Origin of the sequence: Neobacillus niacini (assembly GCF_031457145.1) — a bacterium.
Lineage (GTDB): Bacteria > Bacillota > Bacilli > Bacillales > Cytobacillaceae > Neobacillus > Neobacillus niacini_J.
Genome location: NZ_JAVDVZ010000013.1, coordinates 1 through 57,671, shown reverse-complemented (window position 1 = coordinate 57,671; position 57,671 = coordinate 1). Strand labels below are relative to the sequence as shown.

56 protein-coding genes and 3 pseudogenes (1 of these 59 running past the window's edge) are annotated in these 57,671 nt (G+C 35.8%); 42 read left to right on the top strand and 17 right to left on the bottom strand.

What is annotated here, in order from left to right; translation table 11 throughout:
- The 19 genes from J2Y03_RS23020 to J2Y03_RS22935 all read left to right on the top strand — a co-directional run.
- Positions 1 to 751: the 3' portion of an NAD-dependent epimerase/dehydratase family protein gene (locus J2Y03_RS23020; protein WP_310198815.1), read on the top strand. It extends 98 nt beyond the left edge of the window; the window shows 751 of its 849 coding nt (coding positions 99–849); its start codon lies off the left edge, out of view; the stop codon is at positions 749 to 751.
- Positions 752 to 765: 14 nt separating this feature from the next.
- The gene (locus J2Y03_RS23015; RefSeq protein WP_310198812.1) at positions 766 to 2,016 is read left to right on the top strand and encodes a glycosyltransferase family 4 protein; all 1,251 of its coding nucleotides are present in this window, start codon (positions 766 to 768) and stop codon (positions 2,014 to 2,016) included.
- Positions 2,003 to 3,040, top strand: a complete 1,038-nt coding sequence (locus J2Y03_RS23010; RefSeq protein ID WP_310198810.1) for a nucleoside-diphosphate sugar epimerase/dehydratase — start codon at positions 2,003 to 2,005, stop codon at positions 3,038 to 3,040. The genes J2Y03_RS23015 and J2Y03_RS23010 overlap by 14 nt, the downstream gene beginning before the upstream one ends.
- A gap of 15 nt (positions 3,041 to 3,055) precedes the next feature.
- On the top strand, positions 3,056 to 4,165 hold the full coding sequence (locus J2Y03_RS23005; RefSeq protein WP_310198807.1) for a capsular polysaccharide biosynthesis protein CapF: 1,110 nt from the start codon (positions 3,056 to 3,058) through the stop codon (positions 4,163 to 4,165).
- Positions 4,166 to 4,167: 2 nt separating this feature from the next.
- Positions 4,168 to 5,292, top strand: a complete 1,125-nt coding sequence (wecB, locus tag J2Y03_RS23000; protein WP_310198804.1) for a non-hydrolyzing UDP-N-acetylglucosamine 2-epimerase — start codon at positions 4,168 to 4,170, stop codon at positions 5,290 to 5,292.
- Positions 5,293 to 5,294: 2 nt separating this feature from the next.
- On the top strand, positions 5,295 to 6,476 hold the full coding sequence (locus J2Y03_RS22995) for a glycosyltransferase (protein WP_310198802.1): 1,182 nt from the start codon (positions 5,295 to 5,297) through the stop codon (positions 6,474 to 6,476).
- A gap of 214 nt (positions 6,477 to 6,690) precedes the next feature.
- Positions 6,691 to 7,749, top strand: a complete 1,059-nt coding sequence (locus J2Y03_RS22990) for an acyltransferase (protein ID WP_310198799.1) — start codon at positions 6,691 to 6,693, stop codon at positions 7,747 to 7,749.
- An 89-nt stretch (positions 7,750 to 7,838) separates the two neighbouring features.
- Entirely contained in the window at positions 7,839 to 8,945 is a 1,107-nt protein-coding gene (locus tag J2Y03_RS22985; RefSeq protein WP_310199003.1) for a glycosyltransferase family 4 protein, read from the top strand.
- The gene (locus J2Y03_RS22980) at positions 8,878 to 10,362 is read left to right on the top strand and encodes an O-antigen polymerase (RefSeq protein WP_310198797.1); all 1,485 of its coding nucleotides are present in this window, start codon (positions 8,878 to 8,880) and stop codon (positions 10,360 to 10,362) included. Before J2Y03_RS22985 ends, J2Y03_RS22980 begins: the two co-directional genes overlap by 68 nt.
- A 5-nt stretch (positions 10,363 to 10,367) precedes the next feature.
- Positions 10,368 to 11,798 (top strand): flippase, encoded by a 1,431-nt coding sequence (locus tag J2Y03_RS22975; protein ID WP_310199002.1) that lies wholly within the window; start codon positions 10,368 to 10,370, stop codon positions 11,796 to 11,798.
- 42 nt (positions 11,799 to 11,840) lie between these two features.
- The gene (locus tag J2Y03_RS22970; protein WP_310198794.1) at positions 11,841 to 13,097 is read left to right on the top strand and encodes a glycosyltransferase family 4 protein; all 1,257 of its coding nucleotides are present in this window, start codon (positions 11,841 to 11,843) and stop codon (positions 13,095 to 13,097) included.
- 346 nt (positions 13,098 to 13,443) lie between these two features.
- Positions 13,444 to 14,499, top strand: coding sequence for a polysialyltransferase family glycosyltransferase (locus tag J2Y03_RS22965; RefSeq protein ID WP_310198792.1), 1,056 nt, complete (start codon positions 13,444 to 13,446; stop codon positions 14,497 to 14,499).
- Between the two features lie 130 nt (positions 14,500 to 14,629).
- Positions 14,630 to 16,237 carry an aldolase catalytic domain-containing protein gene (locus J2Y03_RS22960; RefSeq protein ID WP_310198787.1) on the top strand — a complete coding sequence of 536 codons (1,608 nt, stop codon included), beginning with the start codon at positions 14,630 to 14,632 and terminating at the stop codon, positions 16,235 to 16,237.
- Between the two features lie 9 nt (positions 16,238 to 16,246).
- Entirely contained in the window at positions 16,247 to 16,978 is a 732-nt protein-coding gene (locus J2Y03_RS22955) for a 3-deoxy-manno-octulosonate cytidylyltransferase (RefSeq protein ID WP_310198784.1), read from the top strand.
- A 95-nt stretch (positions 16,979 to 17,073) separates the two neighbouring features.
- On the top strand, positions 17,074 to 17,733 hold the full coding sequence (locus J2Y03_RS22950) for an HAD family hydrolase (RefSeq protein ID WP_310198781.1): 660 nt from the start codon (positions 17,074 to 17,076) through the stop codon (positions 17,731 to 17,733).
- 323 nt (positions 17,734 to 18,056) lie between these two features.
- Positions 18,057 to 19,085 carry a UDP-glucose 4-epimerase GalE gene (gene galE / locus J2Y03_RS22945; protein WP_310198779.1) on the top strand — a complete coding sequence of 343 codons (1,029 nt, stop codon included), beginning with the start codon at positions 18,057 to 18,059 and terminating at the stop codon, positions 19,083 to 19,085.
- Between the two features lie 205 nt (positions 19,086 to 19,290).
- Complete coding sequence (locus J2Y03_RS22940; RefSeq protein ID WP_310198776.1) at positions 19,291 to 20,502, top strand: ATP-binding protein; 1,212 nt, start codon at positions 19,291 to 19,293, stop codon at positions 20,500 to 20,502.
- Complete coding sequence (locus J2Y03_RS29015; protein ID WP_396954254.1) at positions 20,403 to 20,930, top strand: transposase; 528 nt, start codon at positions 20,403 to 20,405, stop codon at positions 20,928 to 20,930. Before J2Y03_RS22940 ends, J2Y03_RS29015 begins: the two co-directional genes overlap by 100 nt.
- A 140-nt stretch (positions 20,931 to 21,070) precedes the next feature.
- The gene (locus J2Y03_RS22935) at positions 21,071 to 21,904 is read left to right on the top strand and encodes a hypothetical protein (RefSeq protein WP_310198773.1); all 834 of its coding nucleotides are present in this window, start codon (positions 21,071 to 21,073) and stop codon (positions 21,902 to 21,904) included.
- 643 nt (positions 21,905 to 22,547) lie between these two features.
- On the opposite strand, the gene J2Y03_RS22930 is transcribed toward J2Y03_RS22935, so the two are convergent.
- The 6 genes from J2Y03_RS22930 to J2Y03_RS22905 form a co-directional block, all read right to left on the bottom strand.
- On the bottom strand, positions 22,548 to 22,793 hold the full coding sequence (locus J2Y03_RS22930; RefSeq protein WP_310198772.1) for a hypothetical protein: 246 nt from the start codon (positions 22,791 to 22,793) through the stop codon (positions 22,548 to 22,550).
- 163 nt (positions 22,794 to 22,956) lie between these two features.
- Complete coding sequence (locus J2Y03_RS22925; protein WP_310198770.1) at positions 22,957 to 23,127, bottom strand: hypothetical protein; 171 nt, start codon at positions 23,125 to 23,127, stop codon at positions 22,957 to 22,959.
- Positions 23,128 to 23,167: 40 nt separating this feature from the next.
- Entirely contained in the window at positions 23,168 to 23,443 is a 276-nt protein-coding gene (locus tag J2Y03_RS22920) for a helix-turn-helix domain-containing protein (protein WP_310198767.1), read from the bottom strand.
- A gap of 225 nt (positions 23,444 to 23,668) precedes the next feature.
- Positions 23,669 to 23,908 carry a helix-turn-helix domain-containing protein gene (locus tag J2Y03_RS22915; protein WP_310198764.1) on the bottom strand — a complete coding sequence of 80 codons (240 nt, stop codon included), beginning with the start codon at positions 23,906 to 23,908 and terminating at the stop codon, positions 23,669 to 23,671.
- A gap of 44 nt (positions 23,909 to 23,952) precedes the next feature.
- A complete protein-coding gene (locus J2Y03_RS22910; protein WP_310198761.1) occupies positions 23,953 to 24,561 on the bottom strand; it encodes a competence protein ComK in 609 nt (202 codons plus the stop codon).
- A 178-nt stretch (positions 24,562 to 24,739) separates the two neighbouring features.
- Positions 24,740 to 25,582 (bottom strand): hypothetical protein, encoded by an 843-nt coding sequence (locus J2Y03_RS22905; protein ID WP_310198758.1) that lies wholly within the window; start codon positions 25,580 to 25,582, stop codon positions 24,740 to 24,742.
- A 102-nt stretch (positions 25,583 to 25,684) separates the two neighbouring features.
- Between J2Y03_RS22905 and J2Y03_RS22900 the strand changes: the two genes are divergently transcribed.
- The 7 genes from J2Y03_RS22900 to J2Y03_RS22870 all read left to right on the top strand — a co-directional run bounded on the left by J2Y03_RS22900 (position 25,685) and on the right by J2Y03_RS22870 (position 33,246).
- Complete coding sequence (locus J2Y03_RS22900) at positions 25,685 to 25,846, top strand: hypothetical protein (RefSeq protein ID WP_310198755.1); 162 nt, start codon at positions 25,685 to 25,687, stop codon at positions 25,844 to 25,846.
- 628 nt (positions 25,847 to 26,474) lie between these two features.
- Positions 26,475 to 27,488 carry an ABC transporter ATP-binding protein gene (locus J2Y03_RS22895; protein ID WP_310198752.1) on the top strand — a complete coding sequence of 338 codons (1,014 nt, stop codon included), beginning with the start codon at positions 26,475 to 26,477 and terminating at the stop codon, positions 27,486 to 27,488.
- On the top strand, positions 27,485 to 28,429 hold the full coding sequence (locus tag J2Y03_RS22890; RefSeq protein ID WP_310198750.1) for an ABC transporter ATP-binding protein: 945 nt from the start codon (positions 27,485 to 27,487) through the stop codon (positions 28,427 to 28,429). Before J2Y03_RS22895 ends, J2Y03_RS22890 begins: the two co-directional genes overlap by 4 nt.
- A gap of 44 nt (positions 28,430 to 28,473) precedes the next feature.
- A complete protein-coding gene (locus J2Y03_RS22885) occupies positions 28,474 to 29,478 on the top strand; it encodes an ABC transporter permease (RefSeq protein ID WP_310198747.1) in 1,005 nt (334 codons plus the stop codon).
- 16 nt (positions 29,479 to 29,494) lie between these two features.
- Positions 29,495 to 30,391, top strand: a complete 897-nt coding sequence (locus J2Y03_RS22880; RefSeq protein WP_310198744.1) for an ABC transporter permease — start codon at positions 29,495 to 29,497, stop codon at positions 30,389 to 30,391.
- Positions 30,392 to 30,473: 82 nt separating this feature from the next.
- Complete coding sequence (locus J2Y03_RS22875) at positions 30,474 to 32,105, top strand: ABC transporter substrate-binding protein (protein WP_310198741.1); 1,632 nt, start codon at positions 30,474 to 30,476, stop codon at positions 32,103 to 32,105.
- Positions 32,106 to 32,178: 73 nt separating this feature from the next.
- Entirely contained in the window at positions 32,179 to 33,246 is a 1,068-nt protein-coding gene (locus J2Y03_RS22870; RefSeq protein ID WP_310198738.1) for a M42 family metallopeptidase, read from the top strand.
- 59 nt (positions 33,247 to 33,305) lie between these two features.
- On the opposite strand, the pseudogene J2Y03_RS29010 reads toward J2Y03_RS22870, so the two are convergent.
- From J2Y03_RS29010 to J2Y03_RS22860, 3 genes and pseudogenes are all read right to left on the bottom strand, one after another.
- Positions 33,306 to 33,497 (bottom strand): annotated as a pseudogene (locus J2Y03_RS29010) (IS3 family transposase); the annotation flags it as partial.
- Between the two features lie 18 nt (positions 33,498 to 33,515).
- Positions 33,516 to 34,154 (bottom strand): IS3 family transposase, encoded by a 639-nt coding sequence (locus tag J2Y03_RS22865; RefSeq protein ID WP_310198736.1) that lies wholly within the window; start codon positions 34,152 to 34,154, stop codon positions 33,516 to 33,518.
- Positions 34,155 to 34,180: 26 nt separating this feature from the next.
- Entirely contained in the window at positions 34,181 to 34,492 is a 312-nt protein-coding gene (locus J2Y03_RS22860; protein WP_310198734.1) for a transposase, read from the bottom strand.
- A 575-nt stretch (positions 34,493 to 35,067) separates the two neighbouring features.
- Between J2Y03_RS22860 and J2Y03_RS22855 the strand changes: the two genes are divergently transcribed.
- From J2Y03_RS22855 to J2Y03_RS22840, 4 genes are all read left to right on the top strand, one after another.
- Positions 35,068 to 35,406, top strand: a complete 339-nt coding sequence (locus J2Y03_RS22855; RefSeq protein WP_396954253.1) for a hypothetical protein — start codon at positions 35,068 to 35,070, stop codon at positions 35,404 to 35,406.
- Between the two features lie 196 nt (positions 35,407 to 35,602).
- Positions 35,603 to 36,382, top strand: a complete 780-nt coding sequence (locus J2Y03_RS22850; RefSeq protein WP_310198731.1) for a hypothetical protein — start codon at positions 35,603 to 35,605, stop codon at positions 36,380 to 36,382.
- Positions 36,366 to 36,956 (top strand): hypothetical protein, encoded by a 591-nt coding sequence (locus J2Y03_RS22845; protein ID WP_310198727.1) that lies wholly within the window; start codon positions 36,366 to 36,368, stop codon positions 36,954 to 36,956. The genes J2Y03_RS22850 and J2Y03_RS22845 overlap by 17 nt, the downstream gene beginning before the upstream one ends.
- Positions 36,957 to 37,255: 299 nt before the next feature.
- Positions 37,256 to 38,101 (top strand): hypothetical protein, encoded by an 846-nt coding sequence (locus J2Y03_RS22840; RefSeq protein ID WP_310198725.1) that lies wholly within the window; start codon positions 37,256 to 37,258, stop codon positions 38,099 to 38,101.
- Between the two features lie 122 nt (positions 38,102 to 38,223).
- On the opposite strand, the gene J2Y03_RS22835 is transcribed toward J2Y03_RS22840, so the two are convergent.
- Positions 38,224 to 38,514 (bottom strand): hypothetical protein, encoded by a 291-nt coding sequence (locus J2Y03_RS22835; RefSeq protein WP_310198721.1) that lies wholly within the window; start codon positions 38,512 to 38,514, stop codon positions 38,224 to 38,226.
- Positions 38,515 to 38,684: 170 nt separating this feature from the next.
- On the opposite strand from J2Y03_RS22835, the gene J2Y03_RS22830 reads away from it, so the two are divergent.
- A complete protein-coding gene (locus tag J2Y03_RS22830; RefSeq protein ID WP_310198718.1) occupies positions 38,685 to 38,861 on the top strand; it encodes a hypothetical protein in 177 nt (58 codons plus the stop codon).
- A 126-nt stretch (positions 38,862 to 38,987) separates the two neighbouring features.
- Here the strand turns inward: J2Y03_RS22830 and J2Y03_RS29005 are convergent, their stop codons facing one another.
- Genes J2Y03_RS29005 through J2Y03_RS22820 form a run of 3 tightly spaced genes read right to left on the bottom strand, consistent with a single transcriptional unit; the run spans position 38,988 to position 40,172 of the window.
- Positions 38,988 to 39,206, bottom strand: coding sequence for an IS3 family transposase (locus J2Y03_RS29005; RefSeq protein WP_396954252.1), 219 nt, complete (start codon positions 39,204 to 39,206; stop codon positions 38,988 to 38,990).
- Positions 39,146 to 39,805, bottom strand: coding sequence for an IS3 family transposase (locus J2Y03_RS22825; protein ID WP_310198715.1), 660 nt, complete (start codon positions 39,803 to 39,805; stop codon positions 39,146 to 39,148). Before J2Y03_RS22825 ends, J2Y03_RS29005 begins: the two co-directional genes overlap by 61 nt.
- 55 nt (positions 39,806 to 39,860) lie before the next feature.
- Entirely contained in the window at positions 39,861 to 40,172 is a 312-nt protein-coding gene (locus tag J2Y03_RS22820; RefSeq protein WP_310198712.1) for a helix-turn-helix domain-containing protein, read from the bottom strand.
- A gap of 499 nt (positions 40,173 to 40,671) precedes the next feature.
- Between J2Y03_RS22820 and J2Y03_RS22815 the strand changes: the two genes are divergently transcribed.
- From J2Y03_RS22815 to iolC, 7 genes are all read left to right on the top strand, one after another.
- A complete protein-coding gene (locus J2Y03_RS22815; protein WP_310198709.1) occupies positions 40,672 to 41,706 on the top strand; it encodes a zinc-binding dehydrogenase in 1,035 nt (344 codons plus the stop codon).
- Positions 41,707 to 41,834: 128 nt separating this feature from the next.
- On the top strand, positions 41,835 to 42,878 hold the full coding sequence (locus tag J2Y03_RS22810) for a LacI family DNA-binding transcriptional regulator (protein WP_310198706.1): 1,044 nt from the start codon (positions 41,835 to 41,837) through the stop codon (positions 42,876 to 42,878).
- Between the two features lie 122 nt (positions 42,879 to 43,000).
- Positions 43,001 to 44,320 (top strand): ABC transporter substrate-binding protein, encoded by a 1,320-nt coding sequence (locus tag J2Y03_RS22805; RefSeq protein WP_310198703.1) that lies wholly within the window; start codon positions 43,001 to 43,003, stop codon positions 44,318 to 44,320.
- 80 nt (positions 44,321 to 44,400) lie between these two features.
- Positions 44,401 to 45,279, top strand: a complete 879-nt coding sequence (locus J2Y03_RS22800) for a carbohydrate ABC transporter permease (RefSeq protein WP_310198700.1) — start codon at positions 44,401 to 44,403, stop codon at positions 45,277 to 45,279.
- Positions 45,276 to 46,100, top strand: a complete 825-nt coding sequence (locus J2Y03_RS22795; protein WP_310198696.1) for a carbohydrate ABC transporter permease — start codon at positions 45,276 to 45,278, stop codon at positions 46,098 to 46,100. Before J2Y03_RS22800 ends, J2Y03_RS22795 begins: the two co-directional genes overlap by 4 nt.
- A gap of 103 nt (positions 46,101 to 46,203) precedes the next feature.
- Positions 46,204 to 47,667, top strand: coding sequence for a CoA-acylating methylmalonate-semialdehyde dehydrogenase (locus J2Y03_RS22790; protein WP_310198999.1), 1,464 nt, complete (start codon positions 46,204 to 46,206; stop codon positions 47,665 to 47,667).
- Positions 47,668 to 47,809: 142 nt separating this feature from the next.
- Positions 47,810 to 48,817 (top strand): 5-dehydro-2-deoxygluconokinase, encoded by a 1,008-nt coding sequence (gene iolC, locus J2Y03_RS22785; protein ID WP_310198997.1) that lies wholly within the window; start codon positions 47,810 to 47,812, stop codon positions 48,815 to 48,817.
- 1,080 nt (positions 48,818 to 49,897) lie between these two features.
- Here the strand turns inward: iolC and J2Y03_RS29000 are convergent.
- From J2Y03_RS29000 to J2Y03_RS22780, 3 genes are all read right to left on the bottom strand, one after another.
- Entirely contained in the window at positions 49,898 to 50,104 is a 207-nt protein-coding gene (locus J2Y03_RS29000; RefSeq protein WP_396954251.1) for an IS3 family transposase, read from the bottom strand.
- Between the two features lie 341 nt (positions 50,105 to 50,445).
- Positions 50,446 to 50,703, bottom strand: a complete 258-nt coding sequence (locus J2Y03_RS28995; protein WP_396954250.1) for an IS3 family transposase — start codon at positions 50,701 to 50,703, stop codon at positions 50,446 to 50,448.
- A gap of 361 nt (positions 50,704 to 51,064) precedes the next feature.
- Entirely contained in the window at positions 51,065 to 52,015 is a 951-nt protein-coding gene (locus J2Y03_RS22780) for a hypothetical protein (protein WP_310198692.1), read from the bottom strand.
- A gap of 299 nt (positions 52,016 to 52,314) precedes the next feature.
- On the opposite strand from J2Y03_RS22780, the gene J2Y03_RS22775 reads away from it, so the two are divergent.
- Positions 52,315 to 52,689 (top strand): hypothetical protein, encoded by a 375-nt coding sequence (locus tag J2Y03_RS22775; protein WP_310198689.1) that lies wholly within the window; start codon positions 52,315 to 52,317, stop codon positions 52,687 to 52,689.
- Between the two features lie 182 nt (positions 52,690 to 52,871).
- Positions 52,872 to 53,021: pseudogene (locus tag J2Y03_RS22770) on the top strand (DNA repair protein RadC); the annotation flags it as partial.
- Between the two features lie 178 nt (positions 53,022 to 53,199).
- On the opposite strand, the gene J2Y03_RS28990 reads toward J2Y03_RS22770, so the two are convergent.
- A complete protein-coding gene (locus J2Y03_RS28990) occupies positions 53,200 to 53,367 on the bottom strand; it encodes a GNAT family N-acetyltransferase (RefSeq protein WP_396954255.1) in 168 nt (55 codons plus the stop codon).
- A gap of 121 nt (positions 53,368 to 53,488) precedes the next feature.
- On the opposite strand from J2Y03_RS28990, the gene J2Y03_RS22765 reads away from it, so the two are divergent.
- A complete protein-coding gene (locus J2Y03_RS22765; RefSeq protein ID WP_310198687.1) occupies positions 53,489 to 56,089 on the top strand; it encodes a RyR domain-containing protein in 2,601 nt (866 codons plus the stop codon).
- Between the two features lie 1,397 nt (positions 56,090 to 57,486).
- A pseudogene (locus J2Y03_RS22760) lies at positions 57,487 to 57,671 on the top strand (molybdopterin-dependent oxidoreductase); the annotation flags it as partial.

Below are 57,671 nucleotides of genomic sequence, written 5' to 3'. Positions count from 1 at the left end.
AACAGATGCTTGGAAAAAATTAGACTTATCAAAATATGATGTGATTTTTCATGTTGCAGGTATTGCTCATGTATCTACTGATCCTGATATGGAAGCCGAGTACTACAAGGTAAATAGAGACCTAACGATAGATTTAGCTACAAAAGCAAAAGCTGAAGGAGTAAAACAATTTATCTTTACAAGTAGCATTATTGTTTATGGTGATAGCAGTAGTGGTAAAAGAGTTATAGATATTGACACAATTCCAACGCCTAGTAACTTTTATGGAGATAGTAAACTAAAAGCTGAGGAAGGAATTAGACCTTTAGAGAGTGATACCTTTAGGGTAGTTATTATTAGACCACCAATGATTTATGGTAAAGGATCTAAAGGAAACTATCCAAAACTGGCAAAGGCTGCACAGAAACTACCGGTATTTCCTGATATTGATAATAAGCGCAGTATGCTTCATATCGATAATTTATGTGAGTTTATTAGATTAATGATTGATAATGAGGAGACTGGTTTATTCTTTCCGCAAAATAGTGAATATGTGAACACTTCAAGTTTAGTAACAACGATTGTTGAAGTTCATGGTAAAAGTGTTAAGTTAACAAAGATATTTAATCCTATAATACGTGTTATGGGGATAAAAGTTGGAATCATTAATAAGGTTTTTGGCAATTTGATTTATGAGCAGAGTATCTCTGAGTATAAAGAGAATTATAGAGTTAGGAATTTAAAAGAATCTATAATACTAACAGAAAAATAGGAAGAGTGGTTGGGTTGAAAAAACATATTTTGGTTGTCGCGCAGTATTTCTACCCTGAACAATTTCGTATAAATGACATCTGTACTGAATGGGTCAAAAGGGGATATAAAGTAACAGTTTTAACTGGAATTCCTAATTATCCTCAAGGCAAGTATTATGAAGGGTATGGATTGTTAAAGAAGAGAAAAGAACTATATAACGGTATTGAAATTATTAGAATTCCGCTCATACCTAGAGGAAGCAACTCAATAATGCTTGCTCTAAACTATTTATCCTTTGTGGTCTCCGGATTCTTTTGGCAAATGTTTACGAAAATAAAAGCAGATTATATCTTTATCTTTGAAGTATCACCGATGACACAGGCATTACCGGGTGTTTGGTACGCAAAGAAAAAAAATATACCATGCTATTTATATGTTCAAGATTTGTGGCCTGAAAATGTTGAAATCATAACTGGAATTACTAATAAAACAATTATTGGTGCAATTGGTAAGATGGTAGATCACATCTATGCTCGGTGTACGAAAATATTTACTACTTCAAATAGTTTTGTGCAATCGATTGAAAAGCGTGGGGTACCTTCAGAAAAGATAGAGTACTGGCCGCAATATGCAGAAGACTTTTATATACCATTAGAGAAAACAGCTGTTGAAGAAATTCCAAGTGATGATGCCTTTAATATTATATTTGCTGGCAATATTGGTAACGCTCAAGGATTAGATATTCTGCCGAAAGCAGCGTCATTAATAAAAAAGAATAACTTGGACAGGAAGATTCGTTTTAACATTGTAGGAGATGGCAGATATAAAGATACGTTAGTTAATTTAGTTAATTCCGCTAATGTATCTGAGATGTTTAATTTTATTCCAAAGCAGCCTGCAACGAGGATACCTTATTTAATGGCATCAAATGATGCTGCTTTTCTTTGTTTAACGGATAGTCCTTTATTCGCAATGACAATCCCTGCTAAATTGCAATCTTATATGGCTTGTGGAATCCCAATTATTGCTTCTGCGGAAGGCGAAACAAATCAAATTATTAAAGAGGCAAATGCAGGTGTCTCTAGTTCTGCTGGAAATGCTGATGAACTTGCAAAGGTAGTTATTGAATTATTAAACAAATCAAATGAACAAATTAAACAAATTGGTATAAATGCAAGATCCTATTATGATAGACATTTTGATAAACACTCGTTGTTAGACAGAATGGATAGTTATTATGGTAATAACACAGAATTGGAGGGAATGCAAAATGTTCAAAAATAAAACTTTATTAATAACTGGTGGAACAGGTTCATTTGGAAATGCAGTAATGAAAAGGTTCCTAGATACTGATTTGAAAGAAGTTCGCATCTTCTCCCGTGATGAGAAGAAACAGGATGATATGAGAAAACAATATAAAAACGATAAGCTTAAGTTTTACCTAGGAGATGTTAGAGATCTCGCTAGTGTAAAAAATGCAATGCATGGGGTGGATTATATTTTCCATGCAGCGGCTTTAAAGCAAGTTCCTTCATGTGAATTTTTCCCTCTTGAAGCTGTAAAAACCAATATTTTAGGTACGGATAATGTGCTAACTGCAGCAATTGAGTACGGAGTTGAAAAAGTAATTTGCCTGTCAACCGATAAAGCAGCGTATCCAATTAATGCAATGGGTATTTCAAAGGCAATGATGGAGAAGGTATTAGTTGCTAAAGCAAAAACAGTATCTCCTGACAAAACTCTAATTTGTGGTACAAGATATGGTAACGTAATGGCATCACGTGGTTCTGTAATACCACTCTTTATTGATCAAATCAAAAGCGGTAAACCATTAACGGTAACAGACCCATTCATGACCAGGTTTCTAATGAGTCTTGAAGAGGCAGTAGAACTTGTTGTATTTGCATTTCAGAATGCAGAGGCGGGAGATATTATGGTTCAAAAATCTCCAGCAAGTACTGTGGGAGATCTTGCTCAGGCAGTTAAAGAGTTATTTAATGCTGATAATGAGATAAAAATAATTGGTACCCGTCACGGTGAAAAGTTATATGAAACCCTTCTTACAAGAGAAGAGTATGTTGGAGCAGAAGACATGGGTGGTTTTTATAGGGTGCCTGCAGATCAAAGAGACCTTAATTATGATAAGTATTTTGTAGATGGCGATCAGAAGTTAACAATGGTAGAAGAATATAATTCGCATAACACAGAAATATTAAATATCGAGCAAATAAAGGAAAAATTACTAGAGTTGGACTATGTTCAAAACGAGCTAAAAGAATGGAATAAAAACATTCACGTTATGAACTAAAGGGTGGTGTGAAAAATGAATATTCTTGTTACAGGGGCTAATGGTTTTGTGGGTAAAAACCTGATTGCTGAACTTAAAAATAGAGGATTTAACAACATTTTTGAGTTTACTAGAGAAAGTGATAGTTCATTACTAGAAAAATACACAAAAGAGTGTAACTTTGTCTTTCATTTAGCTGGTGTAAATAGACCGAAAGATGACAAAGAGTTTATGGAAGGTAATTTCGGCTTTACAACTAAATTACTAGAACTTCTAAAGAAACATGGAAATGAATCTTCTGTACTTGTTACTTCCTCTATACAAGCTGAAAAGGATAATCCTTATGGAAAGAGTAAAAAGGCAGGCGAGGACTTAGTGTTTGCTCACAGTATAGAAACGGGTGCAAAAGCTTTAGTATATCGATTGCCTAATCTCTTTGGGAAATGGAGTAAACCTAACTATAATACCGTTGTTGCTACTTACTGTCATAATATTGCAAGGGATTTAGACATTCAGGTTAATAACCCAGATGCAAATCTTACTCTGTGTTATATAGATGATGTTTTAGACGAATTTTTAGGAGCTCTCGAAGGAAAACCAACTATTCAAAATAATTATTGCGTTGTACCTATAACACATAATATAAAGCTTGGAGAATTAGCAAATCTAATAAGAGGCTTTAAAGAAAGTAGAAATAATATTGGTATTCCTAATATGGAGAATGCTTTAACTAAGAAACTTTATAGTACGTATTTAAGCTTTTTACCTGAAGATAAGTTTTCATATGACCTTAAAATGAATAGTGATCATAGAGGCTCTTTTACAGAATTTGTTAGAACACCAGAAAGAGGTCAAGTTTCAGTTAATGTATCAAAACCTGGGATTACAAAAGGGAATCATTGGCATCACACTAAAAATGAAAAGTTCTTAGTAGTAAGTGGGGAAGGCTTAATTCGATTTAGAAAGATAGATTCAGATGAAATTATTGAATACCGGGTTAGTGGAGATAAGTTGCAAGTGGTAGATATACCTACAGGCTATACTCACTCAATAGTGAATGTTGGAGAAACTGATTTAGTAACTGTAATGTGGGTAAATGAATGCTTTGATCCAGAAAAGCCAGATACTTATTTCTTGGAGGTATAACTATGAAGAAATTAAAAGTTATGACAGTCGTTGGTACACGACCAGAGATCATTAGACTGTCAGCTGTTATTAATAAATTAGAAGAATCAAATGCAATAGAACACGTACTTGTCCATACTGGACAAAACTATGATCATGAACTAAATGAAGTGTTCTTTTATGATTTTAATTTAAAGAAACCGGATTATTTTCTTAATGCAGCAACGGGAACAGCGGTAGAAACAGTAGGGAATATTTTAGTTAAAATTGACCCTATTTTGGAAGAAGTTAATCCAGATGCATTTTTGGTACTAGGGGATACGAATAGTTGTTTAGCTGCCATCGCAGCAAAAAGAAGACATATTCCTATTTTCCATATGGAAGCAGGAAATAGATGCTTTGACCAAAGAGTGCCAGAAGAAACAAACAGAAAAATCGTGGATCATACAGCTGATATTAATTTAACTTATAGTGATATTGCAAGAGAGTATTTGTTAAGAGAAGGTCTGCCTGCAGATAGAATAATTAAAACGGGAAGCCCAATGTTTGAAGTACTCAACTCAAGAAAAGCTGATATTAAAAAATCAGATGTATTAGATAGATTAGATCTTGAGGAAGGGAAATACTTTGTAGTGTCGGCTCACCGTGAAGAAAATATTAACTCAGAAACAAACTTCTTAGATTTAGTTGATAGTTTAAATGCCGTTGCAGAAAAGTATAATATGCCTGTGATTGTAAGTACACATCCTAGAACTAGAAATATGATTAATGCTAAAGGGATTGAATTTAATCCATTAGTAAAAACGATGAAACCTTTAGGTTTTAATGACTATGTCAAGCTGCAAATCAAAGCAAAAGCGGTTCTTAGTGATAGTGGAACGATTAGCGAAGAGTCTTCTATTCTTGGATTTAGAGCGCTAAACATAAGACAAGCCCATGAAAGGCCAGAAGCGATGGAAGAGGCTTCAGTAATGATGGGTGGTTTGAAAAAGGAAAGAATATTACAGGGACTTGAGGTATTAGAAACTCAAGAAATAGATACATTAAGGTTTGTTGGAGACTATAGTATGCCTAATGTATCGGATAAAGTACTTAGGATAATCTTATCCTATACCGATTATGTGAATAGGGTTGTTTGGGGGAAATAAAAGTGAGAGTTTTACAAATAAACTCTGTTTGTGGCGTGGGTAGTACAGGACGAATAGCTACTGATTTACATGCAATTCTACAAGATCAGGGGCATGAAAGTTATATTGCATATGGAAGAGACACCCCAATAAATTGTGATACAACTATAAAAATAGGAAATAAACTAGATAACTATACTCATGTAGCTAAAACAAGAATATTTGACAAGCACGGTTTTGGATCAAAAAGGGCCACCAAGGAATTTATTGATAAGATAATAGAACTTGATCCTGATGTTATCCACTTGCATAACATTCATGGCTATTATATTAATGTGGAACTGTTATTTGCTTATCTAAAGAAGGCGGGTAAACCTGTAGTTTGGACTTTACATGATTGTTGGGCATTTACAGGGCATTGCGCATACTTTGATTTTGTAGGTTGCAATTGCTGGAAAAACGGTAGTCATAAATGCATTCAAAAAAGAAGTTACCCAGCAAGCTTATTAATAAATAATTCGAGGCAAAATTTTATAAGAAAAAAGAATGCCTTTACTGGAATTAGAAACTTAACTATTGTAACACCATCAAAGTGGCTAGCAGGATTAGTAAAAGAGTCTTTTTTGAATGAATATCCTATTAAGGTAATAAATAATGGAATAGATTTGGAAGTATTTAAGCCTACTAAGAGTAAATTCAAGGAAGAGAATGGAATAGAGAATAAATTTATTATATTAGGTGTAGCGAGTGTTTGGGAAAAGAGAAAAGGGTATGAATATTTTATCGAGCTATCTAAGAAGACTAACCCCAATGTAATCATCCTTTTAGTAGGACTAACTGATGATCAAATTAAACAATTACCTTCTAATATAATCGGTATAAAAAGGACAAATAGTATACAGGAATTAGCAGATATTTATTCTGTAGCAGATGTATTTGTGAACCCTACACTGGAGGATAATTTTCCAACAACAAATTTAGAAGCTTTGGCCTGCGGAACTCCTGTAATTACCTTCGATACAGGTGGTAGTGTTGAAAGTATTGATAAATTTAGTGGAATAGTTGTACCAAAGGGAAGTATAGAAAAATTAGTAGAAGCAATTGAAAAGACACAAAAAAATAAATTTAACCAACTACAAATTATTAGTAGATCAAGAGATTTCAATAAGTACGATAAATATAGTCAATATATCGAGTTGTATTAATATTCAATCTTAGAAATTATGAGTTACTCATGGTAATAGTATAGTTTTTTTATATGGCTATTAACTAGAATAATATGGCATGAAAAATATAATTAAATAGAAAATAAGTAAGAATATATATCATTTCTTGATTAACTTACAATGGTCTTTAAAGTTTAATATTAATATGCTTAAAAATTTTTGTATCAATAAAAATTAATATAAGGAGTATCCAGTGAAAGTTTCTAAAGAACATTTCTCAATTCTAGATATTAGTAAATTTATAGCTGCCTTATTTGTAGTTTTTTTACATTCAAGTGCATTATCATCGTATAGCGTTACTTTAAATTGGTATACTACTGAACTAATAACACGTTTAGCAGTTCCATTCTTTTTCGTAACGTCAGGTTTTTTATCTTATAATAAGTTGATAAATAATAATAATAATAATGCATCTTTTTTGAATATTATAAAGAGAGTATTTTATTTATATTCCTTCTGGAGTATTATTTATTTGCCTATTAAGGTTTTTGTTTGGAAAGTAGACGGGTTAAATAATATTGAAATAATAACAAGGTATATTCATAGTTTTATATTTTCTGGTGGTGATTCACACTTATGGTATTTAACTGCTTTGATGCTAGCCTATATAATTGCATTTATATGGTTGAAGAAATACTCATTAAATTCTTTATTAGTTTTCTCACTTCTACTATATGTAATAGGATCCTTGTTTACATCTTATAATAATTTTATTATAAAAAATGAGATATTAAATAATGTATACACTATTTATACAGACGTTTTTATTCAATTTAGAAATGGCATTTTCTTTGGTTTGTTTTTTGTAAGTATCGGTCTAAAATTCAAAGAATTATATAAAAAAGGGTCTTTAAGAAAAACATCCAACTATCTTATATTAATCTCATTTATTATTTATATACTTGAGCTTATCTTTATTACTAAAACAGAAATTCATGCAATTTCATATACAGATATGCGATTAAGTTTAATACTGATAATGCCACTCCTTTTTAATAAAATACTCGAAATTAAATACGAATTTAAAAAAGTGGACAACTTATTATTAAGAAATATTAGTACTATTATTTTTACTTCACATATTCTAGTTTACATGGTATTGAAGCAAATGATTATTAGAACAAATTTAACAGTACTCTATTCAAATAGCCTATTATTTTTTGCCCTTGTAAGCATCGGTTGTATATTACTTTCCATACTTATAATAAAACTTTCTAATAAAAGATTTAAATGGCTTAAAATCTCATTTTAGATAAATATTACCATTTATTAATTTCTGGAATTACTTTATTTGTTATCGAAATTTATTAAATTTAGAAGGAGAATACTAACTTGAAGATAATGTTTCTTACTAATCTACCTTCTCCGTATAGGATTGATTTTTTTAATGAATTAGGAAAGATATCTGACTTAACAGTTGTATTTGAGAGATCTAGATCTACTAGTAGAGATAGTAGATGGAGAAGTGTCCTTAAAGAAACCAACTTTAATGAGGTGTATATAAAGGGGGTAAATATAGGAGATGAATCTAGTATATCTTTAGGAGCTATTAGGTTAATAAAAAGAAATAATTATGATGCAATAGTAATAAGTGGCTATAGTTCTATAACATCGATGCTTACTATCCTATATCTAAATATATGCAAAATACCTTTCATATTAAGTGTAGATGGTGGCATTATTGGGAATGAGAGTAAATTTAAATACAACTTGAAAAAATATTTAATTAGTAAAGCTTCGCTTTGGCTAAGTACAGGAAAAGCAACTACAGACTATCTAATTCATTATGGTGCTAAAAGAGAAAAGATAAATGTATATCCCTTTACCTCAATTAAGAAATCAGATATAAGAATATCCATCCCTACCCTAAAAAGTAATTATAAGGAAAAATTAGGGATGAAAGAAAAAAAGATAATTTTATCAGTTGGTCAATTTATATATAGAAAAGGCTATGATGTTTTGCTTGAGGCATGTTCTAAGATGGATAAAGATATTGGTGTTTATATTGTTGGAGGTAGTCCTCCAAAGGAATATACCATTTTAAAGGAAAAATTCAAGTTAGACAATGTATATTTTATTGATTTTAAAACAAAATCTGAGCTCTCTGATTACTATATGGCTGCAGATTTATTTATACTTCCTACTCGGGAAGATATTTGGGGACTTGTTATCAATGAGGCAATGGCACATGGATTGCCTATAATTACAACTGAAAACTGTGTCGCAGGTCTTGAATTGGTTTTAAGTGGGGAAAATGGGTATATTATTCCTGTAAATAATAGTAAAGAAATAATTGATAAGACAATTGGCATCTTAGCAGATGAAAATCTACAATTATCTATGAGTGAAAAAAGTTTGGATATTATTTCAAATTATACAATTGAAAATATGGCGATGGTTTGTTACAAAATCTTTAAACAAAGTAGTTTTAATTTCAGAAAACGGTGATGAAATGAACCAAAAAAAACTAACTAAATTGGGATTTATATATGTATATTTTATTATTGGTTTAATTATGGTCATAAATTATCCCAAAAGCTCAGATGTAATTTTAAATCAAAATTATATCGTAAACACTTTAGCATATTTTTTTATGACTGGTTTATTTCTAATTATATTTTTCAAAAATCGATTAGATATTTTTGACCCTATATTTTTATTTTCCATTATATATATAACAATGTTTTCAATTGTTCCTAATTATGATATTGCAATAGGAGAAATTTTATGGTTTGGAGTGTATTTATTTGAATATGGTATAAGAGGTACCTCATTCGCAACTTTGGGTTATCTTGTATTTTGTTTTACTTATACAGTTCATATAAATAGGAAACCAAAAAAGAAGATAATATTTATTGAAAGAACTGAAATCTATAATAAGTCTTTAATAGCATTTTTAAGTCTAACTCTATGGATAATTTGCCTAATACTCTCTGTTGTGTATCTTGTACTATCTGGTGGAATGAATTTAGCATATATTTTCACATTAGGTGTTGCTGGAAGTGTTAGTCCTTCAATTTTGACACCAATTGGTGTAATTTCATTATTCTCTTATAGTTTAATTCCTCTAAGTTTAGTCTACAACAAGTATGGTAAATCAAAAATTGTTAAAATATTTCTTTTTGTTGTGACCCTTTTGATTCAAATGATTAGAGGATTTCGTTTTATTGCTATTATTCTAATTTTGGCATATGGAGTTTTTTATTATCTAAGCGTCGGAAGACGACCTTCTGGGAAATCTATACTTTCAATATTAATTATATTAGCATTTTTAACAGGAATAATGGGATTTTATCGTGGTGATGTTCGAGCAGGAAATGAAATTGATTGGGATACATTTTCTACTGAAGATGTGAATGAGTCTATAATCGGAAATTTCAGAATATATAAGACGTATTACGGAATTATTAAAGCAGTTCCAAATTTGACCTCTTACACATATGGAGAGCAAATGTTCGTTTATACATTAGTATTGTTTATTCCAAGAGCAATATGGCCAGAAAAACCTTCACCTCCAGGAACGCAGGCAATTGAACTGGGTATATCAGATTATGCACTAAAAGCAGGTCAGGCTTATCCGTTTATTGGAGAATATTATAAGGAATTTGGATTATTAGGTATTCTTTTTTTTATGGGGATATTTGGGTATTTTATGAGATATATAAAAACGAAATATTTATATAATAAATCTGACCCTTTTGGATTAATGGTATATTCAATTTTATTACCAACTACTTTCCAAATTATGATTAGAGGATATACTCCATCAAATTTCTATTTAGTTATATTCTTAGTACTACCAGTATTAATAATTAAATATTGTTCTAGAAGCAGATTATTAAAACTGGTAAAAGAGGAAAAGTGAAAAAAATGAACAAAATTTACGAAAATTACTTCTATAATATGCTATATCAAGTTTTTATATTATTTATTCCGATTGTCACGGCACCATATTTAGCAAGGACTTTAGGGGCAACAGAATTAGGAATATACAGCTATGTATATTCGTTTACTTCGATTTTAAGTTCCTTTTCTTTGCTTGGGATTTATAGTTATGGAAATAGGAAAACTGCCTATGTAAGAGATAATATGGTTGAATTAAATAAAATGTTCTGGGAATTAATGCTTATTCGAGTAGGATTGGGTGGTATAGGAACTATAATATTTTTAATTGTAGCCAGTAGTTCAGAATATACATTATATTTTTTATTATATTACGGATGGCTTTTAGCAAGTTTTTTAGATGTTTCATGGCTTTTTATTGGTTTAGAGAATATGAAACCAGTAGTATTGAAGAATTTTTTCGCCAAACTAATTAGTGTTATTGGGATTTTTATATTTGTGAATTCTGAAGAAGATTTATGGATATATTTTTTATTAATGGGAGTTACTACTTTAGTTGCAAATTTAAGTGTTTATGGACAATTAAAAAGTATAATTTTTAAGCCTACAATTAATAAAAACAACTTAAATGGTCATTTTATAGGGTCAATTCAACTATTCTTACCTCAAATTGCCTCATTGCTTTACTTACAGATAGATAAAATAATGATAAATTTCTTCACTAGTACCACAAACCAGGTTGCATTTTATGATCAAGCTGAAAAGGTGATTTTAATACCAATGACATTAATAACAGTTCTAAGCACCGTTATGATGCCTCGTATCGCTAATGACTATGCAAAGGGTAATATAGAAACAGTTAATAGATATGTATTAAAAGCAGGAGAAATTTCATTGTTTCTTGCAATTCCAATGGCAGTGGGAATTGCCGGGATAGCTAATAATTTTATACCTTGGTATTTGGGGAATGAGTTTATTCCAACAATTTATGCAATAATAATTTTGAGTCCGTTAATTATTTCTAATTCTTTGATTGGTGTCTTTGGGAACCAATATTTTACTGGAACTAATCAGATAGGGATAATAGTGAAAGCTTATGGAACTGCAGCTATATTAAATATTATTTTAAATGGATTTTTAATACCATATTTAGGGTTTTTAGGAGCAGCAATATCAACGATAATCTCTAGTTTAGCTTCTCTTTTAATCCTATTCTATTATATTAGTAAACAAATATCTATGGGCCCATTGCTTAGAACCGGATTGAAGTATTTTATGTTATCTTTACCTTTAGCTATGTCCGTTTTCGGAATTGGTTTTCTATTGCCTGCAAGTATATATTCAACATTTATACAAATATCGGTAGGTGTGCTTATTTATGGATTATTCCTTTTACTAATAAAAGACCAAACACTACAGATGCTATTCTCAAGAGTGAAAATGACAAGGAAAAAATAGGTTAAATCTCTATAATATTTAATAATATGTAAGGAGTGTAATATGAGAAATAAAAAAATTATTGTTGCTCATCCAGGAAGACAACATTCTTTTAGATTAGCTAAAGCGTTGAAAGAAGAAGGCATATTATTTAAATATATTACTACAGTTTATGATAAGGAATCGTCTATTTTGATGAGAATAACGAAAAGACTTATTGGAAAGGACAATTTAAAAAGAGCTAATAGTAGAAAATCTGCCGAACTAGATGATACTGATGTAGAACAGTTCTGTGAATTCTATGGATTAGTAGAATTGTTATTAATGAGAGTAGATAAAACAGGGATTTTATATAAGTATTGGGCAAGATATGTATCACATTCTTTTGGTAAAAAGGTTGCAAGGTATGCAATGAAAAATAAAGTTGATGCCGTAATATTATACGATACCAATGCAAGTTGCTGTTTCGAAATATTAAAGGAAAAGGCACCTAATATAATCAGAATTATGGATGTGTCCGCAGCTAATAGATTATATATGAAAGCTGTTTATGAGGAGGATATGAAAAGAAACACTCAGTTTGCGAAAAAACTATATAATGAAAGGAATTTTTTGTGGGAAAATGATTTGAGTGAACTGGTGAATGAAATTGAGTTTACACAGTATTTTTTGGCACCATCAATATTTGTGAGAGATTCTCTTTCATATAGTGGTGTCTCAGAAGATAAGGTAAAAATATGTCCGTATGGTTCAAATTTTAGTGTACCAAATTTAATTTCAAGAAATAGATCCCAAGAACTAAAAGTATTATTCGTAGGTAATGTTACACAAATGAAAGGAATTGGATATCTACTTGAGGCTTTTAAAGTTTATAACAAAGCGCAAGTATCTCTAACATTAGTTGGTCACTACGATAATGAAGATGGTATTTTCAATGAATACAAAAAAAAATACAATTTTTTAGGAAGAGTTACACATGAACAAGTGGAAAGGATCTGTAACGAATCAGATATTTTTGTATTCCCATCATTAGGAGAAGGGATGTCATTGGCTGCATTAGAAGCAATGTCCTGTGGTTTACCATTAATTTGTTCAACTAACTCTGGTGTTAATGATTTAATTGTAGAAGGTGAAAATGGATTTGTAGTTCCTATTGGAAATTCAGAGGCAATTAAAGAGAAGGTTGATTGGTTTTTAAATAATAGAGAACAAATCGAAAAAATGAGTGATAACGCTAGAGTAACTGCATTGAAATATACTTGGGAAAATTATGAATACAATGTTGTAAAAGCACTTAATAGTATTATTGAAACTGACTAAAATAAATTAAGTCTCGACCTTTGACCAATCGATATTTACCTAATAAATCTAAAAATAAACTGAGGTAACTGATGTATGGGTACATTATTTTTATGATTGTTTTAGGGTTTTCTCAACTTTTTATTTGCCAAAGCAGGGAGAAAATTAACCGTTTTAGCCATTCAATAAATTCCTTTTGGAAGAAACAATGGCTAGATAATATTTCAGGGATAAATAAGATTGACAATAAGTGATAAGTAAAAAAAATTATTTAATATTTATTTTTATGTGAAACATCGACCTCTTATAGGATACCTCCTATATTTACAACTATAAGGTTGTTAGAAATGATTTAAAGGTGGATAATATGAAAAAAAATTTATTTGTTATGCATACACAGTATAATCTAATATTAGCATGTGGCTTAACATTAACAGACTTTTCGAAGGACGAAAATGATTTAATCTTATTTACCGACTTTGCATTAATGGATGATATGAAGAATAGGTTAGAAAAAATATTTAATCGCATTATCTACCTTTCTGGTTCTTTTCCAAAGACCAATGAGAATTATTTAAAAAAAATTAAGAGATATCCAGATATAATGAAAAAACTAGATAATTTTATTATTAAATCTTATGATAATACATTTATTGTGGATGACATATGTATACCAGAAATGTATATCATGAAGCAAGTTTATAAAAATAATAAAAATAGCAAATTTATATGGTTAGAAGATGGTGGTATTGCATACTTTTCAAATAATGTAAAATCGGGTGGTTTGGCATCAAACACCTTTACTATGACTTTACGTAAGTATATTTTTAAATATTTGTTTGGTCTGGGGCGATTTTATGATTATAAGAACTATATGGGATCACACTATATGCTTGACACTGTATATTCTACCTTTCCAAAACAACTTAAAAGTGAATACAAAGGGAAAAAAATATACGAAATTTCGAAAAACGCTTTTATGGAGGGCTTGAATTCAATATATCCTACTTCCCCAATAACGATAAAAGGAAAATCATTAATTGTAATTATGGACATGTTATCAATTTATGAGGATGTTGAAAAAATAAGTACCATTTTAAGGAATGTGTTGGAAAAATATAAAGAGTGTGGGTATTCAATATATTATAAATACCATCCTAGGGAACTTAACAAGTTGGCTATATTACATAGCTATATTGAATTAGATAGAAATCAAGCTATGGAAAGTCTTTATTCAGGGATTAAAGCAAAAGAAGAGAGTATCATAATTGGCATTAAAAGTACTGGATTACAGACCGCATCCAAGCTAGGATTTAAAGTTGTTTCCTTAATTAAATATCTTGAACCGGATGAAAAAGAGGTAAGTGTTTTTTATCATAACATAGGGATAGATACTCCTTCTGCTGGATTAACTTCATTGTAATATAGGATGTTTTAATACTGCCAATCACTTATTTGAAAGTTATAATATATCAAATCACCATATATAGCTTTATTAATTGAGAATTTTATAAATACCTTAACATCAAATTTTTAAAAAGGGACTTGAAAAAATGAAAAATATAATGTTATTAGATTGTACATTAAGAGATGGTGGATATTATAATTCATGGGATTTTGATGTATCGATTATTGAAAAATATTTAATAGCAATGAATGAAATTTCGGTAGATTTTGTTGAACTAGGCCTTCGTGGGTTTAATAAGGATGGATTTAAAGGGGCTTGTGCCTATACCACCGATAATTTTATTCAATCACTAGAAGTACCTAATGGACTAAAACTAGGAGTAATGGTAAATGCCAGCGATTTAGTTAGATATCCAAATGGTATCGAATTAGCCTTATCAGAACTCTTTTCGCCAGCATCAGAGTCACCAATTTCTTTGGTTCGAGTAGCCTGTCATGTACATGAATTTGAAAATGCATTGCCCGCAGCTATTTGGTTGAAGAATCAAGGTTACATTGTTGGTTTTAATTTAATGCAAATTGCTGACCGAAGTGTTGAAGAAATTAAGAGTTTAGCATCGGTTGCTAATGAATATCCATTAGATGTTCTATATTTTGCTGATAGTTTGGGCAGTTTAAATCTAGAACAAACATCTAATATTATCAAAGTAATGCGTGAGGAATGGCAGGGTCCTTTGGGTATTCATACCCACGATAACATGGGTTATGCGTTGGCTAATTCTATGCGTGCAGTTGAAGAAGGTGTGACATGGATTGATGGTACAGTTACTGGGATGGGAAGAGGTCCAGGGAACGCAAAAACTGAGTATTTAGCAATTGAACTAGAATCAGCTCGTCAGGCATCTATTAATATCACACCATTGATACAATTGATAGAGGATTATTTTAAACCAAAGCAACATGAATGCGGCTGGGGTACGAATACCTTCTACTATCTAGCGGGTAAATTTGGTATACACCCAACTTATATTCAGGAAATGATTAGGGATCCTAGATATAATGAAGTAGATATTCTAGCTGTTATAGAACATTTAAAATCAGAGGGCGGCAAAAGTTTTAACATTAATGCATTAGAGGCTGCACGTAATTTCTACTCAGGAGATCCAATAGGAACTTGGGATCCATCATCTGTAATTTTTGATAAGGAAGTTTTAATAATTGGTACAGGACCAAGTGTTGTTAAGCATAGAAAGGCTTTGGAAGAGTATATCCGCAATAAACGTCCTTATGTAATTGCATTGAATACTCAGTCACATATTTTATCAGAGTTAATAGACATTCGAGCAGCTTGTCATCCTGTTCGTATACTTGCAGATTGCTCTGTACATGCGACACTACCACATCCGTTAGTAATCCCTGCTTCTATGTTGTCAGATAACATTAATAAGGCATTTAGAGGAAAAGAGCTGTTAGACTTCGGTATATCGATCCAAGAAAATACTTTTATGTTTGAATCTAATTATTGCGTCCTTCCCAATTCACTAGTTTTAGCATATGTATTAGCTATTGCAACAAGTGGGAAAGCATCACGAATTCTTTTAGCAGGATTTGATGGTTACGGTTTGGATGACCCGAGAACGAGTGAGGTAGATAATTTATTGTATAATTTCATGAAAGTTGAAACTACTCCATCAGTCGTAGCTATTACACCAACCGAATATAAAATTCCTTGTAGCTCAGTTTATGCATTTTAGGAGGTTGTTATGAATTATTGTGTCATTATTCCAGCACGTTATCAATCATCTAGATTACCGGGCAAGCCACTTATTGACTTGTGCGGCTTGCCTATGATTGTAAGAACTTATCAGCAATGTATAAAGGCATGTCCCTCTGAAAGGGTGTTTGTTGCAACTGACGATGAGCGGATTCGAGAAACGTGTGAATTAAATGGTATTCAAGTTATTATGACAACATCTAATTGTCTAACGGGTACTGATAGAATTGCAGAATGTGCTCAGTATTTAGATGCAGATACATTTATAAATGTACAAGGTGATGAGCCTCTTTTTAATCCAAATGACCTTAAAACTTTAATTGAAGCAGCAAACAAATATCCACAAGAAGTTTTGAATGGATACTGTGAAATTAAAGAGGAAGCTTTGTTCAGAAGTTCAAGTATTCCTAAAGTTGTATTCAGACCAGATGGTCGATTATTATATATGTCAAGAGCAGCTATACCTTCCAATAAAAAATTTGGATTTGAAACTGCATGGAGACAAGTTTGTGCTTATGCTTTTCCTAGAAATGCTTTAAGTGATTTTTCCAGAACTAATCAGAAAACTCAGTTAGAGAACATTGAAGATATTGAGATTCTTCGATTTTTGGAGCTTGGATGGGAAGTTAGAATGTTAGAACTTTCTAGTGATTCTGTTGCTGTTGATACATTAGAGGATATTCAAAGTGCAGAAACTGCGATACTTGAACGTGGTCTTTAATAAAAATGATCTTTAGTAAATAAGAAGTGGCCTAGATGTGTGTTATATATGCCACTTCTTATTAGATGGAAAATATATTTTAAAGAGGTATCATTATGAAATCAGGCTTTTTAAGTCAATATGATATTATTATATTTGATTGTGATGGAGTATTAATTGATATAAACCTATTAAAATGTGAAGCCTTTGGAAAGGCTGTTGCAGACTACCCTTCAGATATTGTGGGAAAATTTGTTGAATATTGTAAAAATACATTTGGAGTCTCAAGATATGTAAAATTCAAAGAGTTTTTAACTGAATTTGCAAGAGAGACTTATCAAGAAGATAAATACAATCTTCTTTTAACTAAATATGCTAATATTTGTAATAGAGCTTATGAAATTGCTGAAATTACACCAGGTTGTAAAAACTTATTATTGGAGTTGACCAACTTAAATAAAAGTTTATATGTAGCATCTGGAGGTGATGAGAAAGAATTAAATGAAGTTTTCATTAAAAAAAATTTAAATATATATTTTAATGGTATTTACGGTTCACCAAAAACAAAATCAGAGTGTACCTCGATCATTCTTAATAGTAACTCTGATAAAAAGTCTGTCTTCATAGGAGATGCTTTATCAGATATGAAGACCGCTAAAGAACATAAAATAGATTATATTTATATGTCCAAATATACGGTTCAATCTGAGGAACAGGACCAGCTATGTAGAAATGGAGCTATAAAGGTTATTAACACGCTGGAGGAGTTGCTTTAACCGCTACCTCGTATATCAAGAGGTTTTTATAAAAAGAGCAAATCTCCCTTTATGTATTCTAGTAACCTGTGGTGAAGGGTATACCGGAACACACACTTGTGTTTCCTAGCTGGAGAAAGGTCATACGGTGATTAATACCGGTGCCTGTCACTCCCCGAATATTCTTGTTTCATAGAATTGTTCCACAAGATTTCACCTATAAAAGCGGATGTCTAGCAACTATAGTAATTGGTAGATTAATAAAGTACAGATAGGGGGAGAAGATAGTTTAAAACTATTATTTTCCCTTTTTAATAATAAATAATAGGGGAGAGTTATTACAAATGGCTATATTAGTTACGGGAGGAGCAGGTTATATTGGCAGCCATACGTGTGTAGAACTGCTGAATGACGGCTATGAAATAATTATCTTAGATAATTATTCAAATAGTAAACCTGAAGCATTAGATAGAGTAAAAGATATTACAGGAAGAGGCTTTAAGGTTTATGAGGTTGACTTGCTTGATCGAATGGGGCTTGAGGATGTGTTTTCAAACAATAACATCGAGGCTGTTATTCACTTTGCCGGGTTGAAAGCAGTTGGAGAGTCAGTTTCGATTCCGCTTCATTATTATCATAATAATATCACAGGGACACTTATTCTTTGTGAAGTGATGAAGAAGTACGGGGTAATGAATTTGGTGTTTAGTTCGTCTGCAACGGTTTATGGTATGCCAGACCGAGTCCCAATTACAGAGGACTTTCCTCTTGGTGCTACCAATCCTTATGGTCGGACAAAGCTTATGATAGAAGAGATATTACGAGATTTATTTGTTTCTGATAATAGCTGGAGCATTGCCCTATTGCGTTACTTTAATCCAATTGGAGCACATGAGAGCGGTATGATTGGAGAGGACCCAAACGGTATTCCTAACAATTTAATGCCCTATATTACACAGGTAGCAGTTGGCAAATTAAAAGAACTGCAAGTGTTTGGGAATGATTACCCAACAATTGACGGGACAGGAGTAAGAGATTATATCCATGTAGTGGACCTTGCAAATGGCCATTTAAAGGCACTAGATAAAGTGATTTCTTCTAATGGTGTAGAAGCATTTAATTTAGGGACAGGAACTGGTTATAGTGTAATAGAGATGGTCTCAGCTTTTGAACGTGCATCTGGCATGAAGGTTCCTTATGGAATTGTAGATAGAAGACCGGGTGATGTAGGAGTCTGTTATGCAAATCCATCTAAAGCTAAAAATGAACTTGGCTGGGTTGCTGAAAGTGGAATTGAAGAAATGTGTCGCGATTCTTGGAGATGGCAGGCAAAGAATCCTAATGGATATGAAACGTTAAAGTCTAGTAAATAGTAAGATATTAAATAAGAACAGGATGCTCTTATCCAAGAGCAAAATCGGGTGCCAGGCACCATCCAGAGAATTTCCATTTAAGTTATTTGTTCACTAGTAGATTAAAAGGATTATTCTTCTCGCCTTAATATTGTCTATTGATTCAAGTATTGTAAATTACCTGATGCTTCTGTGAAAGAGTAGAAAGAAAGGGTTTGGAGTGCCGTTGTATGAACAGAGTGCTGATATTCATACAAAAAAGATTACGGTTATTTTGTCCCCTCTAGAGTTTAAAAAGACAGGTCCTGGATATGATGCTGCTATGGTGTTAGTGGTTTTGAAATCAATTGGAAAGCTGGATGGTGAATTGAATGAAGACATGTGTATCATTGGTGCGATTTCTCTAAAATGCGATATTGAACCATTTGAAGGAATTGTTCCAGTTATTACGAATGCAATAAGGCTTGGTTTTAAGAAGATTTTTATTCCCCCCATTAATACCCGCATATTCCCTAATACAATAGGAACAGAGTTAATTCCTGTGTCCACTATTTCCAGCCTAATCTCCTATTTAAAGGGACAGTTAAAAGCGGACCATTTATTCTCTTTTCCCATTGAAGTAAATGAGGAAGTATCCTCAAAAGTAGAAGAACCACAAATAGACTTTCAATCAGTTATAGGACATCGTCTAGCTAAACGAGCTTTGGAAATTTCAGCTGCCGGAGGACATCATGTTCTATTAAGTGGTCCTCTAGGGTGTGGAAAAAGAATGCTTGCTGAAGCATTTCCGTCCATCTTTCCAGATTTATCTCCAGAGGAGACTCTGGAATTATACGGAATATACCAATTAGGAAGAGAGGAACTTCCTTCGATGACACGCAGATCCATGAGGCATCCGCATCATTCAGCATCCGCGACTTCGCTGCTGGGAGGTGGAACATATCCTAAACCAGGGGAAGTTTCTTTTGCTCATTATGGAATACTCTTTTTGGATGAAATGGGTGAGTTTTCGAAAAAGACGTTAGATATGCTTCGTCAACCGCTGGAAAACAGCCGAATTACCATCAATCGTGCGAAACAATCTGTCACCTATCCAGCAGACTTTACTTTAATTGCGGCAACCAATCCCTGTCCGTGTGGCCATCTAGGTTCTTCACAGTGCTATTGTGTCTGCACGCCAAAGCAAATTGCCACCTACCAGCAAAGGATATCTGGGCCAATTTTAGACCGAATTGATTTTGTATTGACGTTAAAAAATGTCTCGTTGAAAAATGGAATGGAAAATGGAATCTCATTCGGATGCAGTACATCATGCTGGGGACCTGAGGAAGGGAAACCATGGGTAGAAAGAGAAGAGAGTGGATCCCTCACGCCTATCATCACATTTATGCTAGGGGAAACAACAGGCAAAATATTTTTTGTGATAGTATTGATATGATGGAGGTTTTCCGATTATTAACGATGATTCACAATGAATCCCCCATTTCAATCTGTGCATACTGCATTATGACAAATCACTATCATTTACTATTAAAAACAGAGGAAATATCAATTTCCAAAATCATGGGGATATTTAATAAACGCTATACGGATTATTTTAACCAAAAATACCGTCATGTTGGACATGTATTTCAACAACGTTTCAACAGTTCCCCAATTCCTTCACCTCAAGACCTTCTCCAAGTGAGTAAATATATACACCGCAATCCCATCAGCACCAAGAAACCTATGGTAAACAAGATGGAGGATTACCCCTACTGCAGCTTCCAGTTTTACAAGAAAGAGAGAACCCCACTTTATCCTTTCATGAACATTAGTGGAAATTTAGTGGGCTCATCTCCATTGTGGAGGTGGGCCATTTTTTAGTTTAATAGCTAAAACAAGGCGTCCAGTAGAAAGAGGTTTTGACTGTTAAAGAGAATACTAACCGTTCATACAAATTAATATGGTAAAATATAGATGGAATTTTTGCTCGTTTAAACATAAGTTAATTGGAGGTAAAGTTAATGGGTAATGAAGATTTAGAGAAAAACGAACATGAAGAAGTTGAGGGTAAGGAAAGTATCGAATCTGGTGAAGATTTGCAGGAAGAATATGGTGTAGATGAACCAGAAATAAGTGATGAAGAGTATTTCAAAATCCTTTTTGACATAGATCCAAGCCTAGTAGAATATAAAGTTAATTCTAGCGATGTTTATACTACAACCTTTTTATCATTGGATCATTTAAGAGCGGCTAAACTATTTGTAGATAATAGTAAAGAAATCTATAGTAGCCGTAAGGATATAAAATCTCCAAAAGAAAAATTTGAAGCCATTACAAAGTATAGATCCTATGTTATCAATACAATCACTTCTAGCGTTGCATATATGGAAGCAACGATTAATGAAATATATATGTTGGCTTTTAATACTGATGAATTTAATGAAACATATGGTACAAGTACAGATGAACAAACTCTAAAACAAATCACAGATGAAATCAGGATTAAAGATGATACTTTATATATTAAGGTGAAAAAAATAACTGACGCCTTTGGTGTCCGACATATGTGGTGGAAGGACATTGGTATATTGATTGAATTGAGAAATCACTTAATTCACTATCATCCTATTATTGACTTACACACCGGAGGGGAAAATGTAAGTCCAACAAAAATCGAGGAACTTTGTGAAGGGTTATTTGAATTTGAAGATACTCTAATAGAAGAAAAAGATAGTGCTCCTTTTTTCCCGGATAAATTAGGGTTTGATTGCGCAAACTGGGCACTAACTAATAGTAGTAGATATATTCGGAAATTATTTGTAAGGTTAGGTTTAATGGAATTAGGAAGTAGATAACCAGCTACTTAATGCTTGTCTATAGCAATTATTAATGTCAATTACCAGGCTCATCTCCGTTCAGGGAGGTGGGCCAGAATTGTAGCGTTGTATAGAAGAACGAAAAAGAGTTTCCCTCGACAATAAATTTTCTGGAAAACAGGTAAATGTCCTTTTGTTTTAAGGGTTTGCTGCACTTTTAAACAAACGATTGGTTAGTATGGTAACTTGTTTCGTTTTGTATGAAACTGTATTTTACTAGTTTCTATTGTCAGTTTTGAAGATGATTCTTACCAACCACACCTTTTTTACGACAATTATTTTTAAAAAAACAGGTAAAAAGTTAGTTTGATTAAAGGGCTTACGTGCTATTTAATTAATCGATTAATTGAATTTATTTTCGTTAATCAATCGTCTGATTAGAATTGCTCTAAATGCTGTCATATATAAGTTTAATCTACCTTTATGGTAAGGATATTGTCGAAAAGAGGACCAAGTAAAAAGTGTGCAAGGGTACTTATGAAACATATTTTAGAGAGAAGCAATAACGAAATGGCTCTGTTAATTTCCTCGAACCAAAAACATACTACTCCCTCAATAGTCTGCTTTATCCTATGTCATCAATTAAATCCTGAAGCTGGAGGAACGCTCAGCAGTTGTAATGCTAGTATGATTGATGTTGAATGTTGTTAATAGCTTGAATAGCAGCCTTTGTTGGATGATGATCATCACGACCGATACCGATTGGAAACTCTTCTGATAGATATTGGACTTTACCTGGTCTTTTATTTGCAAACGCTTGGATGGTGCCATCTATATAATGGAAAATCTCTACATAATACAATTGGCCATTGCTCTCGAATTTTCTACAAATATCCAATCTAACAATTTCAATGTTCTTCTTGTTCATCTGCCGACCCTCATTTTTTCGTAAGAATAATTTTAGCAACTGACTGATACAAATATCCAAATTCTATTGTCCTATGTTTTATGAATATCACTAGTCTATTAGAGTGTTATGAAGGGATTATGGAACAGAAAAGAGTGAAGTATTGTAGAAATTTGATTATCTCTTAAATTTGCTTGTCTGCCATCACACGAAACCGAAGGAGAATAACACCTTCCTTTATTCCCCTCGACCTAAACCCTTTATCATCCTCTGAAATTTCCATACTCTTACGCAAGTCTTTAATGACTAATTCCGCACATCTTTCTTTATTTGTATGTGTTCCATTTCCTCTCAATCTTATTTATTTTTCCAAAGTTGGAATGATTATCATAATTTCATTTGTCCTTTCTTGGTTCAGTGAACTCTTGTTCGAATAAACTATCAAAGTCTATATCATCGTAGATTTTTTCAGTAAGTTCTCCTGGTGGTATGACTAAGCCTTTAGTAAGTTTAAAGATTGTATAGAGTGATGGAGCTTTTAGGTTTCTTTCAATTTCACTTAAATAACTCCGATCTAAGTTGATTTCATTCGCGAGTTCTTCTTGTGTCATACCTTTTGCTTTACGTAAAGTTCTAATTACTTCTCCTATGTAAATGGTCTTTTCTTTCAAGGAAATTCTCCTTTTTAAACCAATTACATAACTAGGGGTGTTATATCTCCACGGGCTATAGACGACAAACGAGCTCTTTTAAATAAATAAATTTTTAGGGTTCACTAATTTGGGGATATTTGTAGTAATTTAATCAGAATAATCGCTGCCGAATCACTTTTATTTAATAAGATGCAATCTATTATTTGGGCGTGAATTTTTTCTTTGTATGTCAGAACGATGCATTCACTCTATCAAATACTGGATTTTTTCCATTTCCATAATAAATTCTGAAGCTTTTATACCAAGCCCGGTAGCAAGGGCCAATATGGTATATAGACTAGGCAGTTTAAGATTTCTTTCAAGAATACTAATATAGGAACGATCTAGCCCGCTAAGGTCCGCAAGTTTTTCTTGGGATAAATTCCGTTCCTTTCGCAGCTTTTTTAATGCCTTACCAAAATCCAGGTGTGAATAATAATCCACCAAGGAACACCTCCTTTGAATAGTAGATATCGAATAAGTCGTTTTCATTTTTTGTTTTCTTCTTTTAAACTATCAAAATTATACTTGCCTGATTTTTCCTTAAGAAGCTGATGTTTTTTTGGCGGTTCCAGATAAAAAAGGAGGGGGCTAGCTTGGATTCCTCTTTCCGTTGTAAGCCGTTTTAATTGATTGGCTGTCTGAAGTTTATTGTTAAAGGCAGTTAATTTTGCATCGACAATCATGAAATGGCCGTTGCTGAATGCTACCTCCGTCTTGTTGCCAATTGCTTTGGTATTGATAATATGTTCGGGATTAAACCAGATGCAGTCATGTTTTTGTGGTGATTTGCTTGGAAAAAGGCAAACGCTTTGATACGGATTCACAATGATTGGACATTTCACCGTCTTATTAAGAATAAATTTTGCCCCTGCCATTGCTCCCCGTAAATCAAAGCCTATGTATTTTAATGTATCGTCTAGTAAATTTAGTGGCGCTCTATCCACTAGTAAAGTTGTTTTTTCTACCATAATCCTGGAACATAGTTTCCCATTTCGGTCATATTCACCCAACATAAGTATTACTTTCTTATTAATATAGAAATTATTAACGGTTCTCCACTCCTTTTGGATAATAGGTTTGAAAAAGGTTTCCATCCTGCTATTTTGAGAGGCAATGTATGCGGTTACCTTATAAATCTATTAAACGGTAAATAGGACTTTTTTACTGCAGACTATAGTGATCAGGATTCGCCATAATTCGGGTGAATTTTGACGAAAATACGACAGTTTTTACGTAACGGTTCCTTTCGTGGTCTAAAATGGCAATCATCCTTTATTCATTTGGCTGCAGCCAATCCCATTCGGGGTCTATGTCATCGATAAAAGCATGGGATATTTGCGTTTTAATCCCCACGGCAGCTATTTTTTCTAGATAGATTTTCATGAATTTGTTGTTTAAGATTCCATAAAAGTAGGCGATCGGATTTTTTACAAGATTGGTCTTTTTTATTTTTCGAATCAGTTGTCGAAAGGCTTGGATTGAGATGTCTAGTATATCTTCTGTGTCAGTTGTACACTCAAAGCGAAAAGCAGAAATTTGTACCATCTGCCAAAATTCTTCAATGGTTTTTGCATCGGAGAAAAAGCACTTTACCAAGTCGATAAAGGGTTGTGGAACCCGGCTGCTTACATAGGTGTAATCTAATATTGACGGCTCTTCGCAACGTTTATTTATCTTATGATTATTTGTTTTAATAAGATTATTAGTTTCATTTTGGTGGTTCATTTTTTCCTCTTTGGGTAGTTCATTCGATGGGAAACGATTAAACTGATATAAATTGCTAGACTGCGAGCCGTTCTTCCTTTCTGTTTCAAAGACTGTGATGATACCAAATCCTTTTGCTTTCAAAATCATTCGTTTAAAGGTAGATCTTGATATGCCATTATCATGGTATTGGTCGTGAATTGATTTTAAGAGGGTCCCAATTTTGGCATTGCAAACGCCAGGGATTTTGGCTGCAAACCGTACGAGCCTTTTTAATCCGACAATTTCCCCTTTCGTAAAATCATGCTTGTGTTCTACTAACCACATTTCCATATGATGATTAAATTCCTGAAGGGAACTGAATTGCGAGAACTGCTTAAATTCCCTAGTGTTACCAGATTTTATACTCACGATTACTAACACCCTTTCATTCCATAGCCTTGTTTAAGTTTTCCTTCGTGAGGGCTATATGTTATGTGAAGGCTCACGACCGGCACTTCTACAATAACGAGATTGGCTGAATTAATCGAACTGCGTCTTTCTATTTTTGAGGGTATTTTTAGAGTGAAACGCAGAAAAAAGCGTTTAAAAGAGATTTTTGCTGGCGATTTTTGCGTTTTGATGCCTGTCACTGCCCGAATTTTGTCGAAGATTGATAGGTTGTTAGATAGTTAAACAGTAGGCCAGGCCAGTGGGTCAGACCCCCGCTAGGTTAAAGTTTTAACGACGTAAAGTATGAGAAAAGGTGGAGGGTGAGCTTTCTGCCTTTTTTATGTTTTTTGTAGTTTTTTAGCAGAATAAGGAGGATTATGTAATTTTTGGGTCAGATCCCCACTAGGCGAGAGATGTTGAAGCATGTTGGAGTTCTGTCAAAGTAGTTATGGTTTTACTTTGTCAGGCTATTTCTAAAGTGAACCATCATTTATCCATGAGAACTGTCTCCTAAGACCGGGTGGTATTTGCCCGGACTTTTTTTTTATATAAAAATAAGAATTTTTTGAATTAATTGTAAACGCATCCAATGTTGTTATTTCGGTATTCGAAGTATAATATCCTTCGATTTTCGGGAGTTTCGGGGCACAAAATATTGTAGAATATTTACTATTATTACTATATAATACTGATTAATCTAAAAATAACTTTTATTTGGAAAATTGACTCTCATGAAATTTTCTGAAAACCTTATTATATAGCTGTTTTTAAGCTTTTTCTATACGGGAATATCCTTTTCCAAAGATAGGAAAAAATACTAAATTATATAACAATTCTGAGGAAGAATGTTATTGAAAGGAGAGTATTGATAATGAGCAAAGCGGTCTTAGAAGTCAATCATTTAAGGACATCCTTTTTTACAGATAACGGCGAAGTGGCTGCGGTGGATGATGTCAGTTTCCACGTCAACGAGGGAGAAATCCTTGGCATTGTCGGCGAGTCCGGATGCGGTAAGTCAGTAACCTCGCTTTCGGTTATGGGGTTAGTTCCCAACCCGCCAGGCAAGATTGTGGGCGGAGAAATTCTATATAAAGGTGAGGATTTAACGAAAACATCGGAAAAACGGATGCGGGAAATTCGCGGCAATGATATAACTATGATCTTTCAGGAGCCAATGACCTCCTTGAATCCCCTCTTTACGATTGGGGACCAGATTATGGAGACGATCCGTTTACATAACAAATGGAATAAAAAACAAATTAAAGAACGTGCCATTGAGATTCTCGAACTAGTTGGCTTACCCCGCGCGAACGAGCTGATCAACGAATACCCACATCAACTATCGGGTGGAATGCGGCAGCGGGTCATGATTGCCATGGCGATGGTTTGTAACCCGCAGCTATTGATTGCGGATGAGCCGACAACTGCACTGGATGTAACGATTCAAGCGCAAATTTTAAAATTGATGAAGCAGCTGAATAAAGACTATAACACGGCGATTATGATGATTACCCATGACCTAGGAGTTGTCGCTGAGGTTTGCTCACGGATTGTCGTGATGTATGCAGGAAAGGTCGTAGAGGAAGGCGATATTGAAACAATCTTTAAAAATCCAAAGCATCCGTATACGGTTGGCCTTATTAAATCCGTTCCGGATATGCGAAAAAAGGTAGAGCGCCTTTATTCCATTCCGGGAAACGTACCGAAGCCGGGAAGCATTAAAGAAGGCTGCCGTTTTGCAGCAAGATGTGAACATGCTTTTGAGCGCTGCATGAAGGAATCTCCTGAATTATATCAGACTAGTGGAGGACAGAAGGTCAGATGCTTCCTTCATGAACAAGAACAGCAACTAGATTCTAACAAACAAGGGGTTGTATCTGTATGACAGAGACTATCTTGCAGGTTAACAATTTAAAGAAACATTTTCCGATTACCGGTGGTATATTGGGCAAAAAGGTCGGCGAAATGAAAGCAGTAGATGGTGTTTCTTTTTCAGTAAAAGAAGGCGAAACATTGGGAATCGTAGGAGAAAGCGGCTGTGGGAAATCAACAACAGGAAGAATTCTGCTTCGATTGATTGAGCCCACGGATGGACAAATCATCTTTAATCATCAGGACTTAAGAGCCCTGCCACAAAAAGAAATGCGAAAAGTGAGACGGAATATTCAAATGGTCTTTCAAGATCCCTTTGCCTCATTAAATCCCAGACACACAGTGGAAAAGATTCTCGAAGAGCCATTGATTGTACATGGAATCGGGGATACTGCACAAAGGAAACAAAAGGTCAAAGAGATGCTGGAAGTAGTAGGGTTATCAAGCTATCACGCCAAGCGGTATCCGCACCAATTCAGCGGGGGGCAGCGGCAGCGGATCGGGATAGCCCGGGCGTTGATGACGAATCCAAAACTTATTATCGCGGATGAGCCGGTTTCCGCACTGGATGTATCGATTCAATCACAGGTTCTTAATCTATTAAAAGATTTGCAAAAAGAGTTTAAGCTGACGTACATCTTTATCGCTCATGATCTTGGGGTTGTCCGTCATATCAGTGACCGCGTTGGCGTTATGTATAAGGGCCGTATGGTTGAACTTGCCGATAGTGAAAAAATCTATCAAACTCCCATGCATCCTTATACCCAGCAGCTGTTATCAGCAGTACCGATCCCCGATCCGGATTATTATAAGGCGGGGGCACAAAGTGCGGTACAGTTTGGCCAATTGCCGGATGCGTATTATATAGATGAGTCTTGGAAGGATGTTGAAGCCGATCGTCCGGGTTTAGTGGAGGTTGAACCGGGACATTTTGTAGCTTGCCATACGAGGTAACGCTAGTAGATTACTAGTTTCTAAAAAAGAGGGGGAGGGAAACAATGCTTACATACACCATTCGCCGGCTGCTTATGCTGATTCCTGTCCTGTTTGGTATGACATTAGTTGTGTTCTTTATCATAAGGGCAATTCCTGGGGACCCAGCTCAGGTCATTTTAGGGCAGCAGGCAACAAAGGAAGCCATTGCAGCGTTAACGGAGAAATTAGGACTAAACGATCCATGGTATATACAATTTGTTGAATATGTAAAAGGATTGCTGACGGGAGATTTGGGAGAATCATTAAGAAGTTCCACTCCAATCAGCGAGGAAATCTGGCCATACCTTGCTGCGACGTTAGAGTTATCGTTAGCAGCTATGATTATCGCGATTGTAATCGGGGTAAATGCTGGCATTATCAGTGCTTGGTTCCAAAATTCATGGTTTGACTATAGCGCCATGGTAGTAGCACTGATTGGTATTTCAATCCCAGTTTTCTGGCTTGGTCTGATGGAACAATGGTTATTCTCACTAGAATTAGGATGGCTGCCGTCAACGGGCAGAGAGGATGTCCGTAATCCTGTTGAAGCCATTACGAGCTTATATTTAATTGATACGTTGCTTAACGGTAGATGGGATCAGTTTGGAGAGGTTGTCAGACATTTGATCTTGCCGAGTATTACGCTGGCGACGATTCCGATGGCCATTATTGCCCGAATCACACGTTCAAGTATGTTAGAGGTTATGCGTTCTGACTATATCCGAACCGCTCGTGCAAAAGGAATGAGAATGTTTTGGGTTGTGTACAAACACTCCTTAAAAAATGCGGTTATTCCTGTGTTAACGGTGATTGGTCTTCAAATCGGCCTTCTATTGGGTGGAGCGATTTTAACGGAAACGATATTTGGCTGGCCTGGCATCGGACGATATATATATGAAGCCATTGGATATCGTGATTATCCGGTCATCCAATCTGGCATTCTCATTATTGCTACAATTTTCATTTTAATCAACCTAGTAGTGGACCTTCTGTACGTTGCTATTGATCCACGAATTAAATACAACTAAGGGGAGGTGGACGGCCATGGCTGTTTTAGCAAAAAGTAAAAATGATCTGGTTCTTAACAACCAAGAGGAAGTAGTTTCCCCGGGCAGGGAGGCTTGGAAAAGCTTTAAGAAAAATAAATTTGCCCTTGTTGGTGCAGGAATTGTTGTATTTTTTATCATTATTGCGATCGTGGCACCTGTGATTGCCCCTTATGGAGTAAATGAGCAAGTGCTTTCCAATCGAAATGCGCCTCCTTCTGCTGACCATTGGTTTGGAACCGATGACTTCGGACGGGACATCTTATCGCGTGTCATGTTTGGGGCACGAATATCTTTATGGGTAGGATTTGTCGCCGTAACGGGCTCGATTGTCATCGGTTGTTTTCTCGGTATCATTGCCGGGTATTATGGCCGTTGGATTGATACGTTAATCTCTAGAATTTTTGATATTATGCTAGCCTTCCCTAGTATTCTATTAGCGATTGCTGTTGTTGCTGTGTTAGGGCCTTCCCTGCAAAATGCATTAATCGCAATCGCGTTAATCAATGTACCGAACTTCGGAAGACTGATTCGCTCGAAGGTGCTGAGTGTAAAACAAGAGGAATATATTATGGCGGCTAAAGCCATTGGGATGAGTGATGCACGCATTTTATTTCATCATGTATTACCCAACAGTTTAGCTCCCATCATCGTTCAAGGTACTTTGGCGATTGCAACAGCGATCATCGAAGCGGCAGCCCTTGGATTCCTTGGAATGGGGGCACAGCCGCCCGAGCCGGAGTGGGGTAAAATGCTTGCCGATTCCAGACAGTATATCATTCAAGCGCCATGGACTGTTCTTTTTCCAGGGGTTGCTATTATGCTGACAGTACTCGGTTTCAACTTAATGGGCGATGGGCTGAGAGATGCCTTGGACCCAAGAATGAAAAGCTAGTAAGGTGTTTAGGAAAATTTGGTAAAATGCAGGCTGAACACAGCCTTGCTTTTATATAAAAAAACAACAGGGGGAACAAATCATGAAACGCAAATCTTCATTTATTGTAAGTATTTTGTTAGTGCTTTCCTTGATCCTTTCTGCTTGCGGCGGAGGCGGTAAGAATGAAGCAGCCGGCGGAAAAAGCGAAAAGAGCGGACCAAAAGAAGGCGGTACACTTATCTATGCCCGTGGAGCAGACTCCATTTCTTTAGATCCAATTAATGTTACAGACGGTGAGTCTACCCGCGTAACGATGCATATTTTTGAAACACTGTTTGTTTATGATGACAAGCTGGAATTACAACCAAAATTGGCCGAGTCATATGAAACGTCTGCAGACGGGTTAACATGGACAATTAAGCTGAAAAAGGGAGTTAAATTCCAAGATGGCACTGATTTCAATGCCGATGCAGTCGTGTTTAACTGGGAGCGCTGGATGGATCCGGCAAACCCATATCACCAAGGAGACTTTCCTTACTACCCATTCCTTTACGGCGGATTTAAGGGTGACCCTAAACATAAGGTCGAACACGTAAAAGCACTTGACGAATCAACCGTTGAATTTAAACTTACTGAGCCAACCGCTCCATTTATCAGCTACTTAGCGATTCAAATGTTTGGTATCGCAAGTCCTGAGGCGATTAAAAAATATGGTGAAAAGTTTGGCGAGAACCCAGTTGGTACTGGCCCATTCAAGTTTGAAAGCTGGAACCGTAATGACAAAATTGTTTTAAAGGCAAATGAAAATTATTACGATAAAGGTAAACCATATCTAGATGAAGTAATCTTCCGAGTGATTCCTGATAACTCTTCACGTTTAACAGCTCTTCAAAGCGGTGAAGTAGATATTATTGACAACTTAAATCCAGATGACGCGGATACGATTAAAGCGAACTCACAATTAAGTTTACTAGAGCGCCCAAGCTTTAACATTGGTTATATGGTACTGAATACACAAATGGCGCCATTTGATAATGTAAAAGTACGCCAAGCCGTTAATATGGCCATTGACAAGCAAGAGATTGTAGATGCCTTCTACAATGGCTATGCAGAAGTAGCAAAAAACCCATTCCCACCAGGTCTATGGGGTTATAACAATGACATCGAAGATTATAAGTATGATGTAAAAGCAGCGAAGAAGTTACTTGCAGAAGCAGGTTTCCCGGATGGCTTTAAAACTGAATTATGGGCAATGAGCAACCCAAGACCATATATGCCGCAGCCATTAAAGGTTGCTGAAGCGATCCAAGCTGATTTAAAAGAGATTGGCATCGACGCTGAAATCAAAACATATGAGTGGGCGACTTACCTGCAAAAATCAGGTAACGGTGAGCACCCAATGGGATTATACGGCTGGACAGGCGTAATGGCTGACCCGGACAACTTCCTATATCCAAACCTTAGCAGCACAAATACACAAAAACCGGCAAGTAACCGTGCCTTCTATGTAAATGAAGAGTTTACAAGCTTATTAGATAAAGCACGTGTGACATTTGATCAAGAGGAACGTGCGAAGTTGTACCAGCAGGCACAGGAGATTTTCCATGCGGATGCGCCGTGGGTAACACTTGCCCATACCACTCCTCCATTAGGTCTAGCTGGATATGTTGAGGGCTTTAAGCCGCACCCAATGGAAAAAGAAGACCTTACTGAAGTTTACTTGAATAAGTAATTTTGCGGGGAATTCCCAAAAATATAAAAATCCCCCACTTATGTGGGGGGTTCTTTTTAGGAGTGAAATGTTGATGTACGAGCTATTGAAGAACTTATGTGATATCGTTGGTCCCAGCGGTTTTGAACAGGATGTGCAGCGGTTTATTTTAAACGAAATTAAAGACTATGTAGATGAATATCATGTCGATGCCGTCGGGAATTTGATTGTGAAAAAGAAGGGAAATGATCCAAGTTATCCTTCTTTAGTGATTGCTGCCCATACGGATGAAGTCGGCTTCATTGTGAAAAAGATTGAAGAAAACGGCCTGCTGCGCTTTGAAAAACTAGGCGGACATGATGACCGATTCTTGAATTCCCTGCCGGTGAAAATCCGCTCAGATAAGGGGATTTTGGATGGCGTCATTGGAACAATAGCGATGCACTATGTGAAATGGGATGATCCGAAAAGAGTGTCCTCGCACCGCGAGTTATACATTGACATCGGTGCCCGTTCTGCTGAGGATGCGAAAGAGATGGGGATTAAGGTCGGCCAGCCGATTTCATACGGGACAGAGTTGAAACGGATCGGAAGCCATCGTGCTGTTGGTAAAGCGTTAGATGACCGTGCGGGCTGTGCCTTGTTAATCCGTCTGCTTCAGGACTTAACTGATACAGGGGCTAAGCATGGTGATATTTATGGTGCGTTTACGGTCCAAGAGGAGGTTGGTTTACGCGGAGCATCGGTTGTATCCAATGCCGTGGAACCGGAATTTGCCTTAGCTCTTGATACCACACCAACCAGTGACACGCCGGATGTTCTGATGACAGGGACAAGAGTTCTTGGGAACGGACCGTGCATTAAGATTGTCGATAAATCACTTATTGCGCATCCGCTGGTAACTGGACATTTGGAAAAAGTGGCCGTAGAGGGCAACATCCCCTACCAAATGGAAGTCTTCATGGGAATCGGAACCGATGCAGGAGCCATCCATATGACAAATAAAGGCGTATCAACCGGAGTCATCTCCATACCATCCCGGTATACCCATACACCAATAGAAGTTGTTGATCTGGATGACATGGAAAACAGCTATAAACTACTGCACGATTTTGTGGTAATGTTAGATCAATTAAAAGGTAAGACGTTTTTAGATACATGATTTTGATATCCGTGCCTGTGGTCAAGCCCCCGAAAAGTAGACATTAGTAAATTCGACATTTATGATGCATTTTGGTAATTTAAATAATACATTTTAGGAGAAACGAATCCCATTCTTTTTTGGATTCGTTTTTCATTGTAATAACGAATATATTTCTTTAAATTATGTTGAAATGATTCGATTGGGCAGTTGGGATAAAAATAAGGAAATTCCGTTTTTAACTGCGAAAAAAAGCTCTCAATAACAGCGTTATCCCAACAATTTGCCTTTCATGACATACTTGGTATGAAGTGTACCTCTTTACCTAGATTGCGATACATGTGGGATCTGTACACGCGTCCCTGGTCACTATGGATCAGAACGCCCTCTAATGTATCCAATTTCTGCTTTTTCTGTGCTGCCTTGATGGTGGCTTTTATCAATTCCTTATTAGGGCTTGAACTCATTTCAAAGGCAATCACTTCACGGTTAAATAAATCCATTACTGCAGAAATATACAACTTTTCCTGTCCCATCAATACCTCAGTCATATCCGTTACCCATTTTTGATTGGGATGAACGGCATCAAAGTCCCGATTTAATAGATTTTTATAGACATAGCCTGCAGATTGTTCCTTAGCCTCATGAGTAGTTTTTGGTTGCCTCACCTTTGCTTTCAAATTGGCCTCATTCATGAGTCGCGCTACTTTTTTATGGTTTATTATTATGCTTTCGGCTTTTAAAGCTCGGGATATTCTTTTGGCTCCATATGTACCTTTGTGAAGGAAATAAACTCTTTTTATCTGTTTTAAATCTTGGCGTTCTTCTCCAGATGTTTGGCGCTTAGGACGTTTAAGAAATGCAAAATAACCACTTGAGGAAACCCCGAGTATACGGCATAAAAGATTGACCGGGTAATCCTTTCTCAAATAAGAAATAGCTTCGAATTTTTTGTTTATTCGTTCCCCTTGAGAAAGGCCTGGAACTTTTTTAGGATTTCTATCTCCATCTCTTTATCTTTTAATTTCTTCTCCAACTCCCGGGTCTGCTTTATATCTTTTGACTGAGAAGGCTGCGAAATAGAGCGTGTATTCACAAGACCCTGCTCACCCTCACCCTTAAAAGAGATTACCCAGCGATTCACTGTATCCCGGTGTAAATCCAGTTCATTTGCAACTTCAGCCACGGGCCTTTTATTTTCTAGCACTTGACGCACTGCTTCCAACTTAGTTTCAACACTATTATGTGATGATTGTTTTTTTCTCATGTTAATTGGAGAGCAATAGGGACGGTTCTCCCGGCTTTTCTGAATCAACAATTGAGAGGAAATCCCATCAGAACCGTCCCTGTGGTGTGTGATAAGGACTGGGTCTTTTTATTTACAGGTAAATTATGCTAGATTGCTAGTGAATATCTAGTCCCATATAAAAGAGTGAAAGAAAGATAGAGGATGGATTAGTGGATGAGGGGACCACATATGCCTTTGAGGGACGAAAGGAATTTGGAAAATGCACTAGAATAATCCTCGACAAATTTTTGTTAGAAAATAGCACAGAGTTCGTTTTTTCTAAAGGGTTTAAGGCATATTTAATCAAACATTTGATTAATAATTTGGAGTTAATTAATCGTTTAATTAGAAATGCATTAGATGCTGTTAATACTGCGTTTTGTACCTACTTGAGACAAGGAAATTGTCGAGAAAATGGTATGGTAAAAAAGAAGGGGATTCTTACATCACTTGATGTAAGAATCCCCTTTTTCGATTATTTGAAAAATATCGTTCAAACTTATATTACAAATAATGGTATAATATAGTAAAAAAGTATGGGAGAGATGGTCCTCGTGAAGGAAGAAATTTTGCTATTAAAAATACATAATGGACTGAAAGAAGGCAAGAGTTATTATGAAGCGTTACGCGGGAATTGGAAAATTAGCGAAAAGAGATTTCAATCCATCAAATACGTCGCGGGTATCAATCGTGGAAAAGTAGTTTGTATATTTCAACCTACAAACTGGAGCATCATATCAGAAGGCCAAGAAAAGGGCAGGAAAGTATTCGATGGAATCGAAGCACCAAATAATATTCTTTTAGACTTACAAGAATCAGAGGAACTCCTTTTAAAGAAATTTGGTAGTGGGAGTCCAGTTGCGTATGTTTCTTTGAAGGAAATTGTTAATTAAATAGGATAATAAGTCATAATGGTGGATACCAGAATGGATAGGAGTAAAGCTATCGTAACAAATTTACTCAAGGAAAGGACAAGGGAGCGGTTCTGATGGAACCTTCAGAGCCGGTCTCTGCGGCAACTAGTAGTGGAGAATATGTGGAATCTAGTAAATAGTAAATACGTTTTTTTTGTGAATAAGGAGGCAGGATATGTTAGCAGAAATTCAGGGTAAGATCAGCCAGACTGGCTCAAATTTATCAGATCGTTTGGAAGATAATTTGACTGGAAATGTATTCGGAGCTTTGCGCTACATTCCATTTTCGATTGGGTTTGGTGAAGTAATTGCAAATGGTGTTTATCCGAAATCAATTGGTTTAGACATACGGAGTATTCATCAGGACTTCTGGGCAGATAAAATAAACTTTTGGCCGTATGATCGTGAGGGTGAGATTGATGCCTTGATTGAATTCGAGGATTTGATTATGGGGATTGAGGTTAAGTATAAAAGTGGGCTTTCTTCAGATGATGAGGTCTCGAATAATATAGATAAGCAAAATGAGGCAGACATTCATAATAGTATTAATCAGTTAGCCAGGGAATCACGGATCATTGCCCGAAAAGGTAAACATAAAAATAAGCTCTTACTTTTTATTGCGGACAGAAGATCATGTAAAGAAGTGTACGAAGATATAATAGCCCGAGACATCATAGAAAATGATGTGGTCTTAGGCTATATCTCGTGGCAAGAGATCTTGCTCCAATTAAAGAATTTGCAGCTAACTAATCCATTTCATCAAATTGTTGTTCAAGACATTATCTCACTTCTAACGAGGAAGGGCTTTGAAGATTTTACAACCATGGATATTAAGCTTTGTGAACCGATCAATGATCAGGATTATTTCAAATTTGATATACAAAGTACCGTAAGCATCAGCTTTGAAGCAAATTTAGCGATAAGTGAGGGATTTTATTATGAGTTCAGTAGATAATGTTCGAAAAGCTTTTCATGTCGTCTATCATACATACGAAAATATTCATAAATTAATGGATTATTGTAAAACGGTGGCTGGCGAGCAAAGTGGTTATGTAAGTGTTGTAGATAAATTTTTACGATATAAATCAGATAATGATTTTTCAGGTTGGTTTATTCAGAACTTTATTATCTTATTCCAAAATAAAAACGATATCGTATTAGAAAATGAATGGCGGGATGGTCCGCTGTATGTAATGGAACTTGAACTGTATGATGCAGAATTGGAGTCAGAAGAAAGAAAAGAACTTCCACGTATTCGCTTATCAAAGTTTGAATACGAAAATATGCAAAATTGGGCAAGTGGCTGCTCACCTGCAAACCATTGGAGATTTTATTATCCATTGCGTAATCGCGATATCATGGACATTAAAAAAGATGGAGACACGTTATCCATTACCCCAATCGATCAGGAAGCCAGCAACCGGTATTATTGGGGTGTCAAAAAAATTACTAGCAAATCGATTCCACTTATTGGTTTGAATGCTGATAACGTCGTTGAAAAAGTGTTTAAGACGTTTGATAGTTTATAAGTTTTTTATATTTATATTCCGAGAGCAGAGCAATTACTTACTATCGATATACTGTGATAAAGCCTAGTAATAGATTTAAGGAATTGTATGGTGAAGAGTAACGTGTTGCCGTGTGGATGTGTACGCAAAATTAAAAAGGCTCAATGACTTGATACTGCAGATTCCTATATGTTTGGTATAAGAATACTAGACTCGCTTGAAAGAGCGCATAATGATAGATTTATGACGATGGTACAATCATTGAGCTGATCGTTTGGATAGATGTGTGAAGTTAGTCCTTTTAAATATTTGGAGGTAACATGGAATCTATATTAGAATTTTCGCTTGGCGTTTATGTTGTAATAGGAATTATCTTCTTTTTATTTTTAAAAATGATTTTTCGGTTTTCATCAAGTATATCCTTTTACATTGCAGTTGTACTTACAATGTTATTGTTAGAATTCCCTTGGGTCATCCTTACAATTGGATTCATTTGTTCCTTTATGGTGAAAAAGAGGAAAAGCAAATATATGACTGTAGGTCTCACTATTCTGTTGTTTGCAACTGGTTATCTATTGTCTTATGAGAAAGATAAAGTAGTAAAGCAAGATTCTCTTGAAGGTGTACTTGATAGTGTAAGGAAAATGGAGTCTTTAGAAAAAGAAGATAAAAATGAAGGCCAAACCAATAAAGAAGAGGAAGCACAAGTAGTTAATCAAGCAGATGTACCAAATGAAAGCAATCAAAGTGTAGAAACTGAAATAAGAGAAGAAGATAACTTAACTGATATAGTGGAGGTTGAAAAATCAGAAAGTAAAAGTGAAGCTAATGAAAATGCTGTGGATGAAGAAAGCCCATATTCTTATGAAGAAGTTGTCTATGAAGATGGAAGCTCTTATAAAGGGAACTTTGTGAATGGAGTATACCACGGGTATGGAATGCTTATTTGGGCAGATGGAACGAAATACGATGGTGATTTTGCAAATGGCTACTTCCATGGAGAAGGCACTCTTACATGGCCTGATGGAATGATATATAAAGGTGAGTTTCGAAATGATTTACAGAATGGTTACGGCGAAATGTTCTGGCCAGACGGAACAATGTTCAAAGGTACCTTTATAGATGGTAATTACACAGAAAATGGGGAGTGGGTGTATCCGGAATGATTCCACTTGATAATATAGATACGGAATGAAAATTCTGGTTACAGACCTTTATTAAATTTCCCCCACCCATTCTTTCTATTAGGGCGGGGGAATGGTCCGTTTTTTCAGTCTTAACGCTAGAATTATTGATTTTGAATGCTGTTAATAGCTTGAATAGCAGCCTTTGTTAGGTCACGGTCATCGCAACCGATGCCGATTAAATATCCGTGCCTGTCACTCCCCGAATAATCTTGTTTCATAGAATTGTTCCACAAGATTTCACCGATAAAGCGGATGTCTAGCACCTCAAGCAGTTGGCAGTTTAATAGGAACAGGATAAGGGGAAGAAAATAGTTTAAAGCTATTATTTTCCCTTTTTTCTTAATAAATAATAGGAAGTTTTCAAACAGATGGCTTATTACAAAGATATACATCTGGACCTGAAGCTGTTTACTTTGGACAAGCTTAATTTTTACTAATCGACAAACTTTGTGAAGTAGCAGGCACGGGAAAGAATTATTTAATAGAAAAATGTTAAATATTGGTGAACATAGAGGGATATTAATAAAATTCCCGAATATTGTAAAAAGGGAGGTGATTATTAATGGCATATAAACCAGGAGAAAGACCTAATGATTCTGGACAATACAAAGAAGTTGGTCCAAGAGGTGGAAAAGTTAGTAATACCGAAATTACTGGTATTCAAAATAAACCCCTTCCCCCAACTTCAAAACCAGGTAATAAATGGGAGATGGTTGATAAAACAAAACACAAAAGGTAATCTTTCTATTGCAACATATACCCGACAAAGAAGATTGATAGGTTGTTAGGGAGCTAAACAGTGATAGAATAAATTCCCGTGCCTGTGGTCAAGCCGCCGAAAAATAGACATTTAAAAATTCGACACTTAGGATGCATTTTGGTAATCTAAGTAATACATTTTAGGAGAAACGAATCCCATTCTTTTTTGGATTCGTTTTTCATTATAATAACGAATATATTTCTTTAAATTATGTTGAAAGGATTCGATTGGGCAGTTGGGATAGAAACAAGGGAATTCCGTTTTTAACTGCGATAAAAAGCTTTCAATAACAGCGTTATCCCAACAGTTTGCCTTTCGTGACAACTTGGTACGAAGTGTAGCTCCTTACTTAGATTATGATACATGTGGGATCTGTAAACACTTCCTTGGTCGCTATGGATCAGAACACCCTCCAATGTATCCAATTTTCTCTTTTTCTGTGCTGCCTTGATGGTGGCTTTTATCAATTCCTTATTAGGGCTTAAACCCATTTCAAAGGCAATCACTTCACGGTTAAATAAATCCATAACTGCAGAAATATACAACTTTTCCTGCCCCATCAAAACCTCAGTCATATCCGTTACCCATTTTTGATTGGGATGAACGGCGTCAAAATCCCGATCTAATAGATTCTTATAGACATAGCCTGCAGATTGTTCCTTCGTTTCATGAGTAGTTTTTGGTTGCCTTACCTTTGCTTTCAAATTGGTCTCATTCATGAGTCGCGCTACTTTTTTATGGTTTATTATGATGTCTTCGGCTTTTAAAGCTCGTGATATTCTTTTGGCTCCATACGTACCCTTGTGGAGGAAATATATCCTTTTTATCTGTTTTAAATCTTGGCGTTCTTCTCCAGATGCTTGGCGCTTAGGACGTTTAAGAAAAGCAAATAAATACTTGAAGAAACCCCAAGAATACGGCATAAAAGATTGACTGGATAATCCTTTCTCAAATAAGAAATAGCTTCGAATTTCTTGCTTATTCGTTCCCCTTGAGAAAGGCCTGGAACTTTTTTGGGATTTCGCTCTCCATCTCTTTTTCTTTTAATTCCTTCTCTAACTCACGGATTCGCTTAATGTCCTTGGACTGAGAAGGCTGCGAAATAGAGCGTGGGTTTACAAGTCCCTTCTCACCATTATCCTTAAAAGTGTTTACCCACCGATTCACTGTATCCCGATGTAAATCTAGTTCGCTTGCAACCTCAGCCACGGACCTTTTATTTTCCAGCACTTGACGCACTGCATCCAACTTAACTTCGACACCACTATGGGATGCTTGTTTTTTTCTCATGTAATTTTCTCCCCTAATAAACTCAAATATGTCGTATCTTCATCATACTCTATGTGTCTATTATAAGGGGGTCAACCACTCCCCGAGTTTTGTCGAAGATTGATAGAATAGTATTTTTGATGCAAATTCTGATTTCCCATTTAAAATAGTTTAAAGAAAATAAATGGGCAACTCCTCTTTATACCTTCAGAGGAGCATTTTTATTTTATTCCTTAACTTTCATTAGTGATTTTTTTGGATAAGGTGCTCGACTCAGGTAAACTTCCTATTGTATTCCTAATTGTATCTCACTTTATTTTGGTGTTTAGTTGGCGTGTAGTAATTATAGAAAAAAAGAATATTGCTAATAAATATATTTGGTAGAATGTTAAAATTTATTAGACAATTATATAAACATATGATAGAATTTTCCTATCTAATCGATTAGATAAGGAAAAATCCTTAAGTGAAGTTAATTAATTCTTGCTATTAGACAAGAATAGTGTTTTGGAGGGAAGAAATGAAAGCGCTATTAAAAACAAAAAAAGGGTCGAATGGTGTCGAGTTGTTGGAGATTGAGGAACCTCGTGTTCAAAGTCATGAATTAAAAGTAAAAATTCATGCAGCAGGTATTTGTGGCACAGACATGCATATCATCCATGATGAGTATTCCTGTAACTACCCCGTTATAATGGGTCACGAATACTCAGGCACTGTTGTGGAAATTGGCAGTGAAGTAACCAATTTTGAAGTAGGCGACAGGATTGTTTCATTAACAGCGGCAGTGAAATGTGAAGAATGCACGTATTGCCGTTCCGGTCTATATATGTTATGCGAAAAGAGGTTATCAATCGGTTCGGGAGTAAATGGTGCCTTTGCTGAATTGATGGTCATCCCCGAGAAAATTGCTTACAAAATTCCAGACAATGTTTCACTTGATGAAGCGGCCCTAACGGAGCCATTAGCATGCATGGTTAGGTGTGTTATTGAAAGAGGAACCGTTAAGGCAGGCGATTATGTACTAGTTTCTGGTCCAGGGGCAATCGGACTTCTCACGATGCAGGTTGCTACAGCGAGTGGAGGTAACGTTATTGTAATCGGTACTTCTCAGGACAAAGAAAGGCTGAATTTGGCCACTGAGTTAGGTGCCTTTGCAACAATCGTCATAGATGAGGAGGATGTCCAGAAAAGGATTTCAGAGATTACTAGAAACGTTGGAGTCGATGTTGCGTTTGAATGTGCGGGTGTGGGACCGTCTGCCAATAATTGTTTGAAATTATTGAAGAAGACAGGGCTATTTGTCCAAGTGGGATTATATGGGAAAAAAGTTGAAATCGATATGGATTTAGCTTTAACCAAAGAAATCAATATAACGAATGGGTTTGCTTCAGAGCCTACATCATGGGAACGTGCTCTAAGGCTTTTGGAGATGAAACAAGTGAATGTTGCCCCATTGATTTCAACAAAATTGCCTTTACATGAATGGGAAAATGCGATTGGAATGGTCGATAACAAAGAAGCTTTTAAAGTCTTATTTGTTCCAAATGGAAATTGACTTTATGTTGTATCTAATCGTTTAGATAACTATATCCATTCTAGAATCTGAACTCCCAAAACATTATTATGATAGTTTTTGAGATTTCTACGAAGCAATGACAAGTCTAAGGTTTGAAGGGTATTGGTATGAAAGAGACTCATGTAACAATAAAGGATATTGCGAAAAAGGCAGAGGTTTCAGTGGCCACTGTTTCATATGTGATTAACAATACGAGGTATGTTAGTCCGGAAAAAATAGAACGCGTCAATCAAGCAATTAAAGATTTAAACTATGTGCCGAATGCTGTGGCTCGCGGTCTTCGTTTTCGGCAAAGTAAAATTATAGGACTTACCATTACCGACATAACCAACCCTTTTTATCCGGAACTTGCCAAGGCTTGTGAAACCGAAGCTTTAATCAATGGATACACGCTCATCTTGATTAATACCAATGATGATCGAGAGAGAACTGCGATCGCTACGTCTTATTTAAGAGAAGGAAGAATTGATGGACTCATCATTACCACTGCATTAGAACATGATAGGTCGATCATAGAAAAGATGATTGAAGAAAATTACCCTATTGTGTTAGTACATAGGACATTGGATAACATTCAAGTAGACACTGTCTTATCGGACAATGCTTACGGTTCTTCCCGAGCTACTAAACACCTGATTGATCTTGGCCATAGACGTATATGTTTTATGGGTGGAGTTGACGGGTCTACAGTCGGTAATGAGCGTGTTATGGTATTTCAACAAACTATGAGAGAACATGGATTACCCGTAATGGAGGAATGGAATCTAAGAGGCGAGGTTGGTTATAAAAAGAGTTATGAAGATACCAAAAGATTAATGAATCTTTCCAACGACGTAAGACCTACTGCGATTATTAATATATCTGACATTGGAGCACTTGGTGTAATCGATGCTGCGCTTGAAATGGGAATGAGAATTCCTGAGGATCTAGCAGTAATTGGATTTGACGATGTTTTTATAACATCCACTAAAATGGTCGGATTAACCACTGTTCATATTCCCAGTTATGAACTTGGCCGTGTCGGTACAAAAATTCTAATCGATAGAATTAATAAGAAGGAATTAAACCACTATCAAAACGTTACTTTACCAGTAAAGCTAATGGTAAGAGGAACGTGTGGATATAGGAATCAAAAGGGAAATAAAATGTAAGACCTTACGATTAGGTTTAGGATCATAAAGTTTTTCTTTTTCTACAAGTGTATGTATCCGCTTTCACGTAAGGGCGGACTCTTATACTGTAAATAATATACACATGAATAAGGAGGATTAGTATGAAGAAAAAATGGAATCACTTGAGAAAAGTCAGCTTATCAATTGCTGCTGTGGTGGGGTTAAGTACTGTATTAGCGGCTTGCAGTGGAGGAACGAAGGAGAGCGCGACCGATACTAAAGACAGCTCAACTGGAAAGCAAGCCCAAACGATTCGATTGGTAGCCGCCAATCATCCATGGACAGAAGCTATCAAGCCTCTACTTCCTGAATTTGAAAAAGAAACGGGTATTAAGGTGAAAGTGGATAGCTACTTTGAAGACCAACTTTCTCAAAAGACTTCAGTCGAATTTGCTGCTAATGCAAAAAGTATCGATGTTGTAATGTTCCGTCCACTTCAAGATGGAAAGCAGTTTGAGAAGAATGGCTATTTTTCTTCTTTAAATGAGTACGTTTCAAAAGAAAAAGGCTCTACTGATGATTTTGTTCCTTCTGCTTTAGGTAGTGTGAAAAAAGGAGACAATCTTTACGGGTTTCCGGTCGTGACTGAATCTACTGTTTTATACTATCGTAAAGACATATTAGATAAAGCAGGACTTCAGCCTCCAACGACGTTGGATGAATTGAAAGAACAGGCGAAGCAATTGAGCGACCCTGATAACGGATTGTATGGGTTTGTAGCTCGTGGGAAACGATCCCCAGCTGTTACACAATTTTCAAGTTTCCTATACAGCCATGGTGCTGATTTCATGAAAGATGGAAAAGCTACTTTGAATACGCCTGAGGCAATGGAAGCTTTTGCTTATTATGGAGGTATGCTAAAGAACTACGGCCCCCCTGGAACATTAAACATGAGCTGGCCTGAAGCAATGGCGGTCTTTACACAAGGAAAAGCAGTGTTCTATACGGATGCATCTGCACTCTATACGAATGCAACCGATCCTTCGAAATCAAGTGTAGCAGATAAAGTTGGATTTGCACCGTTCCCTGCTGGTCCTGGAGGAAACCATGTGGCAGCTCCTCCTGCTTGGGCAATTGGAATTGGAGCAAATTCTGAACAGAAAGATGCCGCTTGGGAATTCGTGAAGTGGGCAACAAGCAAGGATATTGTTTTAGCACTTCAAAAAACTGGAATTACAGGGGCTCTTACATCTGTATGGGATTCACCAGAAGGAACGGAGAAATTCCCTAAAGATCTTACAGAGGCTATTGTGACAAACAACAAATATGGAATACCGTATGACCGCCCTGCTATTGTCAATGTGGGTGCTGCAAGGGATGCAATTGGTGACGTAATAAATGCTGCAATCGAAGGTAAGGATGTAGAAGCTGCAGCTAAAAAAGCTAATCAAACCTTCCAAGAAATTCTGGATAAGGAATAAGTAAAACAAGGAAAATGACTCTCTGTAGAAAGTCGTTTTCCTTTAACTAAATTTTGGTTTCAAGGAAAGGAGATGACAACATGTCATATTGGTTCGATAAACATGTTAAATGGATCTACCCGTTACCGGCAGTCCTGTTTGTTGCCCTGATGATGGTATTTCCCATTGGTTATACTTTCTGGCTTAGTTTCAATGAATGGAGCATGTCAAATGTAGACCCGCCATTATGGGTGGCTTTCGAAAATTATAAAGGTCTTTTTGAAGATGAATTGTTTCGTCAGGCACTTTGGACTACTTTTTATTTTACAGTTGTTGCTGTTGCTGTACAGACTGTGCTTGGGATCCTCCTTGCGCTAATGATGAATGCACATTTTATTGGTAAAGGAATTGTGAAAACCCTCTTCCTTCTTCCCATGGTCGCAACACCAGTAGCGGTCGGTCTAGTTTGGGTTTTAATTTACGAACCCAATGTAGGTGTTGCCAATATCTTTTTACAAGCCTTGGGTTTGCCGGTGCAGGAATGGCTGGCATCGCCTGACCTTGTTCTCCCATCCTTGATCATCATCGATGTGTGGGAATGGACTCCGATGATCGCTCTTATTATCCTTGCCGGGCTCGTTTCACTGCCAAAGGATCCCTATGAAGCAGCAATTGTGGATGGTGCTAATCGCTTTCAGATATTTTGGAAGATCACGTTGCCGCTATTGAAACCAACGATATATTCAGCTGTCTTGCTTCGTTTGATTGATGCCTTGAAGACATTCGATATTATTTATGCAACAACTCAGGGGGGGCCAGGAACCTCTTCGCAGACACTAAATATTTATGGGTATGTATTAGGTTTTCAATATTTCCAACTTGGGAAAGCCTCGGCACTGTTAATGGTGTTCTTTGCCATCGTCCTTGCCCTTAGCATTCTAGTGATTTACTTGCGTAAAAAGGCGGGTGTTTCTGTATGATAACGCGAAAGAATAATAGGATAAAAACGATTTTTATGAGTTTAGTAGTGTATTTGATTCTGTTTATCTTTATAGCACCTTTCCTTTGGATGGTCTTGGCTTCGTTTAAGACCCAGGAACAGATTCTAAATACGTCTAATCTCTTAGCTATAACGCCAAGTTTTTCTAACTACGTAAATGTATTTACTCAATACGAATTTTTGGGTTTTATTGGGAATTCCCTTCTGGTAGCCGTGGCGTCTACATTTTTAGGTCTATTGTTAGGATTACCTGCTGCCTATTCCATAGCAAAATATAAACAGAATGGTCTTGGATTGTTGATTCTCGTTGCTCGTATTGTTCCAGGTATATCCTTTTTGATTCCTTGGTTCATTATCTTTTCAAAACTCGAGCTTATTGATACATATACAGCTTTGACTCTCAGTCATGTGCTTGTAACCATGCCATTTATTATTTGGATTATGATCCCGTTCTTCGAAAACTTGCCAGGGGAATTAGAGGAATCAGCAAGAATAGACGGTTGTACTACTACTGGCGCATTAATTCGGATTATATTGCCAATTTCAGGTCCTGGGATTATCACGTCCTCTATACTAGCCTTTATCTTTTCATGGAACAATTTCATGTTCTCTCTGATCCTAGCAGGTGAAAAGACCAAAACACTACCAATTGCCATCTTTAATTTCCTTTCCTATTCGGAAATCAACTGGGGAGGTTTAATGGCTGCGTCCGTTATTATCACATTACCTGTTCTGATTATTGCCCTTTTCATGCAGCGCTACATTATTGCGGGTATGACCGGTGGAGCTGTTAAAGGCTAAGGTGGGAGTTTTGCTCGTTCGTATATCTTAAATGTTAACGTAAGATTCTAAACAAATTATCATAATGTTTATTCTAAAGGAGGAAGGAAGCGTGACTGGAGTAATCGCAAAGGTAGAAAGGCTGAAAAATTATATTAACGGTGAATGGGTTGAAAGCAAAGCAACAAAATTTGTAGATGTCTACAACCCTGCTACTAAAGAAGTAATTGCACAAGTTCCTCTTTCCACAAAAGAAGATGTTGATTATGCAGTCGAAGTTGCTGCAAAGGCATTTGAAAGCTGGAAAGAGGTTCCAGTCCAAAAGCGTGCGAGAATCTTATTTAATTTCCAACAATTATTGCAACAAAATAAAACGGAGTTAGCTCGAATAATCACGATAGAAAATGGTAAGAACCTTACGGAAGCATTAGGTGAAGTTGGGCGAGGAATTGAGAATGTAGAATTTGCTGCCGGTGCACCTACACTAATGATGGGTGATTCACTTACTACTATTGCATCAGATGTAGAGGCAACAAATTACCGGTACCCAATTGGTGTTGTTGGCGGGATTACCCCATTTAATTTTCCAATGATGGTTCCTTGCTGGATGTTCCCAATGGCCATCGCAGTCGGAAATTCATTTGTTCTTAAACCATCTGAAAGAACCCCCTTGTTAACTCAAAAATTGGCTGAACTATTAGAACAAGCTGGTCTTCCTAAAGGGGTCTTTAATATTGTTCACGGTGCACATGACGTCGTTAACGGACTTTTAGACCACCCAAATGTTAAAGCTATTTCATTCGTTGGTTCTAAACCAGTTGGCGAATATGTATACAAACGCGGAAGTGAAAACTTAAAACGTGTTCAAGCCTTAACCGGAGCAAAAAACCACTCCATTGTTTTGAGTGATGCAGATTTAGAACTTGCTACTACAAACGTGATTGCGTCAGCCTTTGGTTCTGCTGGTGAACGTTGTATGGCTTGCTCTGTTGTAACAGTGGAAGAAGGGATTGCAGATGCCTTTCTTGAGAAATTAGTTGAAAAAGCAAAAGATGTGAAAATTGGTAATGGTCTAGAAGATGAAATTTTCTTAGGTCCAGTGATTCGAGAAGAAAATCAAAAACGTACATTAGGCTATATTCAAAAAGGGATTGACGAAGGTGCGAAATTAATATGTGATGGCCGTGAAAATGCACCTGATAATGGATATTTTGTTGGACCAACTATTTTCGATGGTGTAACAACAAATATGACCATATGGAAAGATGAAATTTTTGCTCCTGTATTATCCATTGTTCGTGTCAGAAATATAAAAGAAGCTGTTGAAACAGCAAATCGTTCAGAATTTGCAAATGGTGCATGTATCTATACATCAAACGCTTCAGCCATTCGTTACTTCCGTGAAAATATCGATGCGGGTATGCTTGGCATTAACTTAGGCGTTCCAGCTCCAATGGCGTTCTTCCCATTTTCTGGATGGAAATCTTCCTTCTATGGAACATTACCTGCAAATGGAAAAGATAGTGTTGAATTCTATACACGTAAAAAAGTCGTGACTGCCTTCTATAAAGCGCCAACATTTGAATAGAAAAAAGACTATTATTCTTTTAAATTCATCTAGAAATGGCAAGTATGTGTATTTATTAAATGGGATGGAAGGACTTATCGTAAAGAAACATCTCATGATTGAATTTAGAATCGTACATAAAGTGAAAGGAGCTGCAAGAAAAATGAAGGTGGAATTTCATTCAGATAGAGAATTTGATTTAATTGCAATCGGTCGAGCTTGTATAGACCTAAACTCTGTTGAATATAACTGTCCAATGGAAGAGACGATGACATTCAAAAAATACGTAGGTGGTTCACCGGCAAATATTGCAATTGGAACATCAAAATTAGGGTTAAAATCAGGGTTTATCGGTAAATTGGCTGATGATCAGCACGGACGTTTTATTGAACAGTATTTGCGTAGAGTCGGAGTAGATACATCCCATATGGTAGTTGATCAAGAAGGTCATAAAACGGGATTAGCTTTTACTGAGATTAAGAGTCCTGAAGAATGTAGTATTTTAATGTACCGCGATGAAGTAGCTGACCTTTATTTAGACCCATCCGAAGTGAGTGAAGATTATATTGAAAAGGCTAAAGTTCTGCTTGTATCAGGTACTGCTTTGGCAAAAAGTCCTTCACGCGAAGCGGTGTTAAAATCCATTCGCTTAGCAAAGAAAAATGATGTAAAGGTTATTTTTGAATTAGACTATCGCGGATATACGTGGGTATCAACTCAAGAAGCATCTGTGTATTATTCATTAGTTGCTGAGCAATCAGATGTTGTTGTAGGTACGCGTGATGAATTCGATATATTGGAAAATCTTAAAGACGGCAACAACGAGGCGACGGTTAACCATTTATTCAAACATTCCCCACAGTTAATCGTTATTAAACATGGTGTAGAAGGATCTTATGCGTATACCAAATCTGGAGAAACATTTAGAGGACATGCATACTTAACAAAAGTATTAAAAACGTTTGGCGCAGGTGACTCTTATGCTTCTGCTTTCTTATACGCGTTAATTACGGGTAAGGATATTGAAACAGCATTAAAATATGGCAGTGCATCAGCAGCTATTGTGGTCAGCAAACATAGTTCTTCAGAAGCCATGCCAACATTAGATGAAATTGAGCAATTTATATCCGAAAGAACTAAAGATATCGGTGTCACTACCCGATTGATGTAGAAGATTGATAGGATAATAGGTGCTTCTAGGTTCAGTATTATGGTGGAAGTTCGCCAAATAACCATACACCCTTATCTACCAGTAGATAGGGGTGTATGTGATTGTTTCTAAATCCGTGCCTGTGGTTAAGCCCCCAAAAAATAGACATCAATAAATTCGACATTTATGATGCATTTTGGTAATTTAAAAAATATATTTTAGGATAAACGAATCCCATTCTATGCTGGATTCGTTTTTCGTTGTAATAGCGAATATATCTATGGGCTATTTGTCCTAAAGGACAAACATTTAGAAGGACCCAGCGATCAATTAGGAGCATTGTATTTTCAATCGAAATTTCAAGTGCTTTTCATCGACAATAAATCCTCATGAAAACAGGCAAAAATCGTTTTTCAAAAGGTTTTGCACCACTTTTAATCAAACGATTAATTAGTGTGATAACTTGTTGTTATTTGAGAGAACTTGTATTTTGCTAGTTTATATTGTTAGTTTTTAGGTATTTTCTAAGAATCACATTTTTTATACGACAATTTATTCTTTTGAAAACAGGTAAAAATCCGTTTGCTAAAAGGGCTTATTAAAATTTAATCAAACGATTAATTAGTTGAATTTGTTTTAATCAATCGTTTGATTGGAATAGCTATAAATGTTACTACATCAAGGTTTAATCCTCTTTTGTTGGAAGGGTCTTGTCGGATAGAGGATCTAGAAAAAAAGGTGGAAAGTATTCCTAATTTGGTTTGGCTGGTATAGAAAAGGATGCAAAGGAAGGGGTTTCTCGCACCTCACGGTGCAAGAAACCCCTTCCTATTGCTACGCTTCTTTTCTTTTAGGGTACTTTGTCTGTCACGTATACAAAAAAAGTAATTACACGATACGTGCACGCAAAGTTATACAGGTTCAGTTTGTGTATTTACGAGAAATAAATTTCTTTCTTTTCCCAAAAGGGATTGCATCACTTTTAATCAAACGATTGGGAAGGTTGTCCAGTTTCAGTGCGATAATGGCTATGTTCTTCCCTTTAAGATATCGGTGCCTGTGGTCAAGCCCCCGAAAAGTAGACATTTAAAAATTCGACACTTAGACTGCATTTTGGTAATCTAAGTAATACATTTTAGGAGAAACGAATCCCATTCTTTTTTGGATTCGTTTTTCATTATAATAACGAATATATATCTTTAAATTATGTTGAAAGGATTCGATTGGGCAGTTGGGATAGAAACAAGGGAATTCCGTTTTTAACTGCGAAAAAAAGCTTTCAATAACAGTAATATCGGTGCCTGTCACTCCCCGATATATGTCAAGATTTGTAGAATAATGGATTCGAAGAGTTATAGTTTGAATTGGTAGCAGGATAATAATGCTATGCAGATGCTTCAGAATCGTAGCTAGACGTCATAATCGTCATGGATTCCCCAAGTTATTCGTGTTAACGAGATCAAAACTACAAATTTGTTGAGGCCTATTATTTAGGGACAGGAACTGGTTAAAGTGTATTAGAAATGGTCACAGCTTTGAACAGGCTCTGGTTTGAACGTTCCATATTCGAATTGTAGATTTAGGAGTTTGCTAAAATTCCCGTGCCTGTGGTCAAGCCCCCGAAAAGTAGGCATTAGTAAATTCGACATTTATGATGCATTTTGGTAATTTAAATCATACATTTTAGGAGAAACGAATCCCATTCTATGTTGGATTCGTTTTTCGTTGTAGTAGCGAATATATTTCTTTGAATTTTGTTGAAAAGAATCGGGTGGACAATTGGGATAAAAACAAGGAAATTCCGTTTTTAACTGCGAAAAAAGGCTCTCAATAACAGCGTTATCCCAACAGTTTGCCTTTCGTGAACTGGGTAGGAAGTGGAGCTCCTTACTTAGATTGCGATACATGTGAGATCTGCGGAGTGCCATGGGGACGGTTCTGATGGCATTTCTATTGGTGGTATTAGGAAATAGAGATGGATACCTACCTATTAACTGAAGCAATGTGCATAAATGAAACTAGAATACAGTCAAATATGGTCGGTTCTTATAGGGGTCAATCGGAGGTTTTACGCGAAAAAAAGGCACAACTAGTGGTTCCGCTAGTTGTACCTTTTTTTCTACCTTATGAGTAAAGTCTAATCGCAAAATTTTTGATTACCCGAGAAGATGTAAGCTGCTAATAGTAATTTTCCAACTGCCATTTTATTTTCCCTCTATCTTTTAAAGCCTACATGTATTGGTGTGATGAATGTATTTGTCATTTCGTTTAAAACTTTTCTATGACATATTGGCCTGTTATATGGTCTGCACGTAAGATATAACCACCATATATATGACCACCATATGGATCTCCCTCGAAGGAGTACACCTTACGGAATCTAAAGATGATTTCCAGTGGGTCTGCAACAAAGTCCGAGTTTTTTGCAATATACTCCATTAAAGCATCCATTTTTCCATCATTCAAAACAGGAGCCTCGATTGTATAAGTATCAATCCAGCCATAATCACCATCTCCAGCGACAGCATCTGTTTGCATAAGTTCCCCCATCAAGGCGATCACGGTTTGATCAGAATTAATCGCTATGTGCGGACTGCTCCAGTGAAGACCTCGTATTGGGGCTAAAGGATCTGAACTTGGAGTTTCAACCGCATACATCGGATTGGTTTTGTCTACCTTTGCTGTGTTATATGTACTATTCGTTTCAGCTTCTAGAGTTGCTATGTACTCCTTTAACTCTTGTGATTCTTGATTTGCTTTTGCGATCTCTCCATTTGCCTTTTCTAATTCTGCAATAGCAGTGTCATAGTCTACTTGCAAGGAAGTTAATTGAGATTGAAGAGTGGCCGTTTGAGTTTCCAACTCTGTGATTTTAGCTTGCAAGCTTGTAATTTGAGCTTCCAATTCTGGAATTCTCACATTTTCAGCTGTTAGTTTCTCCAGTTCCAATTGAAGAGTTTCTTTTTCGGCCGTCAATGTAGCGATAGTATTCTCTAATTCTCCTATTCTCCCTTTTTGATGGTCGATTTGACCATTCTTTCCAGAAACGGTTGAGTTCAAGAAGGAAATATCGCCTGCCAAGTTTCCAACTTTTTCTTTCATGGACTCTGCATACCCTTTTACGGCTGATAGATTTTCACTTCCATTCCAAATAAGAGCCCCAACAGTCAAAGCACTTGTTACGGATGCAGCAACAACCAGATTACTAATAACTCCCACTTTCATATCCCCCTAAATATTGAATTGTATGAAAAGAATTACACGTATTCCTCTATGGGAACATATAATCTCCTATATTGTTCATTGTATATCTCCGAAATCTGATTCACAATTTTTAAGATTTTATACCTCTCATCTCTCTTTCTTTCGAGTATACCATTTGTTGCACATTAGAGTGATTATATAGATAGACTTATTTATTTGGACAAGTGCCGTTACAAAGCTTGTACCTCTTCATACACTGGTTTGTGAAGATGAATGAAATCATTTTCACATAATTTGATTGGAGATGATACTTAATGGCAAAATTACCCTTTTTAATTCTTGCAATTAATGAATGTAATGGGGAATCAATTACTATAGATGGTACGATTAACATTTTATTTAAGCAAAATACTACTCCCTCTGGAAATTTTCATGTAACAGTTCATTCAAATATTCATGGACAGGGAACAGGTGATCAAGGAAACTTGTATGTTGTTAATGAAACAAGTAATGACCATTTTACTACTAATAACCAACAATTTGAAAATACATTTAATTTATCAATTCGTGTCATATCCAAGGGAACCGCACCCAATTTTTTATTACATGCACAAATCCATCTAACTGTTAATGCCAACGGAGATGTAACAGCAACAATCAGCGTATTTGATACAGAATGTAGAGGATGAACACCAGCTATACCCTATATCAATCCCCCTCTTCATACTTACAGTTGGGCATCCCTTTTGCAATATTTAAAAACTGCTGGTTTAGTTGTTGCGGTGAACCGTACCATAAGTAAAAGAGGTTTTTCTGAGAAATAAAACAGCACCTTCTTCAAATAGTAGGAAGGTGCTGTTTTTGTCTCTAAATTGTATCACTAAAATTAGTGAAGGAATCAAGCCTGCTTTACAAGGAACGGTCAGTGCGGTCATCAGAGGATGGGTATAAACTCTTAAAGCTGTTCCTAGAGGATAAAGACCGCGAGTATTTCATTGTCGTTTCACTGGACACAAAGAACCACCAATTTTCAGAAGATGGAACAAAGCCATACCAGTTATTTATTCGGTAGTTGGAACCCTAGGCACTTCAGGTATCTCTATTCGTATTTTTACTGGAGGAGAATGAACCTCCATCATTTGCTCAATAAATAGATTGAAATGACGGAGTTTATTTAAATAGTTCGAATATTCAACCTACTAGAACAGCATTATATTCTTCCTTGCTTTGAAGGATACTTTTTGCATAGGTACATACTGGAACAATATATTATTTTCTTCCCTTGCATATTCTGCCATTCTATCGACCAATTTTTTTCCTAATCCCTTGCCGTTGTGGCCCTTGTAAACAATAGTATGGGATACAATGATTAAATCTCTGACAAGATTAATTTACAACGTAAATGTAATAGTTTGATTTTAATATATGCATAATACCTATACAACAAACTTTAAAATTGAAGCTGGTGTACAACAAGGAGCTATGTAAATGAACAAGACAGATTTAAAAATAGCTGTATCAGGTGATGTTAGTACAAATGTATTAACCTGGAAAACGTTTAAAAAAAACGCTAAGGGATTTAGGTGGGAAAATTCCCCATATGTTCACAGCATTACGAAAGAGGGAGGAGCATTACTATTATCAAAATTTGTAAGCTTAGCCTGTGAGGATGCAGTAATTTCACCCAAAATAGCAGATACAATATGTGAATTACCAGAAGGACTCCTGCAGTCATCTTCCAAGCTGGAACTATTTTCTTTAACAGGAAAAGAAAATGATTCTAAGGTCTACCGGATAAAGAAGTTTCTGGGCTATTCCGGGCCGTTTTCTGGTAAACCTATGTTACTTCCTATTGTAAATGATGATGAACAGGCAGATATGGTGATTATACATGATGAGGACAATGGGTTTCATTCAGATGAAGAGTATTGGCCATTGGCTTTAAAATCTCCAAACAGTGCTCCCCTTGTGATCTATAAAGTGAATCATCCAACTAGTGAAAGTAGGCTATGGAACCATATCAAGAAATACAAGATGGAAAATACCATTGTCGTTATTGATGCAGATGACTTTCGAGCACAGGGGGTAAATATCAGTAAAAGTCTTTCATGGGAAAGAACGGCTATTGATTTTGCCTGGCAGATCAACAATAATCCGAATATCGCTTTCCTTGCCCATTGTTACCACTTAATCATTCATTTTGGATTGGAAGGCGCTATCTATTATCAGGAAAATACTCAGATTAAATCCCAATTATTCTTTCTTCCTTATGCATTTGAAGGTGATTTTATAAAAGAAAATCAGGGAAACATGTATGGTCTTTCCTCCTGTTTTGTGGCAGGACTTGCAGGCAGTATTGCATCAGGGCTAAAAAATAATGATGAACTAAGTAAGTCCATTAGCGAAGGTATTCGAAGCGGAATGGTAGCGGCACAAAAATATTTTATAAATGGTTTTGGTGAAAGTATTGGGGATAATGATTTTCCTAATGCAGATATATTTATGGAAAAGGACAATGATTTTATTTATAAAGAACATGTACAAGATGTAAATATACGTTCTACTACTCCCAATTGCCGCAGCTGCTGGTACATCATAAAAGACAAAACTTCTATTAATTTAGCGGAGATTTCGTACAATATCGTGAAGTACGGAGAAAAAAGTGCACTGAAATTTATTCCAATTGCCCAATTCGGCCAATTAAAGACGGTCGATCGAGCTGAGATTGAGGCATATAGAAGCATTAAAAACCTTATCACAGAGTATGTTTCTGCTAAAAATGTCATGAGACCTCTTTCTATTGCTGTTTTTGGTACTCCTGGATCGGGTAAGTCATTTGGTGTTACAGAAGTAGCTTCAAGTATTGCACCTAAACTGATTGAAAAATTAGATTTTAATTTATCCCAATTTCAGAGCTTATCAGACTTAACGAATGCATTGCACAGGGTAAGGGACGTTTCTTTAATGGGCAAAATACCACTTGTCTTTTTTGATGAATTTGATACCGCTTTCAATGGGAAACTTGGCTGGTTAAAGTATTTTCTAGCCCCCATGCAGGATGGGGTATTTAGAGTAGGAGATACGGTTCATCCAATTGGAAAAGCTATTTTTGTATTTGCTGGAGGAACAAGCAGTACATATAGGCAATTTTGTGGTGAGGACATTGAAGATGGGACTGAATACAAACCATTTTTAAAGGAATTTAAAGACGCTAAAGGCCCCGATTTTATTAGCCGTTTAAGGGGATATGTCAATATTTTGGGACCTAATCAGACAGATGAAAAGTGGGATCTATTATTTATCGTTCGCAGAGCAATGTTATTACGTTCTCTTATTGAAAGAAAAACACCAGATTTGCTAGATGGCACGGGTGTTGCACAAATCGATAATGGCGTCTTAAGAGCATTATTAAAAATTCCAAGGTATAAGCATGAATCAAGATCAATGGAAGCCATACTCGAGATGAGTAGATTAACAAATGCTCACAAATGGGAACAATCTCTTTTACCTTCTAAGGAACAGCTAAGACTTCATGTGGATGAAGAACAATTTTATCGCCATTTAATGTATGATTCTTTTTTTAGTGAGAAAATAGAAAGCATTGCAGCTGCTCTATGTCATAAGCGTGCATCATTATGTGAAAATGATCGTAAAGCTAAACTAGTTGATGGAAAAACATGGAATGATATCAATGAGGAAGTAAAAAAATATATCCACAGTCAGGTAAGACATATTCCGGGAGCTCTTACTAAGATCAATTATGAATTAATATCTGTGAATGAACAACCTGAGAATGTGGAATTTACAGATAATGAAGTAGAGATTTTAGCAGAATATGAACATAAGAAGTTTTCTCTTGAAAAGAAGGAATCTGGATGGAGATATGGAAGAGAGTTTGATGAAGATAAAAAGACCGACCCAATGCTAGTTTCCTGGGGCAGTTTAGATAAGATTTATCAGAAACATATCATAGAAAGTATTAAAGAATGGCCAGAAATACTTGCAAAAGCAAATTTTAAAATCGAAAAATTAAACTTTATCTGTTACTGTGAAGCTCAAATGAAACTCCGTAATAACACAGACATTTAGGTAGGCAGAGAGAAAGAAAAGTGCTAAAAACCCAACATCTGTTTTAGGGTATCACATACCAGTGTGATTTAACTTGCTGGTAACTTGCAGAATAGACTTTAATAAAGACCAAAAGCCAGTATATATAAGGTGAAATGACTGTGATTTAACTTGCTGGTAACTTGCAGAATAGAGATTTACAAAGACCAAAAGACCAGTATGTATAGATGAAATAGCTGTGATTTATCCTTGCTGATAACTTGCAGAAAGAGTAAAACTGGTGTTATGACTCACAATAAGATTTATTATTTAGCAAAATAATTTTGTAGTAAAACCCGTATGGATTATATTGAATCTACGGGTTTTTTTCATGTATGCCAAGTTCATTATGAATAGATTTTTAATAAACGAATATTCTTTGCTTAAGGGAGACCATATACCAAAAGAGGATTTGCACGATACGTTCACGCTGTTGAGTGACGGAAATTCAAGAGTTTTTCCTCGACAAAAACTTTTCTTGAAAACAGGCAAAAGCCCGTTTTCCAAAAGGATTTGCACCACTTTTAATCAAACGATTAGTTGGTATTGTTACTTGTTCTTATTTGTAAGAACTTGTATTCTGCTAGTTTCTATTGTCAGTTTTGAAGATAATTCTTAAGAATCATAACTTTTATCCGACAATTAATTCTCTTGAAAATAGGAAAAAATCCTTTTGCTTAAAGGGCTTATACGTAATTTAATCAAACGATTAAATAGTTGAATTGGTTTTAACCAATCGTTTGATTAGAATAGCTATAAATGCTGCCACACCTAAGTATAATCCTCCTTTGTAGAAAGGATATTGTCGAGAAGAGGCTCTAGTGAAAAGTGTGTGGAATTCCAAAAAATAGATGCCTAGCATTGTTTAGCCTTTTGATTTTCTCTTTTTGTGTTTGGAACTTTCAACAGGTATGATGAAAAAGAACAGAGATAAATTTTATCGTGTATTAGAGGCTACTTGACGTTTACTTATCAATGATATATAAAATCATGTATAAAAAATACAAATGTCGGTGGGATCCCCAATATATGACCTTACGGTTCTTTCATTATGTTTCTTGACAAGAAGCTTTCGTAAAAGAAAAACACAGCAGCTTTTGGTATAGTATAACTAACCAAAAACTACCAAATAGAAGAAGTGCCTCCTACTATGATATCGAATAATAACCCATGACCCAAATAATCAACTAACACAGGATTTAAAATCTGGCTCGGATTAATAAGCATGCAATACACTTACTTGATGCGGGATTAAAAAAGAATTTGGTTTTTCGTGCGGTTACCTATTTTTAAAGAGTAGCTTCCATTTTTGTGAAACAGATTTAGACTAAGACTTAATCTTATTTCTGCAGGTAAAACATTACGAGGGGGGGAAGAGAATGAATTGGAAACTATTTTTTGCAAGTAACTTAACATTTGGAAGAAAGCTTGCTAGGCTCCATCACGTGAATGCGATATTTTTTCTTATATTAGGCGTAACGGGGTTAGTTTTGTTTTCTAGCTATTATCGCTCCGTCTTTCCAACGTCCCGTATTTGGGTCAAAGACACACATATATGGATAGG

What these genes read in the sequence shown, in the direction of transcription:
- J2Y03_RS22885 (WP_310198747.1), top strand. Translation starts at nt 28,474, where the DNA reads ATGCTTACATACACCATTCGCCGGCTGCTTATGCTGATTCCTGTCCTG.
- J2Y03_RS22840 (WP_310198725.1), top strand. Translation starts at nt 37,256, where the DNA reads ATGGAATCTATATTAGAATTTTCGCTTGGCGTTTATGTTGTAATAGGA.
- J2Y03_RS22810 (WP_310198706.1), top strand. Translation starts at nt 41,835, where the DNA reads ATGAAAGAGACTCATGTAACAATAAAGGATATTGCGAAAAAGGCAGAG.
- J2Y03_RS22880 (WP_310198744.1), top strand. Translation starts at nt 29,495, where the DNA reads ATGGCTGTTTTAGCAAAAAGTAAAAATGATCTGGTTCTTAACAACCAA.
- J2Y03_RS23010 (WP_310198810.1), top strand. Translation starts at nt 2,003, where the DNA reads ATGTTCAAAAATAAAACTTTATTAATAACTGGTGGAACAGGTTCATTT.
- J2Y03_RS22950 (WP_310198781.1), top strand. Translation starts at nt 17,074, where the DNA reads ATGAAATCAGGCTTTTTAAGTCAATATGATATTATTATATTTGATTGT.
- J2Y03_RS28995 (WP_396954250.1), bottom strand. Translation starts at nt 50,703, where the DNA reads ATGTATCGCAATCTAAGTAAGGAGCTCCACTTCCTACCCAGTTCACGA.
- J2Y03_RS22820 (WP_310198712.1), bottom strand. Translation starts at nt 40,172, where the DNA reads ATGAGAAAAAAACAAGCATCCCATAGTGGTGTCGAAGTTAAGTTGGAT.
- J2Y03_RS22965 (WP_310198792.1), top strand. Translation starts at nt 13,444, where the DNA reads ATGAAAAAAAATTTATTTGTTATGCATACACAGTATAATCTAATATTA.
- J2Y03_RS22875 (WP_310198741.1), top strand. Translation starts at nt 30,474, where the DNA reads ATGAAACGCAAATCTTCATTTATTGTAAGTATTTTGTTAGTGCTTTCC.
- J2Y03_RS22850 (WP_310198731.1), top strand. Translation starts at nt 35,603, where the DNA reads ATGTTAGCAGAAATTCAGGGTAAGATCAGCCAGACTGGCTCAAATTTA.
- J2Y03_RS22970 (WP_310198794.1), top strand. Translation starts at nt 11,841, where the DNA reads ATGAGAAATAAAAAAATTATTGTTGCTCATCCAGGAAGACAACATTCT.
- galE (WP_310198779.1), top strand. Translation starts at nt 18,057, where the DNA reads ATGGCTATATTAGTTACGGGAGGAGCAGGTTATATTGGCAGCCATACG.
- J2Y03_RS22890 (WP_310198750.1), top strand. Translation starts at nt 27,485, where the DNA reads ATGACAGAGACTATCTTGCAGGTTAACAATTTAAAGAAACATTTTCCG.
- J2Y03_RS29015 (WP_396954254.1), top strand. Translation starts at nt 20,403, where the DNA reads ATGGGTAGAAAGAGAAGAGAGTGGATCCCTCACGCCTATCATCACATT.
- J2Y03_RS22975 (WP_310199002.1), top strand. Translation starts at nt 10,368, where the DNA reads ATGAACAAAATTTACGAAAATTACTTCTATAATATGCTATATCAAGTT.
- J2Y03_RS22955 (WP_310198784.1), top strand. Translation starts at nt 16,247, where the DNA reads ATGAATTATTGTGTCATTATTCCAGCACGTTATCAATCATCTAGATTA.
- J2Y03_RS22860 (WP_310198734.1), bottom strand. Translation starts at nt 34,492, where the DNA reads ATGAGAAAAAAACAATCATCACATAATAGTGTTGAAACTAAGTTGGAA.
- J2Y03_RS22870 (WP_310198738.1), top strand. Translation starts at nt 32,179, where the DNA reads ATGTACGAGCTATTGAAGAACTTATGTGATATCGTTGGTCCCAGCGGT.
- J2Y03_RS22775 (WP_310198689.1), top strand. Translation starts at nt 52,315, where the DNA reads ATGGCAAAATTACCCTTTTTAATTCTTGCAATTAATGAATGTAATGGG.
- J2Y03_RS22805 (WP_310198703.1), top strand. Translation starts at nt 43,001, where the DNA reads ATGAAGAAAAAATGGAATCACTTGAGAAAAGTCAGCTTATCAATTGCT.
- J2Y03_RS23005 (WP_310198807.1), top strand. Translation starts at nt 3,056, where the DNA reads ATGAATATTCTTGTTACAGGGGCTAATGGTTTTGTGGGTAAAAACCTG.
- J2Y03_RS22985 (WP_310199003.1), top strand. Translation starts at nt 7,839, where the DNA reads ATGTTTCTTACTAATCTACCTTCTCCGTATAGGATTGATTTTTTTAAT.
- J2Y03_RS22845 (WP_310198727.1), top strand. Translation starts at nt 36,366, where the DNA reads ATGAGTTCAGTAGATAATGTTCGAAAAGCTTTTCATGTCGTCTATCAT.
- J2Y03_RS22930 (WP_310198772.1), bottom strand. Translation starts at nt 22,793, where the DNA reads ATGAACAAGAAGAACATTGAAATTGTTAGATTGGATATTTGTAGAAAA.
- J2Y03_RS22795 (WP_310198696.1), top strand. Translation starts at nt 45,276, where the DNA reads ATGATAACGCGAAAGAATAATAGGATAAAAACGATTTTTATGAGTTTA.
- J2Y03_RS22825 (WP_310198715.1), bottom strand. Translation starts at nt 39,805, where the DNA reads ATGCCGTATTCTTGGGGTTTCTTCAAGTATTTATTTGCTTTTCTTAAA.
- wecB (WP_310198804.1), top strand. Translation starts at nt 4,168, where the DNA reads ATGAAGAAATTAAAAGTTATGACAGTCGTTGGTACACGACCAGAGATC.
- J2Y03_RS22835 (WP_310198721.1), bottom strand. Translation starts at nt 38,514, where the DNA reads ATGTATATCTTTGTAATAAGCCATCTGTTTGAAAACTTCCTATTATTT.
- J2Y03_RS22910 (WP_310198761.1), bottom strand. Translation starts at nt 24,561, where the DNA reads ATGGAAACCTTTTTCAAACCTATTATCCAAAAGGAGTGGAGAACCGTT.
- J2Y03_RS22960 (WP_310198787.1), top strand. Translation starts at nt 14,630, where the DNA reads ATGAAAAATATAATGTTATTAGATTGTACATTAAGAGATGGTGGATAT.
- J2Y03_RS22830 (WP_310198718.1), top strand. Translation starts at nt 38,685, where the DNA reads ATGGCATATAAACCAGGAGAAAGACCTAATGATTCTGGACAATACAAA.
- iolC (WP_310198997.1), top strand. Translation starts at nt 47,810, where the DNA reads ATGAAGGTGGAATTTCATTCAGATAGAGAATTTGATTTAATTGCAATC.
- J2Y03_RS22895 (WP_310198752.1), top strand. Translation starts at nt 26,475, where the DNA reads ATGAGCAAAGCGGTCTTAGAAGTCAATCATTTAAGGACATCCTTTTTT.
- J2Y03_RS22815 (WP_310198709.1), top strand. Translation starts at nt 40,672, where the DNA reads ATGAAAGCGCTATTAAAAACAAAAAAAGGGTCGAATGGTGTCGAGTTG.
- J2Y03_RS22765 (WP_310198687.1), top strand. Translation starts at nt 53,489, where the DNA reads ATGAACAAGACAGATTTAAAAATAGCTGTATCAGGTGATGTTAGTACA.
- J2Y03_RS22800 (WP_310198700.1), top strand. Translation starts at nt 44,401, where the DNA reads ATGTCATATTGGTTCGATAAACATGTTAAATGGATCTACCCGTTACCG.
- J2Y03_RS22935 (WP_310198773.1), top strand. Translation starts at nt 21,071, where the DNA reads ATGGGTAATGAAGATTTAGAGAAAAACGAACATGAAGAAGTTGAGGGT.